Here is a 43,361-nt window from a genome sequence, read left to right as displayed (position 1 = left end):
CACTGTCATAGTACTATGACAGTGTTTTTTAGTCTTAATTTTTTAGTCTTAATTTCCTAAGGTTTCAATAAAGGCTTTGACAATTTCCGGATCAAAGAGTAATCCCGAAGCGCTGAACAGCTCATTTACTGCTTGTTGTTTAGTTTTAGCCCAATACTCGGTAGAGGGATTTATAGTGGTGTCATAATAATCGGCAACGGCAATAATACGTGCGCCCAAAGGAATATTGGTACCTCGCAAATGACGAGGAAAACCGGAGCCGTCCCAACGTTCATGGTGTGCACTGATATACGGGATAATATCTTGGCAACAAGGTATATTTTCCAGCACATTGCCGCCGGCAGCTGCATGGCGACGATACATCGCTTTTTCCGTGCGATTTAAGTAAGGCCGCTTATTGAGTAATTGGTTGGATAAAAATAATAAGCCGATGTCATGAAGTAAAGCGGCATATTTTATTTGTTCACATTCACTTTTCGGCAATGCCAGTTTAGCGGAAATACTGATGCTGTAATTGGCAACTTGTAAACTGTGCATGTATAAGCGCCGGTTTTTAAATTGTAAAAATTTCAACAATTCCGCAGTAATGGTATCAAGAGAATTCAGTTCTTCTTTATCTATACCTGCAGTGTGGAGCAGAGAAACCATATACATGATATACAAACCCTTTCTGCCGGACCTGTTAATGTTTATAGCGTCGTTGATTACGTTGGGGATGACGCAAAATATGAAACATACTGACACTGGTCTTGCGAATTTTAGCACCTGTCGTTTTAACACGACGAATCGTAGTTAATTTGGTCTTTTTTTTCGGTTTCATATCGCGAATAACGCCGAAGTCACCGCGACGAACTGCGGTAGCTTTTATCCTATCCGATTGAAATAATCGTTTTAAGGCACCCATCATACGATTCAGCGAACGGTTGGAATTAAATATGTAAATATCAACAGCTGCATAAGCCAGTACATCGTAATAATGAATAGTAATATGACCATGATCGGTAATGGCGCTGCAAATGAACTCGCCGTCACAATGATAATCCTGCCAACTATACAGCGGTAAATCTACCGCGGAAAACGCGGCTTCTATTAATGGATGCAAGGCCTCCGGACAGGCAAAAGAAGCCTGACAATTATAAAAATCAATTAATAAATGGTTTCCTAATGTGTTCTTCATAAATCTCACCTGTATTGTAATTACTATCATTATATACTTTTTTCTTTTGCTTGTAAACGAAGTAGGAAGGGATACTTTTTTAAGTAATCCGGCATGAATTTTGCATTATACTCTTTTAACGACAAAGTATGTATAAAAAAATAAGCGGAAAGAAATCGGAACAATAGGATGTGCCTCTTTCGTAAAATAGTAATGCCGTGAAACTGAAGCGGCAGGAAGTATTCCTTATACGATATGATGTATAATAAACAATGAATTTTTAATTATCAAAATGGAATAGAAGTATTATAAAAATGCAAATATAGACTAGAAAAAATAAGAATGGCGGTTCTTTTTTTGAAAAAATATGATAAAATAAAGTAAGAAATATAATAAAATACGAAACGATGTCATTTGTGAACGGACAGTTTCATCCTCAAACCTTCGGATAGAGAAAGGAACAGTAACATGCGAGAATTTACAACAGCGGATCGACTTAAAGAATTATTGGAAGTAAAACGTATCAGCCAAGCAGGTTTAAGCAAAATTATGGGAATTTCCCGTTCTGCTATGTGTCAGTACATTTCCGGAAAAATCACCCCGAAACAAGACAACTTATACATTATCAGCACGTCTTACGGCGTATCATTGGCATGGCTTATGGGCTATGATGTGCCGATGGATGTGTCCTTACCGGTGATTACGTATTCGCAAGAAGAACAAGATCTTATTTTTAAATATCGTTCTTTGTTGCCGGTCGGTAAAGAAACGGTAGATGCTGTTTTGGAAGTGCAGTATCAAGCGTATTTGAAAAGCAAACGTAAGCTTCATAAGCGTCGTGTGACACAAGATGCATAAGCAATACCCCTTTTTATTATAGCGGCGTATAGAAAGAGAATGGGAATTGAAAATCATAAATTAATCAAACTCCGGTTATTTCATATTAAAAAAGAGGTTTTACCTTAAGTAAAACCTCTTTTTTAATATGGTGCGCCTAGAAGGATTCGAACCTTCGCACCCGGTTCCGGAGACCGGTGCTCTATCCCCTGAGCTATAGGCGCATAACACTTTTTAATAATACTTGAATATGATAACACGATTTTTAAAACCTGACAAGTTTTTTTTATAGTTCGCTGATAAAATAATGGAAATATCTTTATTGTCTAAGCAACGGTTGTATAAATTTTATTTTCCTCTCCGCTAAAGCATAGTATAATAAAAGTCAAAGTGTAGGAAACACTTTATATAAGGAGTGAAAGTATGTTATCATCAAAGGAAAAAGAAAGATATGAAAGAAATATATTAGTCGCCGCTATAGGAATACAAGGGCAGGAAAAATTATTACAAAGCAAAGTATTGTTAGTAGGTGCCGGCGGTTTAGGCTCACCGGTTGCTTTGTATTTAACTGCCGCCGGGGTCGGAACATTGGGAATCGTTGATGAAGACAGGGTGGATTTGTCTAATTTACAACGTCAGATTTTACATACGGAAAAAACAATCGGTAAAGCCAAAGTCGAATCGGCCCGAACACGGTTACAGGAATTAAACAGTCACGTACATTTACATACGTATTATGAACGTGCCACTGCCGATTCTTTACGGCAAATGATCTGCGCAGAAAATTATGATATTATTTTGGACGGTACGGACAATTTTGCCGCTAAATTTTTAATCAATGATGTTTGTGTAGCGATGCGAAAACCTTTTATTCATGCCGGCGTATTAGCGATGCAGGGGCAATTAATGACGTATGTTCCCGGTAAAGGGCCCTGTTATCGGTGCTTTTTTGAAGAAGAACCGCAGGTCGGGACAGTTCCTACAAGTAAAGATGTCGGCATTTTAGGCGCCGTAGCCGGTACTGTCGGGACATTACAAGCAACGGAAGCCGTTAAATATTTAACCGGTACGGGCGAACTCCTGCTCGGTACCTTACTCGTATATGACGGAGTACGCATGACTTTTCGTCGCATTCCGTTTGCGAAGAATCCTCATTGTACAGCTTGTCATGTATCATAACGTGTAACGAGCCATTAGCGATACATAAAAATATATAGTAGCGGTAAGATATTTTTTAGTCGTTTCCGTACGATCCGAATTTTCTCCTTATGCAGGAAAGCGCAGAAAAACAGTACGTAAGGGCGGATCGGATAAAGGGACGGGGAGAAATAAATAAGAGGGTTGCCATCAATGCCAACGCGGCACGTGGCGTTATGCTTCCCGGCGGCCCCTTAGGACATATGTCGAATAGCGGCATGCTTCCGTTCCGGTTCGGCAATGAACCGCGGGGATAACGTATACTTTTTCAAAGAAAGAGCGGGCATAATGAAAGAAAAAATAAAATCCGTCCTATGGATAATAATTGGAATAAGTCTCAGTCTTTGTGTAAGCGGCTGCGGTGTATCAGGCGGCTTCGTGCCGATACAAAATCGGGCACAAAAACCGGCCTATGCGGTTATTCATGATGATCTCGGACGTACTGTAACTTTATCTGCCAAGCCGCAACGAGTGATCATTTTAACGACTTCGCTATTATCCTTTTCCGCGGCTGTAAACGGACCGATTGTCGGCAGAACAACTGTACGTTCCAAGCAAATACATATACCTTCACAGTATATACAGGCTACGGAAGTAGGCCCTGTATATGCTGTCAGTATGGAAAAAGTCTTGGCGTTGCAACCTGATTTAATAATTATCGGGGCGCATAGTCAAGAAAAATTATTGCCACTGTGTGAACAAAATCAAATACCTGTCATAGCGCTTAAAACGAAAACCCGGCAGGAAGCAACCCGTGCATTACAAATTATGGGACAAATCTACGGATGTCCGCAGCAAGCGGCAATGGCGCAAACCGTTTTGGACAAAAAGATACAGCAAGTACTCAACAAACTGCCTAACAGGACAAAAACAGCAGCGATTCTTCATGTTACGCCCGGGGCGGTGACCGTAGAGTTATCGGACAGTATTGCCGGCGATATGGCGCGATTGTTGCGGGTGCAAAATGTAACCTGTCCGACAGGGAAAGCCGGAATAACCAAAGAAAAAGTTCCGTACAGTATGGAAGCGCTGTTAGCGGCGGACCCGGATGTTATTTTATTTACCGCTATGGGGTCTCCCGACAAAATAGATAAAAGATTGCGGACCGATCTGAAAGCGAATCCGTCGTGGGCGCACTTGCGTGCAGTACGTACGGGGCAGGTATATGTGTTGCCGGAGCAATATTTTCTGGTCAGCCCCGGTATGGATTACGATAAAGCGTTACGCTATATGGCAAAATTAATTTATGGAGAGGCATTTGATGCAACAATATAATTGGTCGCAAACTATGCGAAGAAAGCGTTTTTGGCCCCGGCTGCTCCCGGTGTTATTCGGATTGACGGCTCTGGTTGCTTTTCTGCAAGCCATTCTTTACGGGCCCGTTTTTTTTCCTTTAAAAAAAGTATTGTATATTCTTTTGTATCCGGAAACGGACATGGCCTCACAAATTATCTTAAATGTACGCTTGCCGCGAGCTATTACGGGCGCAATGGTAGGTGCCGATTTATCTTTATCCGGTTTAATATTGCAAGCCGTATTACGTAATCCTCTAGCGGATCCTCATCTCATCGGCGTGTCTGCCGGTGCCGGTATTGTCGGCATGATAGTGTTGATTTTTGTACCGCAATGTATCCGTTTATTACCGCCGTTAGCGTTTATTGGCGCCATCGGCACTGCCGTTTTAATTTATGTATTGGCCTGGAAGGACGGGATGCGACCGGTACGCATTATTTTAGCCGGGGTGGCGGTTTCCGCTTTTCTGGGCGCTTGTATTTCAGGACTGCTTATTTTTTATAGTGATCGCGTACACGGTGCATTAATGTGGCTGATCGGGGGATTGGGAAATGCCGGTTGGAATGACGTTACGCTGTTGTATCCGTATACCGTAGCGGGAATTATATTGACGTTTGCCGGTTCCTATTATTTAAATATGCTCCGGTTGGGCGATGATATGGCTCGCGGCTTGGGAGTGGCCGTGGAAAGAACGCGCTTATTATTACTTGCCGTGGCGGCATTGTTGGCAGCAGGGGCAGTAAGCGTAGGCGGATTAATCGGTTTTGTCGGATTGGTTGTGCCGCATATAGTAAAGTTATTAATCGGTGAAGATTATCGTTTTGTCGTACCGGCTTCCGTCTTTTTAGGAAGTGCGGTGATGCTGTTCAGTGATACTGTCGCGCGCTTACTTTTTGCCCCGGTAGAATTGCCGGTAGGTCTTATTATGGCTTTATTAGGAGCGCCTTTTTTTCTTTTTTTATTGCGAAAGGAAGTATAACTATGTCCGCTTCTACATTGGAAGTAAATCATGTGCATGTTTTTCGTAATAAAAAACTCGTATTACAAGATATTTCATTTACCGCCTATGAAGGGGAAATCATTGCCGTTATGGGGCCTAACGGGTGCGGGAAAAGTACCTTATTGCATACCTTAAATCGTTCCCTTCCCTATACAAGCGGTAGTATTCAAGTTCAACAGATCCCCTTGCAGCGGTATAGCCGTAAACAATTAGCCCGACAGATCGCCATTTTGCCGCAAACGCATATGGTGCCGGAAGCGATACAAGTACGCAATTTAGTACGGTTAGGACGTTTTCCCTATCAACGATTTTATAGAGGCGGAACCCGTAAAGATGAAGAATGGGTAAATGCCGCGTTACAAGCCGTGCAACTAACGGATAAGGCTATGCTTCCGGTTGCGGAACTTTCCGGCGGCGAACAACAACGTGTTTGGCTGGCCGTTTTATTGGCTCAGGAAGCAAAAATTTTGTTATTGGATGAACCGACGGTCTATTTGGATATGTATCATCAATTACAGCTGTTACAACGGTTACAAACGATATGTACTCGTTTCCGTTTAACTATACTCATTGTTCTCCATGATATTAATTCGGCCTTACAATATGCACAGCGTATATTGGTAATGAAAGCCGGCAAAGTAGTTGCTTGCGGCAAGCCGGAGACTACGGTTACGCCGGCATTACTGGCTTCCGTTTTTCATATTCAAAGTGAAGTCGTTAGGTTAAAAAGCGGAGGACAGGCAATAATCCCGCTTTCTACCGATGAAAATTAAAAAAAGTATGTGAGATTACGATAAAAAAGCGGGTTATACGTGCAGATTCCATACCGTAGGGGATCATTCAAGCTAAAAAAGGAGAAGGTCATGGATAAACGAAACGAAGGAACGACGGGAACCGTATATTTTGTCGGCGCCGGCCCGGGTGATCCCGACTTGATTACGTTACGGGGAAAAGAATTGTTGACGATTGCCGACTGCATCATTTATGCCGGCTCTTTAGTAAATCCGCAATTACTTTCTTATGCCCGCCCGGCATGTCGTTGTTATAACAGCGCCGCGTTGACCTTGGAAGAAATTCTGCATATTATGTGTAAAGAAGCCGCACAGGGACATTGTATCGTGCGGCTGCATACAGGAGATCCTTCGTTATACGGTGCCATACGTGAACAAATAGCCGGCTTACGGCAAGCCGCCGTGCCCTTTTTCGTTATCCCGGGAGTCAGCTCCTTTACTGCGGCCGCGGCCGCTATGGCTGCGGAATATACAGTTCCGGGAATTAGCCAATCCGTTATTATTACTCGTTACGGCGGGCGTACACCGGTGCCGGAAAGACAGGAAATTCATAACTATGCGACCCATACTGCGACAATGGTTATTTTTTTAAGTGCCGGTCACATTGCACAGGTGCAGGACGAATTATTACAAGGCGGCTATGCAAAAGATACGCCGGCGGCCATTGTATATAAAGTATCGTGGGCGGATGAAAAAATACTTTCTTGTACGTTAGGTTCGTTAGCGGCTACCGGAAGGAAGGCGAACATTACGCATACGGCATTGATTTTGGTAGGACATTTTTTAGGTGCTGTATATGAACGCAGTTGTTTATATAATCCGTCGTTTACACATGCTTTTCGAAAGGGAGATAAGGAAGGAAATCATGGATGAATCGTCGTATATTTATATTATTTCTGTTTCTTATCAAGGGCGGCAATTAAGTGAAATCCTTTGGACGAAGTTGCGTTCTCGCCATACTTACGTGCAGGCTTATACTGTAGAAGCGTATAAAACAGACAGTATACCGGCGCTTCCTTTGCCGTTACGAACATCCTTACAAGGATTATGGCGACAGGCGAAAGCTATTATTTTTATAGGCGCAGTCGGCATTGCCGTTCGTACGATTGCGCCGTACATCCAGCATAAAGCGAAAGATCCCGCTATTTTGTGTTTGGATGAAAAAGGAAAATTTGTCATTCCTCTCCTTTCCGGGCATATGGGCGGTGCCAATGCATTAGCCGTGCAAATTTCAAGGGTATTGCGAAGCACGCCCGTACTGACTACCGCAACGGATATTCACGGTCTTTTTGCCGTCGATACTTGGGCAATGCAGCAAGGATTATGCCTGCAGTCGTTTACTATTGCCAAAAAATTTTCCGCGTACTTGGTGCAACGACGACAAGCCGGTTTTTTTAGTGAATTTGCCGAAATGCCGGGACGACCTTCGTGTTTAATGACGGCAACGAAGGAATCTGTAGGAATGGCCGTTACTATTCATGCTTCTTGTCGGCCTTTTCCTACAACGCTCGCGGTTTATCCGCCGATTTTACATTTGGGAATCGGGTGTCGGCGCGGAGTATCGTATGAAGATTTGGAAGCGGCAGTATTGGATACCTTAAAAAAATATGATTTGGCTGTCGGGGCTATACGGGATATACGGACGATTGATATAAAACTGGCAGAACCGGGCCTTTGCGCCTTAGCCGCAGCTCGTAAATGGCCATTACACGGATACAGTGCCGGACAATTACAGAATGTCGAAGGAAGTATAGCTTCTTCCGCTTTTGTTCGGCGTACAGTAGGGGTGGATAACGTTTGTGAACGAGCCGCTTTAGTACATCTCAAAAACGGCATATTACGAGTACGGAAACAACGGTATAAAGGGATTACGATTGCCATCGGACAAGAAAATTTTACAGTGTCTTGGGAAAGAAGGGATCATCGACAATGAATGCGGGAGTGTATGTTATCGGCATCGGGCCGGGACATCTTGAAGGTATGACCGCGGAAGCGGTTCATATATTGCAACAATGCACTCATATTGTGGGATATACTACGTATATTCGGCTTTTACAAAAAAATTTTCCTCATGCCGTATATTTTACTACGCCTATGACGCGAGAAATAGAACGCTGTCAACAAGCGGTACAATGGGCGCGAGAAGGCAAGCGGGTCGCATTAATTTCCGGCGGCGATGCGGGGTTATACGGGATGGCCGGATTAGTATATGAAGTATCGGCCGGGTATGAAGAAGTGGAAATTCACGTCATTGCCGGAGTTACTGCCGCTATGGCGGGAGCTGCCCTGTTAGGAGCTCCGTTGGTAAATGATACCTGTTTTATTTCTTTAAGTGATGCGCTGACGCCTTGGAATACCATTGCACATCGATTACATTGTGCCGCAAGCGGCGATTTTGTCATCGTGTTATACAATCCGGCAAGTAAGCGGCGTCGCAATTATGTACAAAAAGCATGCCGTATTATACAAGCCTATCGTTCACCCGCTACACCGGTCGGTGTAGCGCAATATATCGGCAGAGAGGGGGAAAAGACACGGCTTCTGACGTTAAAGGAATTGGCACAACTTGAATTAAATATGATTTCCACCGTTTTTATCGGGAACAGTCATACGCGGATTATACGAGGACATATGGTGACTTCCCGAGGCTATGCTATACAGGAGAAAGAAAAATGATACGACCTATTTGGATTGCCGGCGGTACTACGGAAGGCAGACAACTGGTGGCGGCACTTGCATATACGGGACGGCGAATTTTAGTGACGGTAGCTACGGATTACGGCGCGAAATTGATAAAAAAAACGCCTTCTGTCACGGTACTGATAAAACGGTTAAGCGAACCGGATATGGAACTGTTTTTAAAGCAATACCGGCCGTTACTCGTTATTGATGCGACGCATCCTTATGCGCAAGAAGTAACGGCCAATTTACAACGGGCTTGTCATCGTATGTCGTATGAATATTTGCGCCTTGTACGTCAAAAAAGTAATGCCGGAACGTATTTTTCCGTTACGTCCGTTGCCGAAGCGGTAGACGTATTACGTCATACGGAAGGTACCGTTTTCTTAACGACAGGAAGTAAGGATTTACAGCTGTTTACCGAATTACCGCGGTATACCGAACGGATTGCGTTACGTATTTTACCGTCTCATATGTCATTAGATAAAGCACTGCAATTAGGATTTGCCGCGAAACAAATCGTATGTATGCAGGGGCCTTTTACTAAAGACTTGAATATTGCTACCTTTCGGCACTATCATGCGCGCTATATTGTGACCAAAGATTCCGGCGATCCCGGCGGCTTTATGGAAAAAGTGGCCGCAGCAAAAGCGGTAGGAGCCGCTTTAATTGTAATTTCCCGTCCTTCCGAAGAAGGGTATTCGTATAAAAAAATAGTATCGTATGTACAGCAACGTCTGCAAGAGGAGAATCGACCATGAAAATATATGTCATCGGCATGGGCCCGGGAAATCCGGACTTACTTACCGGGGAAGCCCAACATGCAATTGCACACAGTGCCGTAATTATCGGCGATGCGCGGATGACGGCAATGATTGCGCCGCAAGATAAAACCATATATACTACGATTCATGTTCAAGAGATTAAAAACTATATACGTAGAGTACAAAAAGGTCCCATCGCGATTCTTGTTTCCGGCGATGTGGGATTTTACAGTTTAGCCGCTTTGTTACCGTCGTCGCCGGGATATGAAGTACAACGAATTTGCGGTATCAGCAGCCTTGTATATTTGGCTTCAAAATTAAATATACCGTGGCAGGATATATATTGCGTCAGTCGGCATGGCAGACAAGCTTCCGTAAGTGCCGCCGTACACGCCCATGAAAAAGTATTTTGTTTAACCGGCGGTACACAGACTGTAGCGACAATTTGTCAAGAATTATGTCGGGCCGGTTTGGGGCATGTGCAAGTAACGGCCGGTGAAAATCTTTCGTATTCTTCGGAAAAAATTCAGCAAGGCAACGCCGCCGAACTTTGTGCCAGTCCGTTTCGCGATCCGTCTGTATTACTCATTGAGAATACGGTATCTCCTTCAAAAGCATATCCTTTTTACGGCATACCCGATACCGCCTTTTGCCGCGGTCGGGTACCTTTAACAAAACGAGAAATTCGCGCCGTGGCTATGAGTTTTTTAATGATTCGTCCCGGCCAAGCGGTATATGATATTGGTTGCGGCAGCGGTTCTTGCACGGTAGAAGCGGCACGAATGACTATGGACGGCACAGTATATGCTATAGATAAGAATCCGGAAGCCATGGCACTTACGAAAAAAAATGTAGCTCGTTTTTCTTTAGGAAACGTCATTATGTTACAAGGAATTGCGCCCGATATACTGGCACAAATTCCCGAACCTCCGGCATATGCGTTTATAGGCGGCAGCGGCGGAAACATAAAAGCAATATTGGATTGGCTGTATACCGCCAATCCGATGTGTCGAATCGTAATAACAGCGATTACGTTGGAAACTGTCGGTGCGATTACTTCCTACTATGCCGAACAGCCCCTGTATACACTGGAAATTACCCAACTACAAGCCGCCCGTTCTCGTGCCGCAGGAAGGTATCATATTATGACGGGCGAAAATCCGGTATATATTTTTTCCGCAGTTCGCAAAGAGGCGCCCTATGAAAACTTGTAATATCCCTCGGTTATTGGTCGCCGGAACGCATAGCGGTTGCGGCAAAACTACCGTATTTTGTGCGCTGGCGGCTGGATTTAAACAACGCGGAAAAAAAGTAGTCGCGTATAAAAGCGGCCCGGATTATATTGATCCCATGTTTCATGAACGTGTCCTTACTACGCCTTCACGTAACTTGGATTTATTTTTATTCGGACGCCGGCAGTTGGGAAAGCAACGAGCAAGTTATTTATTTACCCGTCACAGTCGGGGAGCACAGCTGGCACTTTGTGAAGGGGCTATGGGATACTTTGACGGTGTCGCCGCTACCGCCGAAGCCGGAGCTTTCGCCGTCTCCGAAGCACTGTCCTTTCCTACTGTGTTGGTGGTGGACGGTACGCATGCCTCCCTTTCTTTAGGAGCCGTTATACGCGGCTTTTCGCAGTTGGATACAGCCGGTTGTCTAAAAGGGTTTATCGTAAATAAATGCAAGCCGTCGGTGTACTCTTATTTTAAAGAAACTTGGGAACATATGTCGGGAGTAAAAGCATTAGGTTTTTTACCGGCTATACCGGAATGCGTTCTTGCCGAACGTCATTTAGGCTTACTGACAGCCGGAGAAGTGCAGGATTTACAAAAAAAAATTGCCGTTCTGCAAAACACGGCGCAACAAACGATGGATTGGCAGGCCTTGGAAGAAATAGCACATAATACGCTGCCCGTATACGCTGAAGATTTAAGGATGCCGCCGCTTTCATCCGTACGTTTGGCTATTGCAAAGGATCGGGCGTTTTGTTTTTACTATGCGGATAATTTGCAATTGCTGCAAGATTTAGGGGCGGAATTGTATTTTTTCAGCCCTTTGACGGATACGCAGCTTCCGCCTTGCGACGGTATTTATTTAGGCGGCGGCTATCCGGAATTATATGCAAAAGAATTAGCGGCTAATTATCCTTTAAAAACGGCTTTGCACACCGCTATACAACAAGGTACTCCCTGCTTTGCCGAATGTGGCGGATTTTTATATTTATTGACTGCTTGGCATACCGGAAACAATGTTTATACATGGAGCAACGTATTAAGCGGCACGGCAACCTTACAATCTCATCCGGTTCGCTTCGGCTATAGCCTATTGAAAATGTGTCATGCCAATGTATGGGGAGAACAGGGCACCATTTGGCCTATGCATGAATTTCATTATTCGGACAGCACCAATAACGGCAAGGACTGTTTGGCGGAGAAAGTGGGAAAATCACGGCAATGGCGTTGTCAACACGCTACGGAAACATTGTTTGCCGGATACGCGCACTTTCATTTCTGGGGGAATCCGCAGGGAGCGATGAAATTCATTAGAACATGCGCCCGCTATCGACAACAAAAGGAGGAACTATGATGAAAGATTGGCACATGTTACCGGCCGAAATTGAAGCGCAAAGTATGAAAATTATTGAAGAAGAATTGGGAGAAATCAGTTTACCGCCTCTACATAAGGAAATTATTAAACGCGTTATTCATACCAGTGCGGATTTTGAGTATGCCCGCACCTTACGATTCAGTCCTCAGGCAGTACAAGCGGGACTGGAAGCGTTACAACAACAGGCGGTCATTGTAACGGATACTAATATGGGGCTTATGGGTATTAATGCGGACGGGTTACGTCGTTTAGGGTGTACAAAACAATGTTTCATGGCGGATCCGGAAGTAAAAGCACAGGCAACGGCCAACGGTACAACCCGCGCAGTAGCGGCGATGGATAAAGCCGCCGCTTTGCAAGGTCCCCTAATTTTCGCGATTGGAAATGCTCCGACGGCATTATTGCGTATACAAGAACTGATCCGACAAAAAAAATGCCGACCGGCGTTAATTATCGGCGTTCCCGTCGGCTTTGTCAATGTGATTGATGCCAAAGAAGGCCTTATGAAAATGCCGGTTCCCTATATTGTAGCCAAAGGACGTAAAGGAGGAAGTGCCATTGCCGCGGCAATTTGCAATGCGTTACTGTATATGGCAATCAGGAAAAAGTGACAAGTAAAAATACTTGACACACCTTTTTTTTTCGGTATACTTAGCAAGTACTTGACAGCAAGGACGGTGAGCGAATGCTGGACGATGTCATTCGTAAAGGACGTCTTCTGGATTTATACGGCGCATTGTTGACGGAAAAACAACGGCAGTGTGTTCATTTGTACTATAATCAGGATTGGTCTTTACGAGAAATCGGCGAAGCGTTATCCGTTTCTCGCCAAGGCGTGTATGATATGCTGCATCGTTCCGTACAGGCTTTGGAAGAATACGAGAAGCAATTACATTTATTGGCAAAAAACGAAAAAATAACGCTGTCTTAACAAAACTAACGGCGTTACTGGCTGAACAAAATCCCGACATATCGGTCATACGTTGTATGGTAGCCGACATAGAAATATAAGGAGGTTTTCATGGCTTTTGAAAGTCTATCGGAACGGTTTCAAGAAGCATTTAAAAAACTGCGCGGAAAAGGAAAATTAAATGAAGAAGACGTTCGTGAAGCACTTAAAGAAATACGACGGGCATTACTTGAAGCTGATGTAAACTTTACGGTTGCCAAAGATTTTATTAAACGTGTACAAGAAAAAGCGGTGGGAGAAGAAGTATTCGGCAGCTTAAATGCTTCGCAAACGGTTATTAAAATTGTCCGTGATGAATTGACGGAGCTTTTAGGCGGGACGCAAAGCCGCTTGACCGTATCTTCCAAACCGCCGACCGTCCTGATGTTGGCGGGGTTGCAAGGCGCCGGAAAAACTACGACGGCGGCAAAATTGGCCAAACATTTGAAACAAAAAGGAAAAAGCCCTTTATTGGTGGCTGCAGACGTATATCGGCCGGCAGCTATTACGCAGTTGGAAGTATTAGGAAATGAATTGAATATACCGGTGTACAAGGAAGAAAATTGCCAAGATCCGGTGGGGATTGTTTCCCGGGCCGTGCCGTATGCTACGGCGCATTTATGTGATACCGTGATTATTGATACGGCCGGCCGACTGCATATTAACGAAGTTCTTATGGATGAATTGATACATATCAAAGAAACGGTTCATCCGCATGAAATTTTGTTGGTAGTAGATGCGATGACCGGACAGGATGCCGTAACGGCCGCCTCCGCTTTTGATGCGGCATTGGGAATCGACGGCCTGATAATGACCAAATTGGACGGGGATGCTCGCGGCGGTGCCGCCTTGTCCATTAAAGCGGTAACCGGAAAACCGATTAAATTTATCGGTGTTTCCGAAAAAACGGACGGCTTGGAAGAATTTCATCCCCATCGTTATGCATCACGGATTTTAGATTTAGGCGATGTAGAAACGATTATTGAAAAAGCGCAGGCCGCTTTTGATGAAGAATCGTTGGCCAAGATGAAAAAAACGATGCGCAGCGGGGCCTATACATTGGAAAATTTTCTCCAACAACTGCAAAGTTTACGTAAAATGGGAAGTATGAGCAGCTTATTGGGGCTTATGCCGGGAATCGGAAAATATAAAAAAGAATTGGATAAAGTAGATTTGGACGGCAAAGAATTTAAACAGCCGGAAGCTATTATTTTATCTATGACCACCGCCGAACGAACCAGTCCCAATCCAAAATTGTTGATTAAAGACAGTCGTAAGCGTCGTATTGCTAAAGGAAGCGGTACACGGGTACAAGATGTAAATCGTTTACTAAAACAATTTACAGAAATTCAAAAAATGATGAAGCAAGCAAAAAAAATGCAGGGAAATAAAAAGCGTCATAGCTTCTTGCCGAAGTTCCCTTTTTAAACTTCGGCGGGATACTATATAGAGGAGGTGATTTTCATGATAAAAATTCGTTTAGCCCGTTTAGGCGCTAAAAAGAAACCGATTTATCGCGTTGTTGTAGCAGATTCGCGCAATGCCCGGAATAACGGACGTCCTGTCGCTACGATCGGGATGTATGATCCGGCAAAAGATGCGGAAACTCGTTTAACAGTAGATGCGGCAGCTGCATTGGAATGGTTGGGAAAAGGCGCACAGCCTACAGAAACTATTCGTTCTCTCTTCAAAAAAGCCGGTATTATGGCTCAATTTGAAGCGTCCAAAAAGTAAGTGAGGCAGACCTATGGAAGAGTTGATTACATGTATTGCCAAAGGATTGGTAACACAACCGGAAGCAGTTACAGTTACAAAAATTCAGAAACAAGGCCTCGAAGTGTATACACTTCATGTCGCACCTGACGATATGGGAAAAGTGATTGGCAGACAAGGCAAAATTGTGAAAGCAATTCGCCTTGTCGTCAGGGCTGCAGCCGTACACACGCATCAGAAGGTGGCAGTAGAAATTGCATAGGAGGAAGCATGGATCAGATTACGTTACGCGTTCCTGTAACGGTAAAAGCCAAGGTAACGCCGGCATTAAAAGAAAAAATCTTGAAAAATGTGGAGCAAACATTAGCAGACATTGATCGGGAAATGCAAAACTTGGAAGATCAGGCCAAACGTATGATGGCGGAACAAGCCAAGATTGATGCCCAGGGACTTATTTCTCTGAGAGCCCAAGTAGAAGAACAAAAACAACGACTTATGGCCGCTCGCACCAAGGGAGTTGCCGATAAAGAAGCAGCCATGCAGCTGGCGATCGGTTCAGAAATTGTACAAGGCACGACCGAACAAATGGTTGAAGTGAAAATCGGAGATGATTTGGACGCCTTGACAGGAGTGGAAGTTTTATTGGAAGATGGCAAAATTATTGCCATTCGTCGGTAACGTTATGGCAGCTTTAGAATTATTTACTATCGGGAAAATAGTTGCCCCGCACGGCGTGCGGGGTGATGTTCGTATATATCCGGATACGGATTTTCCGGAACGTTTTTTGCAAATGAAATACGGTTATATTGCCGGAAAACGTTATGAAATTACAGCTGCTCGCTTTCACAAACACGTTATTCTTATGAAATTCGCAGGCGTGCAGGATCGCAATGCGGCGGAAGCCTTGGTGAATCATGAATTACAAGTACCGCGGGAAGATTTGATGCCGTTAAAACCGGGGCGATATTATATTTTCGACCTGATCGGTATACCTGTATATGATTTGCAGAATACTTATTTGGGAATCTTAACGGAAGTGTTGAAGACAGGCAGTAATGATGTGTATGTTGTTCGTACCGATAACGGGGAAGAACAGCTGTTTGCTGCGATTCCGTCAGTGGTTAAAGAAATAAATCTCGATGAACATAAAATTATATTAAATCCGCCGGAGTGGGTAGACGCATGAGAATTGATATTATTTCATTATTTCCGGAGTTTATTCGCAGTTTTTACAGTCACAGCATTATCGGGCGAGCCCGAAAAGCGGGTATACTGGACTTGGATGTAACGAATCCGAGACAATTTACATATGATAATCATCATATGGCGGACGATACGATTTACGGCGGCGGACACGGTATGTTGATGAAGGCGGCGCCGCTTTTTGCCGCAGTAGAAAGTGTACGTCGGGAAGTTCCAAAAAGACGTATTATTTTTTTAGGCCCTGCAGGGAGTACTTTTACACAAGAAAAAGCCCGTCAATTGGCAACCTATGAGCAACTTATTTTTATATGCGGTCATTATGAAGGCGTGGACTATCGAGTAGAGAAATATTTGGCCGATGAAACCGTTTCTGTAGGTGATTATGTGCTGACCGGCGGAGAAATCCCGGCCATGATTGTCACCGATGCCGTAGCCAGAATGCTTCCCGGTGTCTTAGGAACAAGTGCCGGAGCGATGGATGATTCTTTTTATCACTCCTTGTTGGAATATCCGCAATATACTAAACCTGCAACTTTTCGTCAATGGTCGGTGCCGACCGTGTTGACCTCCGGCAACCATAAAAAAATTGCTGAGTGGCGTCGTCTGGCAGCATTGCACCGGACACAGAAACTGCGCCCGGATTTATTAGTGAAGAATTCCTTCGCCGCTTCTCCATATATTTTTCCGCCTAAAGAACAGAAAGGAAAATAATCATGAAATCATCCTTATATGTCGGTCTGGTACATTATCCGGTATATGATAAAAATTTTTCAGTCATTACTACGGCTATTACGAATTATGATTTACATGATATATCTCGCGCGGCTAAAACATATGGTATAAAAAAATATATTATTATCCATAATATACCGGGACAACTGGATATGATCCGAAAAATCATGCAATTTTGGGAAAGTCCGGTCGGCAAAGCATATAATGCCTATCGCACACACGCCTTTGATATAGTCGATATACAGGACTCTATTGCAGCGGCAATAGAGTCGGTTACGAACCGGGAAGGATTACGGCCTTATGTGGTAACTACGGATGCGCGTACTTACGCAAATACCATTTCCTATAAAGAATTGCGTAAGCGCCGTGAAACGGACTGTCGGCCGATCCTTTTATTATTGGGAACAGGATACGGTATGACACAAGAAATAATGGAAGCGTTTGATTTTATCCTCGAACCGATACGAGGATATACTACTTATAATCATTTATCTGTACGTTCTGCGGCGGCAATCATCTTAGACCGATTAGCCGGCGCAGCATGGTGGGAATAAAAGGAGGAATCTGCATGTCGGGACATTCAAAATGGGCAAATATAAAAAGAAAAAAGGAAAAAACGATGCTATTCGTGCTAAAATTACAACCAAAATAGGTCGTGAAATTACTATTGCAGTACGTATGGGCGGAGCGGATCCGGTCGGGAATATGCGCTTAAAATTAGCCTTGCAAAAGGCGAAAGAAAACAATATTCCGAAAGAAAACATTAAACGAGCTATTCAAAAAGGTGCCGGTGCAACAGAAGGACAAAATTATGAAGAAATTGTATATGAAGGCTATGGCCCCGCCGGGGTTGCCGTAACGGTTAATGTTCTTACGGATAATCGCAATCGTACAGCGGCGGATGTACGTCATGTATTTTCAAAATACGGCAGTAGTATGGGTGAAACCGGTTGTGTCGGGTGGATGTTTCATAGCAAAGGAATATTTATTGTCGATAAAGCTGTCACCGACGAAGATACAGTAATGGAACTGGCCTTAGACGCCGGAGCCGATGATGTCAAAACAGGGGATGAAGAATTTGAAATTATTACTGCTCCTGAAAACTTTGACAGCGTAGAAAAGGCTTTAGCGGAGCATAATATTGCTACCGAACATGCACAAATTACTATGGTTCCGGATAATTTAATTAAACTGAACGCAGAAGATGCCGAAAAGATGGAAACGCTTATTGATGCTTTGGAAGATTTGGATGATGTACAAGATGTATATCATAATTGGGATTGTAATGAATAAGAGAAATAAAAACACATCGTCATAGTGATATATGACGATGTGTTTTTTGTGCAATATACGATTGTTTCTTTTTATTTTATTATTTCCGATAATTTAACGTTATCGGAAATAATTTTAATCTTCCGTGAGCGGTTCCGACAATTTTAGCTTTATAGGTTTTATAGCTCCGGATTTTATACATCCATAAAATAAAATTTGCTCGCTTATGTTTTATTCGCTATAACAAAACGTTTATTATAATTCGGGATCTCCCTATACCGGAATATACCATACCATGCGGCCGGTCGTCGGGGTAGTATTACTCCGATTATTTTATGCTTAGTAGGATGTCTTTATATGGTCATTACTTCGTTACACGAGTATAGAGCCGCTTTATTTATACGGTTCTTTATGTCTCCCCTAATCCACCCTATCTTTTCGATAACAATATTGAGAAAAGAGAACATTTGTTTGGTTATAGGCTATTGTTCTTCACCAAACAAATGTTCTCTTTTTCTTATAAAACTTGTTTACTTAAAACTTTTACAAACGGTCCTTGGCTGCGCAGCCACATATCAATGCCATGACCATATACTTCTGCCGATAACGTATATATACCGGTTTCTTCCCGGTACGAAACAATCGTTGCCGTCGGCAGTCTATCCAATACGGCATCAATGTCGTAGCCGGAATAGGTAAAAATAACCTGCATTAATTCGCCGCCAAACATAAACGGAATTCGTCGCCGAAACTGCCCCTCTTCAAAATGATTGCAATAAGGAATAACAAATCGTTTTTCAGAAACTTGAATAGAGGAAATACGATCAATGCGATAGACTACCGGCAACATCTTTTTTCGATTTTGTGAAGATATGTTTGCCATATCCTCTTTTATAAATGCGATTAAATAAAAATAATACTCGGAAAATAAGATAGATAACGGTTGCAATACACGCGTTACCACTTTATTGTGATGTTTGCGTTCGTATACAATCGTTATATAATGGGAAAAACGAATCGCTTTTCCCGCCTCCCAAAGAATATCCAAAAAATCTTTTTGATGCTTAGGTTCAATATAATAAAATAATTCATTTTTTATGAGATGCCATACTTCATTTTTGGAATCGTCAGACGAACAATTTTCGATTAATCGCTGTAACATATTCGTCATTTTTTCTTTTTTAAACGCTTTGCTATCTAAAAGAATTTTACATAGTGCCAGAATTTCTTTAGGAGATAAGGTCTTCGAAGTGCGTTCTAAATGGACAGAATGGGTATGTCGGTTATAAAATAAAGCCATCTTGTCATTTTGTTTTTTATGATGGTCACAAAACCGTTCAATATCCTGCAGATCTCGTTGAATGCTTCGTTCCGTTACGCCATAATGTTCCGCTTCTATGGCCTTATTTATTTCTTCGCCTTGTAATAAACGAGTATACAATGACAATACTCGCTCAGTCTTTTTATCTTGTTCTTCAGAGGCCATGCTATCCCGTCTTTCGTTAAAAGTTTTTATACCTTTATATTAACATGACCGGTATTGTAGGTAAATATTTTACTATAAAATACAGAAAGTTATTCTCAACAGCTGCAAGGATACAACCTTTTATTACTCGTTATCTGTATCGGTCATGGTTCCGTCCGATCTGTATACTTTATTTTTTCCTGTAGGCCTCTTAGCTTGTAAAAAGGATATATTTTTTATGATACTGATAAATCCATAAGCGACAATAAAATTAATGCCGCCTTTTCCCAGCAGGCCCGGCAACATCGCCGTTCCGGCGCCGCTCCCATATAGTAATGAACCGCAGAGCGCATAGGTACCGATCATCCACCCTGCAGACACTAAAATTCCCGCAAAAAGACGCGGTGAAAAAAAAGTTGTTTCGTATTTGTCGGGACGGGCAACATAAAAAACGGCATATACCATACAAAATTTAATAAGAAAAGTAGGCACTATCCAAAGCGGATACCCTCCCAATAAATCCGCCAAAGCCGATCCCGCCCCGGCGGCTACTGCAGCCGGACGTGTAGGAAAATAAAAAGGAAGTGCAAAAATCATTGCATCCCCCAAGTGAGCATATCCGAAGGGAAAAGGAATTTTAGGGATATCGGTTAAAAGAAATACAAGGGCTGTAAAAATTGCCGTGTAACATAACATTTTTGTAGTCATTTTTTGATTATTCATCGTTTCTTCACTCCGTTTTACGAGCCGGCAAGCATCATTTTCAGATTAATCTGTATATAATACTATATTCTTTATTTCTGTATGTAAATAAGACAGTTTTTATTATTTCTGTCCTTTTACAAAAGATTTACGCCGGATGTTTTTATCGTTTTACGGTCCGCATATTTTTTGTCCGTCTTACAGGAAAATATACGGTATTTATAGTATAATATAATATAAGCTATAGTTTAAGAAATGAGGTATCGTATGGAAAAGATCGCCATTATTGATATGGGCTCCAATTCTATTCGCTTTTTAGTGTTGGAAATTGCCGACAACCGTTCTTATACCCTATTGTATCAAGAAAAAGAAACGATTCGTTTAGGCGTAGGGCTGGCGCAATCCGGCTATATCAGTGCCGACGGTATAAAACGAGCACTGAACAGTTTAAAAATGTATCGGCATATTATGTCCGTTATGGGGGTCAACAAATGCCTTGCTGTTGCCACCGCCGCTGTACGCTCCGCCAAAAACGGCAGAGAATTTTTAGAAACAATAAAACAAGAAACGCATATTCATATGGAAGTCATAACAGGAGAGCGCGAAGCTTATTTGGGATATTTAGGGGTGATTAATACCATTCGGGAACGTGACTTTCTCTTGTTTGATTTAGGCGGGGCCAGTATAGAAATGACCTTAGTCCGTCAGGGAAAACCGGAAAAAAGCATATCCTTACCCATGGGTGCCGTAACATTGACGGAACGTTTTCAATTACAAAATACAGTACATATGGATACCTTACAAGCTTGTCAAAAATATATTCGCAAAAAATTATTAACCGTTCCCTGGCTGCACAACATAAATATCCCGCTTATCGGGATCGGCGGAACGGCACGAACTTTTGCGAAAATGGATCAAAAAGCAACAAATTATGAATTTTCTAAAATTCATAATTATCAATTATCCTTATCTCGCTTTACCGACATATATGAACAAGTGACCACCCGAACCCATGCCAATCGTAAAAAAATACCGGGATTATCCGGCGACCGTGTTGATATTATTGTTGCCGGGGCCACGGTCTTAAAAGAAGTATTTGCACTTACAGCAAGTAAAGAAATGATTATCGGCGGTTGCGGCTTGCGCGAAGGATTGTTTTATGAATACTATGCACAATATTTTCAATTACCGAGTCCGCAAATTGAAAATATTTTAGAGTTCAGTATTACTAATTTTATCGGTACCTTGGGTTCCGCCGTACATCGCATACATTGCAAGCAGGTTACACGCTTAACGTTACAACTGTTTGATCAGTTACAACCGTTGCACCGCTATGGAAGGCGGGCACGCACCTTGCTTATGACGGCCGCACGCCTTCATGATGTGGGAAAAACCATTAATTTCTATAATCATGCGCGTCACTCCGCGTTTATGATCGGGCATGCGCCTTTATACGGATTAACGCATCGGGAACAACTTATTGCCGGATTTATTGCCGGATTTCATCACGGCATAAGTCGTAAAACACTTATCGCCTATCGTTATGCACAAATGGCCGATGCCGATGACTGGATTATGATTCGCAAACTGTCTACCCTACTGGCACTTGCCGATGCTTCGGATTTAACCTATGAACAAGTCGTACAGGATTTTTCTATTACCATACAAGACGATATTGTTGTGTTGGTTATTACTTCCGCCCCCGACAGTGTGCATGAAGCGGCGGATTATGCCATGAAACAATATATAAAACAATTTAAAAAAGAATTTCACATGTCGTTGGTTTTAATTTGGAAATAATAGACGCCATGAAATAAACAAGGGAGGAGAATCCATATAAATATGGATTCTCCTCCCTTGTTTATTTCGCATGGACACGCTCACGCCTTAGGCCGACTATTTTTCGTCAGGCTAAAATATCAATTCCGGCTTCCGGATGCCGCTGTAGCCACTTTTGTGCATAGGAGCATGTAATTCTTGCTTTCAGTCCGCGTTGTCGCAAGGTTTCCACCGCTGCGGCCATTAGTTGTGCGGCAATATTTTGCCCGCGCAAACTTTCATCTACATACGTATGGGTAATCGTCACCGTTCCATCTTCGGCAATAGGAAAATCTATCCGCGCTTTTACGGCACCTGTTTCATCTTGTAAGGAAATCGATTGTGATGCATAGCAAAACTTCATACAATATCCCCCTTTTAATGGTACTCATTCTAAATGAAATAATGCGGCCAACTCTTGCGGTGATATATTATGTTCTTTTTCCGGTTGTGAAAAAGAAGAAAAAATCAAAGCTTCCCTATACATTTTGGCTACCGTTTCCAGCGTTTCCATGCGATAAAAAGCTTGCCGCAATGAATCCCCGACAGCGACCGCGCCATGCCGTGCTAATAAGGCGACATTAGCCTGCGCCATCACTTCCGCCGCAGCATAAGCCAATTCCGACGTCCCCGGGGCTGCATAAGGAATCGTAGGCACGTGTCCTAAAACAAGATCGGCCTCCGTTACCACGTGATCGGGAAAAGGGATACCGGCTATAGAAACAGCCGTTGCGGTTACAGGATGAGCGTGTACAATAGCGTTAACATCCGGACGTTTTATATATATTTGTATATGTAATGCCATTTCAGAAGACGGTTTTCCGTTTCCCTCTATTAGTGTACCTGCAGCGGTAACATGTAGCAAGTCTTTTTTCTTAATTTCACCTTTCGGCACACCGGAAGGCGTAATAATAATCGTTCCGTCCGCACGACGATAACTGATATTCCCGTCACATGCCGCAACTAACGAGACTTCTTTCATTTTTTTTCCGATACAACAAAGTTCTTTTTTTCGTTTCATCCTTTCCCCCCCTTAGACCGATCTTTTCAAAAAAGTTTCCCCTCTTACCGCATTGTCGGCATATTACGCCCGTTAAAAATCTCCATCATTTCCTGTCTGACTAATCGTTGAATATGATTTTGTTGCCGAACAGTCAAGTCATCTGCATTTACATTAAACAAATAGGTATCCAAATCAAATTCTTTTAAAATCATTTTTGTATGAAATATATTTTCCTGATATACATTTACATCAATCATGTCATAGCGATTGCGCGTATCCCGAGAAATATAATTTTGAATAGAATTAATTCGATGATCAATAAATAGTTTCTTCCCCATAATATCGCGTGTAAATCCGCGTACATGATAATCTAAGGTTACAATATCGGACTCAAAATTATCTAATAAATAATTTAAAGCGTTTAACGGAGATATACGACCGCAGGTTGATACTTCAATGTCGGCACGAAAGGTCATAATGCCTTTTTGAGGATGACTTTCGGGATACGTATGTACCGTTAAATGACTTTTATCCAAATGACAAACAATATCGGTATCGGCCACTTCCATCGGCTCTTCTGAAATTAAAATGGTGACACTGGCGCCCTGCGGATCATAATCCTGCCCGGCTATATTTAAAATATGCGCTCCTATAATAGACGATACATTTTTTAATATGCTCGTCAATTTCCGGGAATTATATTGTTCATCAATGTACTCGATATATTGCCGCCGAGCTTCCGGACTGATGGCATAACAGACATCATACATATTAAAGCTCAAGGTCTTAGTGAGATTATTAAAACCATATAATTTTAATTTATTTGTTTTAATCGTCATTTTTTCATACCTTTATCGTTAAATTTTCACCATATAAAAACTGTTTTCCTGCCTACCGTAACATACGCCGTAGAAGGTCCCGCCAATGGACCGGGGTCGATTTTCTCGGTGTATCGACGGTCCGTTCTTACGGTGTCGCTGTCCTTGGTAACGAAACAATACATCGTGACGGTCACGTCCGATACGCCGACACCGAGGTCATACCAATACTTGTAATAATTTTTTTAACGCAATGCCCCGATGACTGCAAGTATTTTTTTCTATAGCGGTTAATTCCGCCATGGTCTTACCTTTTTGCGGTAAGTAAAAATACGGATCATACCCAAAACCGTTCGTGCCGACAGGGGTTTCTATAATCATCCCGTGACACTTTCCTTCCGCAACGATTTCACGACCGTCCGGGAACGATAATACCAGTACACAAGCATAATAAGCGGTACGCATAGCGGGCGGTAAGTGCCGGATTTCAGTCAGCAACTTGGCATTATTGGCCGCATCATCGCCATGAATTCCGGCATAGCGTGCGGAATACACACCGGGACGCCCCTGTAACGCCTCTACGCACAATCCTGAATCATCGGCTAAACAAGGCCGCCCGGTCGCTTTCGCATAATATTGTGATTTTAAACGTGCATTTTCCAAAAACGTTTGTCCCGTTTCTTCCGGTTCTTTTAATGTCGGCAATACCTCTCGCACCGCCACCACTTCATAGCCCGCAGGAGAAAGCATCGTTCGCAATTCTCTTATTTTGCCGGCATTATGTGTGGCTAATACCAATTGTCTCATTTTTCTCACCTCATACGTGTTTTTTTGCTACTTCGGCATAGTTCTTAATAATCACAATCGGAGTTTTTTGAGAGGCATTGCCGAAAGGATTGTGAATAAGAACCTGAGCAATATGATGAGGATTTAATCCCTGCGAATATCCGAGTACGGCGGCTCGTTGTAAATCATTAACATCCGCCACACATGCTCCGAAACAATGAAGCCGTTTGCGAATGGCCGCCGCTACACCGTGCGGATTGGCCGGACCGTAAACAATACATTTATCATATGGCGGCAAAGTACCTGTCACATCATCGGTTAATGCCGCTTGACGACACAATGTATACCAAACGCCCCGTTTTCCGAATAATTTAGCTGCCGACCCGATAATAAATGCCAGCAACATTTTCCATTCTCCTTCCAATTCCATTGCCGCCTGCATTCCATATAAGCTTGCCATACTTCCTTCTCCGGGAACGAATCGGCGCATAAGTCGTGCTTGCCAAGAAGGTGTTAACTCTTCCGGACGGGTATAGCGATGTTGGGTAATGGCTACTACACTTTCCGCTACACAAATCAAATCACTTGGCGTCACCAAAGAAGACGCATATTCTTCTATGACATCCACAATATTATCTTTTTCTGTTAAAATTCGAGTTTTCACAGGCACTAATTCCAATTCAGCCATGCCACACCTGCCTCCTATTTTCCTTCTATTTCTCGATATACTTCCGCAGCGCGTAAGGTTATCCGGGCTTTATGAATATACCATTCGCTGCGTGCTACCACTTGATAGACTAAATCAATCGGCATATCCGGAAAAGTACGCAAATCTTCTCGAATATTTCCGGTTTTACTGGTCAATATGACGGTAACACGTAACAGACCGCTGGTAGCAGGATAATAAATAGCAGCTTCCCAATAGCCGTCATCCCGTTCTGACGCCAAATTGGTTAAACGGGCTTGTACCCGACACCGATCAAATTGTTCTTGCGGCAATAACGGGCGCGGATAAAAATCCATAATCGTTCCCAACTGTTTGCCTATATTATGAAACGTCACTTCCGTTTCCCATACTGCCGTCGTTTGTGTCATCTCTTTTAATACAAACGGCGTACGTCGCCGAACGTCAACTACAAAATGGGCATCTCCCTGACGCCAGGCATATAAGCGAAATAAAATGTACAAAATTGCTATACAAGCAATTACGGCAATAATAATGTTAATAATTGTATATACTACCAACGTTAAGGACTCCTTTTATCTCATACCGGTTTAATTTTTTATGTCAATCTTATTTTTTGAACAGAAAATTCATGTTTCGGAATCAGCTGTGCCGCCAACATGCCGCCGCGTTCCGTCGCATCGGTAAAACACAATTGTAAGGTACCGCTATGTGAATTACGATTCAATAAATCCGCTTTTTTCAATACTTCCAATACTTCCAAGGCCATTTCGTGGGCCGGATCTACAAAAGCCAAACGATCTTGACTCAGCATTTCAAATAAAGGCTGAATAAAAGGAAAATGAGTACAGCCGAAAATAGCCGTATCCGCTTGCGTTTGTAATACAGGCGCCAAATATTTTTGTAAAGGCGCCATAATTTTCGTTCCCTGAAGATAGCCGCGTTCAATCAACCCCGCCAACTCCGGACAAGGCTGCTCTATAATCTTCAGGCCGGGATCCCATGCGGCGGCGGCCTTTTTATGACTGTGATTCGCAATTGTCAACTCTGTGGCAAAAACGGCGATCGTACCGCCCGCACTGATTTTTTGTGCCGTTTTGATACCTTTGCTCATGCCGATTAAGGGATAGGGAACCTCCTGCATCAATTGCGGATAAACCGTTGCCGTTACTGTATTGCAGCCAATCGCCACCAATTTTACGGACTGTGCCGACATAAAACGTAAAATATCCCTTGTATAGGACAAAATTTCCGCAGCGGTTCGCGATCCGTACGGATTGCGTTTGGTATCCCCCACATAAATAATATTTTCATGAGGTAGCAACATCCGCAATTTATTAACAACGGTTAAACCGCCTACACCGGAATCAAAAATTCCGATAGGAAGCTTACTCTTGTCCACAATAAGCCTCCTTCATCGTGATTCTTCTTTCCACAAACGCTGTAATTTTGCAAAATTTTCCGCATCTAACCGGATAGGTTTACCGGTATGCGCATCGGCAAATACATTTTGTGATGTACCGGTCGCCAACAATATTCCGTCCGCTTGTCGCAAAATGCGATACGAAAAAACCATTTGCGCTTTTGTCAAATGTGTCAATGTAGCAGTTATACAAAGCACATCGCCAAAATAAACAGGATGAATATACTCGCCGGATACACTTTTAATCGGATAAATAATACCATCTTTTTGTAACTGTATTAAATCTACACCGGCTGTCCGTAAATACTCACAACGTGCACATTCAAACCAGCGGATATGATTGGAATGATGTGCGATCCCCATCATATCCGTCTCATAATAGCGTACCTTTTCGACAATTGTAACCATACTTATACTCCTATTCTATATTATGCACTCTTATCATTTTACGATAGTAAAAACGGGATGTCAAAGGAAAAAAGAAAAGAAATAAAAAAATATAGTATTCTGCATACGAAGACATATTTTTCATATTTATAAGAAACCGTACGAACGCGTTAAGGAAATTTTTACGCCGTCTCCTTATGAGGTGAATTTTTTACTGCAGCACAGAAAGAAAAAATAGGAGTTACATATCGACCATAAAAACAAACTGTGATATGATAAGGATGTTCAAGGGGAAACAATGGTAAATGGAGGCTGAATTCATGAAAGAGTACAAACCGTTTAAGTCCGGCAAAGTCCGTGAAGTGTATGATATCGGTGACAGTATCATTATGGTGGCTACCGATCGTATTTCCGCTTTTGATCATATCTTAAAAAATAAGATTACCGAAAAAGGCGCTATTTTAACACAAATGTCCAAATTTTGGTTTGATTTGACAAAAGATATTGTGCCGAATCATATGGAATCTGTCGATAATCACGATATGCCTGAATTTTTTCAGCAAAAACAATTTGTCGGCAACAGTATGAAATGCAAAAAATTAACGATGATTCCTATGGAGTGTATTGTTCGCGGCTACATTACCGGAAGCGGTTGGACCGGTTATCAGACTGACGGTAAAATTTGCGGCATATCGTTACCGCAAGGCTTACAAGAATCTCAAAAATTGCCGGAACCTTTATTTACACCCAGTACTAAAGCCGAATTAGGTGAACATGACGAAAACGTTTCCTTTGAAACCGGTGCCGCCATTTTAGAAAAAACATTTCCCGGAAAAGGCCGGGAGTATGCCTCTAAAATTCGCGACTATACGTTGGCGTTGTATAAAAAATGCGCGGATTATGCTTTACATCGCGGCATTATTATTGCGGATACGAAATTTGAATTCGGGCTGGATGAAAACGGCAATATTATTTTAGGAGATGAAATGCTAACGCCGGACAGCTCCCGTTTTTGGCCGCTTGCCGGATATACCCCCGGAAAATCACAACCTTCTTATGATAAACAATTTGTACGGGATTGGTTAAAAGTTCATCCCGACAGTGACTATTTATTACCGCAAGAAATTATTGATAAGACGATTGAAAAATATAAAGAAGCATATGAACTCTTATGCGGAAAAAAATGGCGTGTATAAAAAACTGCCGAAAAAAAACTCCGCGTGCAAATGGCACGCGGAGTTTTTTGATATGGTTGTGGTATCGTTCGGTATACGATACGGATTTCGTTCCTGCATTATCACATAATCCTACAAAACATGCTTATAGTTTTTACAAATGAGAAATAAGCGTATATATGCCGGCAGAAACAATTGCCGTAATTGGAATCGTAATCACCCAGGCTATTAACATGCTGCGTGCCACTCCCCAATGAACGGCGCGAACTCGTTTGGCCGAGCCGACCCCCATAATGGAACCGGAGACAACATGCGTAGTACTGACGGGAAGATGCAAAAAAGTAGCGGAAAAGATTACAATAGCGGAGTTTAAGTCGGCGGCAAAACCGTTAATAGATTCCAACTTAAATATTTTCGTACCCATAGTAGAAATAATACGCCAACCGCCTACCGAAGTTCCTAATGCCATAGACGTGGCGCACAACATTTTTACCCAAATAGGAACTTCCATCGCTTGAATATAGCCGCCGCTAAGCAGTGCCAATGTAATAATACCCATCGCTTTTTGGGCATCATTGGAGCCGTGAGAAAAAGCCATTAAACCGGCAGAAGCCAGTTGCATTTTACGAAATTTCTGATTTAAAAGTAAAGGAGAACGTTTTCGCACAATCCATAAAATGGCAATCATGACCAAATAGCCTATAAGCAAGGCAATACCGGGAGATAAAATTAAGGATAAAATAATTTTTCCGATGCCGTGTGAATCCAATGCCGCCGGGCCGACACTGATGCAAACCGCGCCGATAACACCGCCAATCAGGGCGTGGGAAGAACTGCTGGGAATGCAAAAATACCAAGTAGCTACATTCCATATAATCGCACCGATGAGAGCCGCCACAATTACTTCCAAACTGATTTGTCCGGGATTAAGGACCAAATCACCGCCGATTGTTTTCGCTACCCCCGTACTGACCATAGCGCCGAGAAAATTTAATACCGCCGCCATTATAATCGCATTACGCGGCGCTATAGCCCGTGTGGATACACTGGTAGCAATCGCATTTGCCGTATCGTGAAACCCGTTAATATAATCAAATAAAACGGCAAGAAAAACAATGGACCAAATTAACCAATTCTCAGGCATATTTTAAAACAACCTTTCTAAATGTAATGACTAACTTTTCACAATCGTCCGTCACATCTTCTACGGATTGGAGAATTTCTTTCCATTTAATAATTTCAATCGGATCTTGGCATTGAGTAAATAAATACGCCATTTCCTGATGGTAGAGAGCATCGCATTGCTGCTCCAATTTCAGAACTTTTTTACTGCGCGCTTCCACCTTTAAATAATTTTTCTTTAAATCTTTCATATACCCCATCGATTTTCTAATTTCCTTCATCGCTTTTGCCGCAATAAAGGTCATTTTTTTTGCCCCTTCCGTCGCTTGCCCGACATTATAAATGCACATTTTGTCCATAATATCACTAATACTGTCAATCGCCATATCCAGTTGATCGATAAGTTGTTGAATATCTTCCCTGTCCATAGGCGTAATAAACGTTTTCTGCAATCGTTTCATCGTGTCCATCACCAGTTCGTCTGCCGCTTTTTCTAACGCCTCAATCTTGGTAAGCGCTTCCTCTTTGGAAATTTCTTCATGCATGGCCCGACACAATAAATCCGCCGCTTCATATCCTAAGGCGGCATGTTGATCCAGCAAGGAAAAAAATTTTTCTTCTTTGGGCTTTAAATGAAATGCCATTGTGTTTTCTTCTCCTTATGAAAAACAAATTTGAAAGCGCTTATAATGCGCATTCACCTAATCACTTGCATTATACCATAGGCCTATATATTATTCTATGGTATAAAAGTAAAAAACGTTTTCTCCCTCCTTTCCCATACGCAATCTTTTTCTTTACTTTTTCTCCTTCCATAAATAGAATCGAAAAAAGTAATATGTAGATAACCCCTGCTATCTTCTTTATAAAAAAGCGGAAAAGAAAATTCTTCTCCGCTTTGTGTTTACAATATCCTGTTGTTTTTATAATGGGACAAGCCTTTGGCACCTATATCATGCCGAAAAGAATTGCCGTCAAAATGAATATGTGCAATACCGGCATACGCTTTTTGTACCGCTTCTTCTAACGTATGTGCCCGTGCCGTAACGCCCAACACCCGACCGCCGGCCGTTTCATAATCTTGCGCGGCATTTTTTTTAGTCCCTGAATGAAAGACAATGCCTTCTGTAACCGCTTCCAATCCTTCAATACGATCGCCTTTATGAGAAGTTTGCGGATAGCCTTGCGAAGCCATAATTACACAACAAGACGCCCCTTCATGCCAAATAACATCTTGAGGCGACAGATGGCCTGCAGCGCAATCATACATGATTTTCCCTAAATCACCGGCCAATAACGGTAATATGGCCTGCGTTTCCGGATCGCCGAAACGGCAATTAAATTCTACTACTTTCGGGCCCCCGTCGGTAATCATCAATCCGGCATATAAACATCCGTTATAGGAAATTCCTTCTGTCTGCAAGGCGCGAATAATAGGAAACAATATAGTTTCTTCCGTTTCTTTTAATAATGCCTCCGTCATCACCGGAGCCGGTGCATAGGCCCCCATGCCGCCGGTATTCGGTCCTTTATCTCCGTCAAAAATCCGCTTATGATCTTGCGCGGAAACCATCGGTACAATATGAGTACCGTCTACAAATGCCAAGACACTGACTTCTTCCCCTTCCATGCACTCTTCTATCACAATACGACCGCCGGAAGTACCGAATCTTCGCTCTTTCATCATCGTATCTACGGCACGCAGAGCTTCTTCTACCGTACGGGCTACGACAACCCCCTTTCCGGCGGCCAAGCCGTCCGCTTTAATAACAATAGGAGCGCCTTTTTTGCGGATATAGTCTTTTGCCGGTGCCGCTTCCGAAAACACGGCGTAGGAAGCGGTAGGAATATGATATTTAGCCATTAATTCTTTGGCAAATATTTTAGAGCCTTCCAATCTTGCCGCAGCTTTATTCGGCCCGAATACGAGCAGTCCGCGAGCGCGGCACAGATCGGCCAGGCCGTTGGTCAGCGGAGCTTCCGGCCCGATAACCACCAAATCAATTTGATATTCAACACACAAGTCGGCGACTTTTTCTATTTCCCCTATGTCTACCGGCACGCAAGTGGCGATTTCTCCTATGGCATCATTGCCGGGGAACGCATAGAGTTGCTCAACAACTGTGCTTTGTGCCAAGGTATACACTATCGCGTGTTCTCTGCCGCCGCTACCAATCACTGCAATCCTCATTCGTTTTCCCCCTTAGTTATATACTGACTGAAATAAGCCGCAATATCCGTATCATATGCAGCCGTATGCGCAAACGCTTCGGCCGCCAATTGCCGCCGATATGCAGTAGAAAAACCGCCGTCTTTTTGTAAATAAGAAACGACTTCTTTATACTTTCCGGGATTGGTTACAACGGCCACATACGCATTGTTTTTAGCTGCCGCCCGCACCATACAGGGACCGCCGATATCTATATTTTCTATGGCCTCCGCCAAGGTAACCTGCGGGTTGGCGACAGTCTGTCTGAACGGATACAGATTTACCACCACCATATCAATCGGCGTAATATGATGCGCGACCAGTGCTTTAACATGTTCCGGATTATCGCGTACGGCTAAAATAGCGCCATGAATATGGGGATGCAATGTTTTTACTCTTCCGTCCATCATTTCCGGAAAACCCGTTACTTCTTGTACGGGCGTAACCTCGACGTTTGCTTCCCGTAATACACGCAGTGTACCGCCGGTAGAAATAATTTCAATATGTAACGCCTGTAAGGCTTTTCCCAATTCCACAATTCCTGTTTTATCTGAAACACTAAGTAACGCCCGTTTTACTTTCATTACGCTTCCTCCCCTGTATCCGTACCGTAAACCGTATGACCTTTAATTTGCAATTTATCCGCACAAAATAAAGCGACCGCTTTAATAAATGACGGATGTTCCTTACGTAAAATACGTTCGGCCAAAGTCTGTACAGTATCACTTTCATAAACCGGCACGGCTGCTTGGACAATAATAGGGCCGTCATCCATTTGCGCGGTTACAAAATGAACCGTACATCCCGTTATCTTCACGCCTGCTTCAAAAGCCTGCCGCTGCGCATGCAATCCGCGAAAAGACGGTAAAAGGGCGGGATGAATATTAATAATCTTGCCTTCATAAGCAGCTACAAAATACGCGCTTAAAATGCGCATAAATCCGGCAAGACAAAGTAAATCCGGTTGAAACGGCGCTATTTTTTCCAAAATATAGGTTTCAAAAGCATGTTGGTCGGAAAATTTTTTTCGATCCGCCAAAATAATCGGTAATCCCCATTGTTGTGCCTGTTGTATAATAGCTGCCTGCGGCATGTCGCATACTAAAGCCGCCGCTTCACCCCAAATTCTTCCGTCCCGCATGGCTTCATATAATGCCGTTGCATTGGAACCTCGACCGGAGGCAAAAAGAACGACTTTCTTTTTACGCATCAAACTCTCCTCCCTCTAATACCACTGCCGTCTCATTTTCCACTACTTGTCCGATACAATATGATGCTTCACCGCGTGCGGCTAAATCTTCTCGTACGGTCCCCGCTTCTTCCGGAGACACAATAAGAATCATACCGATGCCCATATTAAACGTGCGATACATCTCTTGCGGTGCTACATTTCCACATTGTTGCAACAGCGGAAAAATAGGCAATGTCGGCCAAGAGATAACATCAATTTGCACGCCCAGTCCCGGCGGCAAAATCCGGGGAATATTTTCATAAAAGCCGCCGCCCGTAATATGAACCATACCTTTAATAGAAAACTTACGCAATAAAGGTAAGCAAACTTTAGGATATAATCGCGTCGGCGTCAATAAGGATTCGCCGATAGACATTCCCAGTTCGGGAATAACTTGCGATAATTTCCAATGCATACGTTCAAAAATGATTTTACGTACCAAAGAAAATCCGTTTGAGTGAACGCCGGTCGAAGGTAATCCCAAAAGAATATCACCGGCTTGAATATGTTCGCCCGTAATTAACCGGTTGCGCGCTACAATGCCGACCCCGAATCCTGCTAAATCATAATCGCCGGCAGCATAAAATCCGGCCATTTCCGCCGTTTCTCCTCCCAGTAACGCACACCCCGATTCCCGACACGCATTCGCGACTCCTTTAACGATAGTTGCCACCTGTTCGGGATTCAATTTGCCGACTGCAATATAGTCAAGAAAAAATAACGGTTCCGCACCTTGTACTAAAATGTCATTCACAGACATGGCAACACAATCTTGCCCGACCGTGTCATGTTTTCCCATTTCTATTGCTAACCGAAGCTTCGTACCCACACCGTCGGTACCGCTGACTAAAATCGGGTCTTTTATCTCGGTATGCGCTAAGGAAAACAGCCCGCCAAATCCTCCCAAATCTCCCATTACCTCCGGTCGATAAGTGGCTTTAACGGCATCTTTCATTAACGCTACCGCTTTATTGCCGGCATCAATGTCTACTCCTGCATCCGCATAGGTCAATCGATCATTCATTTCCTTCGAGAGCATATTTTTCTCCTTCCTCCGTCGTTACCGGAATCGCTGTAGGATAGTGATTATTAAAACAAGCCAAACAAGTGTCGTCGGCAGGAATGTGCGACATGGCGCGACATAAACCGGCCTGTGAAATAAAATGCAATTTATCCACCCCGATATGTCGACGTATCGCTTCTACGTCCATCCGCGCCGCAATTAATTCTTTTCGTACGGAAGTATCAATGCCGTAAAAGCACGGATATTTAACCGGCGGTGCGGATACACACATATATACGGCTTGCGCGCCGGCTTCACGCAACATGTTACAAATAATGCCGCTCGTCGTGCCCCGTACAATCGAGTCGTCTACCATGACAATGCGACGTCCGCGAACCACCGAACGGACGACGTTTAATTTCATGCGAACTGCCAATTCTCGTTGTTTTTGATCCGGTTTTATAAAGGTCCGCCCCATGTACCGGTTTTTAATCAACCCGTGATTAAAAGGAATCCCGGAGGCCGTGGCATAGCCGATGGCGGCGGTCGTGCCGCTGTCGGGAACGGAAATAACCAAGTCCGCATCATATTTCGTTTCGCGCCACATTTCCGCGCCCATATTCAGGCGAGCCTGATACACATCTTGTCCGTCAATAATACTGTCCGGTCGGGCAAAATAAATATATTCAAAGGAACATACTTGTTTCTTTTTCATAATCGCATAGCGGGTAGATGTAATCCCGCACTTGGTAATTTTTACGAACTCACCCGGCTGAATATCCCGTACAAACGTTGCGCCGACAGCATCCAACGCGCACGTTTCCGACGCCAACACCCAACCGCCGCTCGGCATACGCCCCAGGCATAAAGGACGAAAGCCGTGGGGATCGCGCCCGCCATATAAGGCATCTTTAGTCATAAAAACCAACGAATACGCGCCTTCAATGCGAAGCATGCTTTCCATCATGCGTTCTTCTATCGTAGCTTTACGACTGCGAGCTATTAAATTAACAATAATTTCACTGTCCATAGTTGTTTGAAAAGCCGTACCGCTGCGATCCAGCTCTTCTCGTAACCGACGAGTATTCGTTAAATTCCCGTTATGTGCCAAGGCCACTTGCCCCATGGAGGTGTACACGGCCAAGGGCTGAATATTTTGGGGATTATTGGCGCCGGTTGTTGAATAGCGCACATGCCCAATCCCGATATGCCCCGTATTTTCCGGTACACCTTCGGCAAATACATTACTGATTAATCCCATACCGCGGAAAGTTTTAATATTCTCTCCGTCAACCAACGCCATACCGCCGCTTTCCTGCCCGCGGTGCTGTAAAGCGAAAAGCCCCCAATACGTATACCGGGGAATGTCCAAGGTGACATCAAAAATACCGAAAACGCCGCATTCTTCATGCTGCTTATCCCAAATCGGATCATAAAACATGAAATCCCTCCAGTGGTGAATCGATTACATACTTTGTACTGTCGTTTGTATTTTTTTATTTTTTTCTACAACCTGCATTTCCATATCGTTTCTATACGCTTTATATTTTTTCGCTAATACAGGATCGGTAACCGCTCCCAGCTGAACGGCCAATAAAGCCGCATTTTTAGCGCCGTTAATCGCCATAGTCGCTACGGGCATTCCGGAAGGCATTTGTACAATCGCCAGCAACGCATCCATCCCTTGTAAGCTGCCGCTTTCCAAGGGGACGCCGATAACCGGCAACGTTGTATACGAAGCAATGACCCCCGGTAAATGTGCCGCCATGCCGGCACCGGCAATAATACAAGAAAATCCTCTTTCCGCAGCATTTTCTGAAAAATCACGCACTACTGCAGGCGTACGATGCGCGGATGCCAACAGTACTTCATAAGTAACATCAAATTTTTTTAAAATTTCCAATGCTTTTTTCATGACCGGAAAATCCGAATCGCTGCCCATTACCACTCCGACTTTCAAAAAAAATCCCTCCCTATAACACAATACACCCCAAGAATGGGTTCATTCTTGGGGTGTATATACGCAGACATACGATGAGCGTCGCCGTTTTTTATGACAGGAATTACCCGATCGGACAACTACCACTTCGCACATCTCCTATTCATCAAAATAGTCCCAGCTATATGTCTTATGGACGAGTTCATTCTATCAAAAAGATGCGATACTGTCAATCGTTTATCTTGCCAACTATTTCTTGAATATGAAAAATTCCTTCCCGCCGACAATAGGCTTCCAAACCGGCGGCAATGTCCGCCAGCGCCGTCGGTTGCAAAAAATTATAAGCGCCTACCGCCACAACCGACGCACCGGCCAACATAAATTCCACTACATCCTGCCAACAGCATATACCGCCCATTCCTAAAACAGGAATCCGAATTTGTTTGGCCACTTGCCAGACCATACGCAATGCGATCGGTTTAATCGCCGGTCCGGAAAGGCCGCCTGTAATATTTCCTAAAAGTGGACGTTTATGTTGAATATCAATGGCCATGCCGGTCAAGGTATTAATCAAGGATACCGCATCGGCACCGGCCGCTTCCACCGCTTCAGCCATAGAAACAATATCCGTAACGTTCGGTGATAATTTCATAATTACAGGCTTTTTAGTATGAGCTTTTACCGCTGCGGTAACGGCGGCTGCCGCCTGCGGATCCGTGCCGAACACAATTCCCCCTTCTTTTACATTAGGGCAAGAAATGTTCACTTCTACCGCCGCCACGCCGGGAACATCCAATTGTTCCGCCAACCGACCGTATTCTTCCACCGTACTCGCGGACATATTGACAATGAGCGGTACCTTCCAAGCGACCACATTGGGTAAAATAGATTTTTTAAATACTTCTACTCCCGGATTTTCCAAGCCGATACAATTTAACATGCCGGCCGGCGTTTCTGCAATACGTACGCCGGGATTGCCGGCTCGCGGTAAGGGCGTAATGCCTTTGGAAATAATAGCGCCTATCTGTTCAGGTTGTAAAAAATCGGCATATTCTATACCGAATCCGAAGGTACCGGAAGCCCCCATCACGGGAGTGTTCAACGACATACCGAGAAAAGACGCGGCAATAGGTGAATTATTCATGCAAACACCTCCTCGGCGGCAAACACGGGACCGTCCGCGCAGACCTTATATCGTCCGTCCCGATTCTTATACTCCCCGGTACATCCCAGACAGACCCCGATACCGCACGCCATTCGCTTTTCCAAGGATACTTCACAGGAAATCTTCTTAACTGCCGCCGCTTGCGCCACACTTTTCATCATCGGCGTCGGTCCGCATACGGCAATCCGCTGCAACAAATGATGTGAAAAAATTTCATCCAAAGCCGCAGTAGCCATTCCTTTAATACCGGCCGAACCGTCATCCGTGGTCATATAAATTTTCTTTGCATAAGGGGCAAAAAAAGGCACCCAACACTTCGTTTCCACTGCGGTTTTACCGGCAATCAGCACAATCGGCTCCGGCGATTGTGCCGCTAAAAAAATCAACGGTGCCAGTCCGACGCCGCCGCCCGCCAATAATGTCGGCATGTCGGAAACCGTAAAAACGCCCTCTCCTAAAGGGCCCTCGATACTCAATACATCCCCGACAGTTAACCGCGACATTTCTTCCGTTCCCTTGCCGACAATACGATAGATAATCGTAATATGTCCGTTTTTTGCTGCTACAATCCCGAAGGGACGCCGCAAAAAAAGTGCCGCCTCCTGTATAATGTATATTGACAAATTGCCCGGGTACCGCCGTGGCGGCAATTTCGGGTGCCGCTACGACCATGCGGCGAATAGTCGGTAAAATGATTTCATGTTGTATAATTTCCGCAGTTTCTAAAAATTTTTTCAACCGTCTTATCCGTCCCTTCCGTATATATTTCTCATGTATTCTATCACAAATATAAAATAAAATAAATATATACACGTATTTCCTTTACTAAAAAAGACTGCAGTCGTCGACTGCAGTCTTTTTATTTTTTCTGGTGGGCCCACCTGGGTTCGAACCAGGGACCGACCGGTTATGAGCCGGTGGCTCTACCGCTGAGCTATAGGCCCGTAAGGTAAGACAAAATATCTTACCGAGTTATTATACGTCACAACCGCTTCTTCGTCAAGATTTTATAAAAAATCTTTTATTTTTTCCCGTTTTCCCCAATTTCGCAATTTTCCCAATGCTTTACCTTCTATTTGTCGAATACGTTCGCGTGTAACATTGAAATATTGCCCTACTTCCTCCAAGGTCCGCGGTCTTCCGTCTTTTAAGCCGAACCGCAAATACAAAACTTTCCGTTCTCTGTCGGTTAAACAGGAAAACACTTCTTCAATCTGTTCTTTCAGCAAAATAAACGAGGCCGCATCATCCGGCGCCACCGCTTCCTGGTCTTCAATAAAATCACCTAAATGCGAATCTTCTTCTTCTCCGATAGGGGTTTCCAATGATACGGGTTCCTGTGCAATTTTCATAATTTCCCGTACCCGTTCTACAGGAATTTCCATTTTTTCCGCAATTTCTTCCGGTAACGGATCCCGCCCTTTTTCCTGTATTAATTGTCGAGAAATACGAATCAGTTTATTAATCGTTTCTACCATATGAACCGGAATCCGAATGGTTCGTGCCTGATCCGCAATTGCGCGCGTAATGGCCTGCCGGATCCACCAAGTAGCATACGTACTGAATTTATATCCTTTACTGTAATCAAATTTATCTACCGCTTTCAGTAAGCCCAAATTACCTTCCTGAATTAAATCAAGAAACAGCATCCCTCGACCGACATAGCGTTTGGCAATACTGACAACTAATCTTAAATTGGCATCCGTCAATTTCTTTTTCGCATCTATGCCGTTTTTCTTATCTGCAACTGTCGCATTTTCGTCATTCCCTTTTTCAATAGCTTTCGCTAACGTAATTTCTTCATCTGCAGAAAGTAAGGGAACGCGTCCGATTTCTTTTAAATACATACGTACCGGATCATCAATATTAATTCCTTCCGGCACACTCAAATCGACCGTACGCAAATCGGGAACGTGTTCATTTTCCGTATCGCTTATTTCATCATGTTCATTGCCGTTGCTTTCTTCCCCGATAATATCAATTCCTTTATCCGCAAAGGTTTCATACATTTTATCAATTTGTTCTGTAGTCAGTTCATCTTCTTCCATTACATTCATAATTTCTGTATACGTAAGACTTCCTTGCTTTTGCCCGAGTCGCAATAACTGCAAAATATGTTCGGCAGCCCGTTCTTTTCGTTCTTCTTCACTTAACTTTACATTCTTCTTTTTTATCGCTGCAGATATGTTTTTTTTACCGGTCGATTTATTCCCCATCTCTTTTTTTGTCGTACGTTTGGTTGTTTTTTTAGATTCTATATCCGTCACTTTTGTTGCCATAATGATTAGCTCCTCTCTCCACGGCAAGACCATTTTCGTATTTTTTCATTAATTTCTTTACATATTGCCAACTCTTTCATTACTTGCGGATCGCCGGTACGACTAAATGCCGCGGCACGTTTACTGTGCTCCGCATATTGACGCTGTAATCCGGCTAAGTGAAAACGTTTGACATAGTCATTTAACACGCGTTCATCCAGAGGAACATCTTGTAAAACCATAATTCTTGCCAGTTCTTTCTCCTCTTCTACCGATAAACGGTCTTGAATATCGGCCTTTGTGTATGTTCTCTTCTCTGCATAAGCATCTAAAATAAATTGATATATATGTTGTCGTAAAGGATTTACAAATAATGTATAAGGAATCATTTCTTGTATTCTTTCACAGGTATGAGGGTATTCCATAAGATACCGCAAAATATTTTCTTCCGCCGCCGCCATTACATCCGTTCCGCGACTGTCCGCCAACCGGCGTTCTAAATGAGGAGTAATAACCAGTTTTCCCTGCTTCAATTCCGGGTGTCGTTCTACAAACCTGTTAAATTCACTGCGTACAGCCGTTTCCTCTACTTGCAATCGTTGTGCCGCTTTCGTTAAAAAAGCTTCCAATACAATGCGATCATCTATCCTTGCCACAGCAGGCATTATACTTGCCATAATTGCCGATTTTCCTTCCGGAACCGTGCTGTCATACGTTTGTAAAGCTGTTTGTAACATATAATCCAAAGTGTTCGGAGCCGCCGCTACGGCTTGTCGAAACGCGTCCGGACCGACAGTCGTAATATATTCGTCCGGATCTTTTCCTTGTCCCAACGAAAGAACGCGAATGGATACATGCAATCCGCGGACAATTTCCATAGCCCGCATGGTAGCTTGTCTGCCGGCCGCATCCATATCATAAGCCAAGACCAACTGTGCGGCTTGTCGTTGCAATAAACGGGCCTGTTCCGTAGTAAATGCCGTTCCCAGAGAGGCCACCACGTTCGTAATCCCGCGATTATGAGCCGAAACCACATCCATGTACCCTTCTACCAATATGGCACAACCTTCTTTATAAATCGCAGGTTGCGCCATATCCAAGGCAAATAAAATATGGCGCTTATTAAAAATCGGCGTTTCCGGTGAATTTAAATATTTCGGTTTACTGTCGTCCAATACACGACCGCCAAAACCGACAATTCGCCCGCGTCCGTCACGAATGGGAAAAATAACCCGTTTTCTAAACGCGTCATAAAAATTACCGTTTTTCTCCTTTGCCAATCCCAACCGCACTAATTCCGCGCCGCTCACTCCCCGTTGTTGAAAGGCTTTAGTCAGCATATGCCAACTATCCGGCGCAAATCCCAATTTAAAGGCCCGAATCGTATCGTCCGATACGTGACGAGAATGAAAATACGCCAATCCTTCTTTCCCCAACGAGGATTGCAGTAAACAATTATGAAAAAAATTCCCCGCCATTTCATTAATTTCAAAAAAACGACGGCACAAATTTTGACGGGCGGTCTCCTGCGGCGACTGTTCCGTCTTAGGCAGGGAAATATGTGCCCGTTCCGCCAAGCGTGTTACCGCCTCTGTAAAAGAAAGGTTTTCCTGTTTCATAATAAAGGCAAATACATCGCCCGCCGCATGACACCCGAAACAATAAAAAAATCCCTTATCGGCGGCGACACTGAAAGAGGCGGTCTTTTCATGATGAAAAGGACAACAAGCCCAAAAATTTCGACCTTGTTGTTTCAAGGAAACATATTCCGAAACAACGCTGACAATGTCATTTGCTTGTCGTACTTGTTCAATAAATTCGGAGGAAAATTTTTTCATACCTACCACCTTTCTTCATGTGTCTATATACTATATTCTCTTTAAAAATAAAAAATTCCTTTTTTTTCCTCTAAAACGTGCAAAAAACAACTGAAAAACGACCGCTTTTACATATTTTCATTAAATATACTGAATGACTATAGATTTATATACACACATTCGCTATAATAAAGAAAGACAGAACGAATAGGAAGACAGGCCATGATTCAATTTACAGTCGGAACGCTGCCGTGTATGACAACCTTGGGCGGCGCACTTAAGCATTTCGGCGTATCCGCCACTTTGCGACGCCGTATCAAACATAGTGGAACTTGTACGTGCAACGGGCAGGTCATCGGCTTACAAAATTTTGTACATACCGGTGATACTATTTGTATTTCTCTGCCCGTTCGTCAAGCCTTTGCGCCGGAACCCCTTGCGTTTACCCGGGTATATGAAGATCGGCATTTACTTGTTATCAACAAACCGGCCGGGTTACTTATGCATCCGACCGCCGGTCAACGTTCGGGCACCTTGGCAAATGCCGTGAGTTATTATTATATCACAAGTAACCAACATTGTGCATATCATCCTGTCCATCGATTGGACAAAAATACGTCGGGACTGTGCATGATTGCTAAAAATCCTTATGTACAATCCTTATTCGATCACGCACCGAACCGTTACTATAAGCGGCTGTATTTAGCACTCAGCACGGGATATTTTCCCACGCCGACAGCGACAGTACACAGTCCCGTCGGTCGTGCGGAAAACAGCATTATCAAACGTTGTGTCTGCTTGGACGGTCAAAAAGCGCATACGGATTTCGTTCGCTTAGCCGCCGCCGATACGTACAGTTTATTACAAGTATCGCTACACACGGGACGTACGCATCAAATTCGTGTCCATTGCAGTTATTTGGGATTTCCGCTGCTGGGGGATGATTTATACGGCGGCACGCATGAGCTTTTATCTCGGCAGGCCCTGCATGCCTATGCGATGTTGTTTATACATCCCATAACGCACAAAGAAATCCGCTTGTTTGCGTTGCCGCCTGCAGATATGCAAGCCTTGATTACGGAAGCCGGTTGGGATTCTTTACTTGCCGCTCTGTCATTTTCTAATTAGGAGGAATGTCAAATGCCATTAATCGGTACTACGGAAATGTTCAAAAAAGCGTATGAAGGTCATTATGCCATCGGCGCCTTTAATATTAATAATATGGAAATTGTACAGGGGGTAACGGATGCGGCTGCAGACTTACATTCACCTCTCATTTTACAGGCTTCGGCCGGGGCCAGAAAATATGCCCGCCCTACCTACTTGCGTCATCTGGTGGAAGCCGCTCTGGAAGAACATGATTTACCTGTTGCCCTTCATCTCGACCACGGTGCCGATTTTGAAACCTGCAAAGATTGTATTGACGGCGGCTTTACGTCCGTTATGATTGATGCTTCCAAATATTCCTTTGAAGATAATATTGCGTTAACCAAAAAAGTCGTTGATTACGCCCATGCACACGGAGTGGTCGTAGAAGGGGAATTAGGAAAACTGGCCGGCATTGAAGATGATGTCCGGGTAGCTGCCGATGAAGCCATGTATACTCGTCCGGAAGAAGTGGAAGAATTTGTTTCTCGCACCGGAGTGGATTCTTTGGCTATAGCTATCGGCACCAGTCACGGAGCCTATAAATTTACCCCTGCACAATGCCGACGCAATGCGGACGGGGTATTGGTTCCGCCGGACTTGCGTTTTGATATTTTAGAAGCAATCGCCAAGCGTCTTCCCGATTATCCCATTGTCTTACACGGGGCTTCTTCGGTCGTTCCGGAATATGTTAAAATTATTAATAGTAACGGCGGAAAAATGCCGGATGCGATCGGTATTCCGGAAGACCAATTACGGAAAGCGGCTTCCATGGCGGTATGCAAAATCAATATTGACTCGGATTTACGCTTGGGACTCACGGCCGGAGTCCGTCAACACATGACGGCACATCCGGAACATTTTGATCCTCGCGAATATTTAAAAGACGGTCGACAAAATATTTACGATATTGTAGCTCATAAAATAAAATATGTACTGGGTTCGGAAGGCAAAGCATAATCACGCTTCTGCTCTTTCTCCCACAAAAAAAACAAGCACCTGTTGATAGTAGGACT

48 protein-coding genes, 2 tRNA genes and 1 pseudogene are annotated in these 43,361 nt (G+C 43.5%); 25 read left to right on the top strand and 26 right to left on the bottom strand.

Features of this window, described 5'->3' with window-relative positions:
• Positions 1-48: 48 nt before the first annotated feature.
• Together HMPREF1039_RS02830 and HMPREF1039_RS02825 are read right to left on the bottom strand one after the other, a co-directional pair.
• Entirely contained in the window at positions 49-654 is a 606-nt protein-coding gene (locus HMPREF1039_RS02830) for an HD-GYP domain-containing protein (protein ID WP_007390867.1), read from the bottom strand.
• A gap of 28 nt (positions 655-682) precedes the next feature.
• Positions 683-1,177: an S-adenosylmethionine decarboxylase family protein gene (locus HMPREF1039_RS02825; RefSeq protein WP_007390873.1), complete on the bottom strand. Its 495-nt coding sequence runs from the start codon at positions 1,175-1,177 to the stop codon at positions 683-685.
• 447 nt (positions 1,178-1,624) lie between these two features.
• Between HMPREF1039_RS02825 and HMPREF1039_RS02820 the strand changes: the two genes are divergently transcribed.
• Positions 1,625-2,014, top strand: coding sequence for a helix-turn-helix domain-containing protein (locus HMPREF1039_RS02820; RefSeq protein WP_007390854.1), 390 nt, complete (start codon positions 1,625-1,627; stop codon positions 2,012-2,014).
• Positions 2,015-2,142: 128 nt separating this feature from the next.
• Here the strand turns inward: HMPREF1039_RS02820 and HMPREF1039_RS02815 are convergent.
• Positions 2,143-2,217 (bottom strand) — tRNA-Arg (locus tag HMPREF1039_RS02815).
• A gap of 199 nt (positions 2,218-2,416) precedes the next feature.
• Between HMPREF1039_RS02815 and HMPREF1039_RS02810 the strand changes: the two genes are divergently transcribed.
• From HMPREF1039_RS02810 to HMPREF1039_RS02715, 20 genes and pseudogenes are all read left to right on the top strand, one after another.
• Positions 2,417-3,172: a HesA/MoeB/ThiF family protein gene (locus HMPREF1039_RS02810; protein ID WP_007390871.1), complete on the top strand. Its 756-nt coding sequence runs from the start codon at positions 2,417-2,419 to the stop codon at positions 3,170-3,172.
• 396 nt (positions 3,173-3,568) lie between these two features.
• On the top strand, positions 3,569-4,465 hold the full coding sequence (locus HMPREF1039_RS02805) for an ABC transporter substrate-binding protein (protein WP_232217148.1): 897 nt from the start codon (positions 3,569-3,571) through the stop codon (positions 4,463-4,465).
• Positions 4,452-5,462: a FecCD family ABC transporter permease gene (locus HMPREF1039_RS02800; RefSeq protein ID WP_007390862.1), complete on the top strand. Its 1,011-nt coding sequence runs from the start codon at positions 4,452-4,454 to the stop codon at positions 5,460-5,462. The genes HMPREF1039_RS02805 and HMPREF1039_RS02800 overlap by 14 nt, the downstream gene beginning before the upstream one ends.
• A 2-nt stretch (positions 5,463-5,464) precedes the next feature.
• Complete coding sequence (locus HMPREF1039_RS02795; RefSeq protein WP_007390855.1) at positions 5,465-6,256, top strand: ABC transporter ATP-binding protein; 792 nt, start codon at positions 5,465-5,467, stop codon at positions 6,254-6,256.
• 90 nt (positions 6,257-6,346) lie between these two features.
• Entirely contained in the window at positions 6,347-7,147 is an 801-nt protein-coding gene (gene cobM, locus HMPREF1039_RS02790) for a precorrin-4 C(11)-methyltransferase (protein WP_007390882.1), read from the top strand.
• Entirely contained in the window at positions 7,140-8,207 is a 1,068-nt protein-coding gene (locus HMPREF1039_RS02785; RefSeq protein WP_007390839.1) for a cobalt-precorrin 5A hydrolase, read from the top strand. Before cobM ends, HMPREF1039_RS02785 begins: the two co-directional genes overlap by 8 nt.
• Positions 8,204-8,950 (top strand): precorrin-3B C(17)-methyltransferase, encoded by a 747-nt coding sequence (cobJ, locus tag HMPREF1039_RS02780; protein WP_007390852.1) that lies wholly within the window; start codon positions 8,204-8,206, stop codon positions 8,948-8,950. The genes HMPREF1039_RS02785 and cobJ overlap by 4 nt, the downstream gene beginning before the upstream one ends.
• Entirely contained in the window at positions 8,947-9,714 is a 768-nt protein-coding gene (cobK, locus tag HMPREF1039_RS02775) for a precorrin-6A reductase (protein WP_007390884.1), read from the top strand. Before cobJ ends, cobK begins: the two co-directional genes overlap by 4 nt.
• Positions 9,711-10,931, top strand: a complete 1,221-nt coding sequence (locus HMPREF1039_RS02770; protein WP_007390838.1) for a bifunctional cobalt-precorrin-7 (C(5))-methyltransferase/cobalt-precorrin-6B (C(15))-methyltransferase — start codon at positions 9,711-9,713, stop codon at positions 10,929-10,931. The genes cobK and HMPREF1039_RS02770 overlap by 4 nt, the downstream gene beginning before the upstream one ends.
• Positions 10,918-12,303 (top strand): cobyrinate a,c-diamide synthase, encoded by a 1,386-nt coding sequence (locus HMPREF1039_RS02765; protein WP_007390857.1) that lies wholly within the window; start codon positions 10,918-10,920, stop codon positions 12,301-12,303. Before HMPREF1039_RS02770 ends, HMPREF1039_RS02765 begins: the two co-directional genes overlap by 14 nt.
• Complete coding sequence (locus tag HMPREF1039_RS02760; RefSeq protein WP_007390853.1) at positions 12,300-12,935, top strand: precorrin-8X methylmutase; 636 nt, start codon at positions 12,300-12,302, stop codon at positions 12,933-12,935. The genes HMPREF1039_RS02765 and HMPREF1039_RS02760 overlap by 4 nt, the downstream gene beginning before the upstream one ends.
• Positions 12,936-13,009: 74 nt before the next feature.
• On the top strand, positions 13,010-13,255 hold the full coding sequence (gene ylxM / locus HMPREF1039_RS02755; RefSeq protein ID WP_007390875.1) for a YlxM family DNA-binding protein: 246 nt from the start codon (positions 13,010-13,012) through the stop codon (positions 13,253-13,255).
• Between the two features lie 90 nt (positions 13,256-13,345).
• Entirely contained in the window at positions 13,346-14,701 is a 1,356-nt protein-coding gene (gene ffh, locus HMPREF1039_RS02750; protein WP_007390864.1) for a signal recognition particle protein, read from the top strand.
• Between the two features lie 36 nt (positions 14,702-14,737).
• Complete coding sequence (rpsP, locus tag HMPREF1039_RS02745; protein WP_007390863.1) at positions 14,738-15,007, top strand: 30S ribosomal protein S16; 270 nt, start codon at positions 14,738-14,740, stop codon at positions 15,005-15,007.
• Positions 15,008-15,020: 13 nt separating this feature from the next.
• Positions 15,021-15,248, top strand: a complete 228-nt coding sequence (locus HMPREF1039_RS02740) for a KH domain-containing protein (protein ID WP_007390844.1) — start codon at positions 15,021-15,023, stop codon at positions 15,246-15,248.
• A gap of 8 nt (positions 15,249-15,256) precedes the next feature.
• A complete protein-coding gene (locus HMPREF1039_RS02735) occupies positions 15,257-15,664 on the top strand; it encodes a YlqD family protein (RefSeq protein ID WP_007390872.1) in 408 nt (135 codons plus the stop codon).
• Between the two features lie 4 nt (positions 15,665-15,668).
• Positions 15,669-16,172, top strand: a complete 504-nt coding sequence (gene rimM / locus HMPREF1039_RS02730; protein ID WP_007390860.1) for a ribosome maturation factor RimM — start codon at positions 15,669-15,671, stop codon at positions 16,170-16,172.
• Positions 16,169-16,900, top strand: a complete 732-nt coding sequence (gene trmD / locus HMPREF1039_RS02725) for a tRNA (guanosine(37)-N1)-methyltransferase TrmD (protein ID WP_007390878.1) — start codon at positions 16,169-16,171, stop codon at positions 16,898-16,900. Before rimM ends, trmD begins: the two co-directional genes overlap by 4 nt.
• Positions 16,901-16,902: 2 nt before the next feature.
• Positions 16,903-17,475 carry an RNA methyltransferase gene (locus tag HMPREF1039_RS02720; protein WP_007390847.1) on the top strand — a complete coding sequence of 191 codons (573 nt, stop codon included), beginning with the start codon at positions 16,903-16,905 and terminating at the stop codon, positions 17,473-17,475.
• A 14-nt stretch (positions 17,476-17,489) separates the two neighbouring features.
• Positions 17,490-18,214 (top strand): annotated as a pseudogene (locus HMPREF1039_RS02715) (YebC/PmpR family DNA-binding transcriptional regulator).
• A gap of 496 nt (positions 18,215-18,710) precedes the next feature.
• Here the strand turns inward: HMPREF1039_RS02715 and HMPREF1039_RS02710 are convergent.
• Together HMPREF1039_RS02710 and HMPREF1039_RS02705 are read right to left on the bottom strand one after the other, a co-directional pair.
• Complete coding sequence (locus HMPREF1039_RS02710; RefSeq protein ID WP_007390848.1) at positions 18,711-19,679, bottom strand: helix-turn-helix transcriptional regulator; 969 nt, start codon at positions 19,677-19,679, stop codon at positions 18,711-18,713.
• Between the two features lie 123 nt (positions 19,680-19,802).
• Positions 19,803-20,381 carry an ECF transporter S component gene (locus HMPREF1039_RS02705; RefSeq protein WP_007390869.1) on the bottom strand — a complete coding sequence of 193 codons (579 nt, stop codon included), beginning with the start codon at positions 20,379-20,381 and terminating at the stop codon, positions 19,803-19,805.
• 246 nt (positions 20,382-20,627) lie between these two features.
• On the opposite strand from HMPREF1039_RS02705, the gene HMPREF1039_RS02700 reads away from it, so the two are divergent.
• Positions 20,628-22,160 carry a Ppx/GppA phosphatase family protein gene (locus HMPREF1039_RS02700; RefSeq protein WP_007390865.1) on the top strand — a complete coding sequence of 511 codons (1,533 nt, stop codon included), beginning with the start codon at positions 20,628-20,630 and terminating at the stop codon, positions 22,158-22,160.
• 106 nt (positions 22,161-22,266) lie between these two features.
• On the opposite strand, the gene HMPREF1039_RS02695 is transcribed toward HMPREF1039_RS02700, so the two are convergent.
• The 8 genes from HMPREF1039_RS02695 to HMPREF1039_RS02660 all read right to left on the bottom strand — a co-directional run bounded on the left by HMPREF1039_RS02695 (position 22,267) and on the right by HMPREF1039_RS02660 (position 27,301).
• On the bottom strand, positions 22,267-22,542 hold the full coding sequence (locus tag HMPREF1039_RS02695) for a GNAT family N-acetyltransferase (RefSeq protein ID WP_007390886.1): 276 nt from the start codon (positions 22,540-22,542) through the stop codon (positions 22,267-22,269).
• A 24-nt stretch (positions 22,543-22,566) separates the two neighbouring features.
• Positions 22,567-23,199: a class II aldolase/adducin family protein gene (locus tag HMPREF1039_RS02690; RefSeq protein WP_007390851.1), complete on the bottom strand. Its 633-nt coding sequence runs from the start codon at positions 23,197-23,199 to the stop codon at positions 22,567-22,569.
• A 44-nt stretch (positions 23,200-23,243) separates the two neighbouring features.
• A complete protein-coding gene (gene speD, locus HMPREF1039_RS02685; RefSeq protein ID WP_007390856.1) occupies positions 23,244-24,020 on the bottom strand; it encodes an adenosylmethionine decarboxylase in 777 nt (258 codons plus the stop codon).
• A 198-nt stretch (positions 24,021-24,218) separates the two neighbouring features.
• Positions 24,219-24,806, bottom strand: coding sequence for an XTP/dITP diphosphatase (locus HMPREF1039_RS02680; RefSeq protein ID WP_007390858.1), 588 nt, complete (start codon positions 24,804-24,806; stop codon positions 24,219-24,221).
• A gap of 10 nt (positions 24,807-24,816) precedes the next feature.
• The gene (locus tag HMPREF1039_RS02675) at positions 24,817-25,473 is read right to left on the bottom strand and encodes a coenzyme F420-0:L-glutamate ligase (protein ID WP_007390841.1); all 657 of its coding nucleotides are present in this window, start codon (positions 25,471-25,473) and stop codon (positions 24,817-24,819) included.
• Between the two features lie 14 nt (positions 25,474-25,487).
• On the bottom strand, positions 25,488-26,030 hold the full coding sequence (locus tag HMPREF1039_RS02670) for a hypothetical protein (RefSeq protein ID WP_007390870.1): 543 nt from the start codon (positions 26,028-26,030) through the stop codon (positions 25,488-25,490).
• Between the two features lie 38 nt (positions 26,031-26,068).
• Positions 26,069-26,872 carry a glutamate racemase gene (gene murI, locus HMPREF1039_RS02665; RefSeq protein ID WP_007390883.1) on the bottom strand — a complete coding sequence of 268 codons (804 nt, stop codon included), beginning with the start codon at positions 26,870-26,872 and terminating at the stop codon, positions 26,069-26,071.
• Between the two features lie 12 nt (positions 26,873-26,884).
• Positions 26,885-27,301 carry an acyl-CoA thioesterase gene (locus tag HMPREF1039_RS02660; RefSeq protein WP_007390861.1) on the bottom strand — a complete coding sequence of 139 codons (417 nt, stop codon included), beginning with the start codon at positions 27,299-27,301 and terminating at the stop codon, positions 26,885-26,887.
• 299 nt (positions 27,302-27,600) lie between these two features.
• On the opposite strand from HMPREF1039_RS02660, the gene HMPREF1039_RS02655 reads away from it, so the two are divergent.
• Positions 27,601-28,476 (top strand): phosphoribosylaminoimidazolesuccinocarboxamide synthase, encoded by an 876-nt coding sequence (locus HMPREF1039_RS02655; protein WP_007390879.1) that lies wholly within the window; start codon positions 27,601-27,603, stop codon positions 28,474-28,476.
• Between the two features lie 133 nt (positions 28,477-28,609).
• Here the strand turns inward: HMPREF1039_RS02655 and HMPREF1039_RS02650 are convergent, their stop codons facing one another.
• The 13 genes from HMPREF1039_RS02650 to dnaG all read right to left on the bottom strand — a co-directional run bounded on the left by HMPREF1039_RS02650 (position 28,610) and on the right by dnaG (position 41,220).
• Positions 28,610-29,599, bottom strand: coding sequence for an inorganic phosphate transporter (locus HMPREF1039_RS02650; RefSeq protein WP_007390845.1), 990 nt, complete (start codon positions 29,597-29,599; stop codon positions 28,610-28,612).
• Positions 29,592-30,221 carry a DUF47 domain-containing protein gene (locus HMPREF1039_RS02645; protein ID WP_007390876.1) on the bottom strand — a complete coding sequence of 210 codons (630 nt, stop codon included), beginning with the start codon at positions 30,219-30,221 and terminating at the stop codon, positions 29,592-29,594. Before HMPREF1039_RS02645 ends, HMPREF1039_RS02650 begins: the two co-directional genes overlap by 8 nt.
• 260 nt (positions 30,222-30,481) lie before the next feature.
• Complete coding sequence (purD, locus tag HMPREF1039_RS02640; RefSeq protein ID WP_007390859.1) at positions 30,482-31,768, bottom strand: phosphoribosylamine--glycine ligase; 1,287 nt, start codon at positions 31,766-31,768, stop codon at positions 30,482-30,484.
• Positions 31,765-32,370, bottom strand: a complete 606-nt coding sequence (locus tag HMPREF1039_RS02635; RefSeq protein WP_007390880.1) for an IMP cyclohydrolase — start codon at positions 32,368-32,370, stop codon at positions 31,765-31,767. The genes purD and HMPREF1039_RS02635 overlap by 4 nt, the downstream gene beginning before the upstream one ends.
• Positions 32,370-32,996 carry a phosphoribosylglycinamide formyltransferase gene (purN, locus tag HMPREF1039_RS02630; protein ID WP_007390877.1) on the bottom strand — a complete coding sequence of 209 codons (627 nt, stop codon included), beginning with the start codon at positions 32,994-32,996 and terminating at the stop codon, positions 32,370-32,372. Before purN ends, HMPREF1039_RS02635 begins: the two co-directional genes overlap by 1 nt.
• Entirely contained in the window at positions 32,989-34,056 is a 1,068-nt protein-coding gene (gene purM / locus HMPREF1039_RS02625; protein ID WP_007390885.1) for a phosphoribosylformylglycinamidine cyclo-ligase, read from the bottom strand. Before purM ends, purN begins: the two co-directional genes overlap by 8 nt.
• Entirely contained in the window at positions 34,034-35,461 is a 1,428-nt protein-coding gene (purF, locus tag HMPREF1039_RS02620; RefSeq protein ID WP_007390842.1) for an amidophosphoribosyltransferase, read from the bottom strand. The genes purM and purF overlap by 23 nt, the downstream gene beginning before the upstream one ends.
• A 24-nt stretch (positions 35,462-35,485) precedes the next feature.
• Positions 35,486-35,980, bottom strand: coding sequence for a 5-(carboxyamino)imidazole ribonucleotide mutase (purE, locus tag HMPREF1039_RS02615; protein ID WP_206535952.1), 495 nt, complete (start codon positions 35,978-35,980; stop codon positions 35,486-35,488).
• Between the two features lie 208 nt (positions 35,981-36,188).
• The gene (locus tag HMPREF1039_RS02610) at positions 36,189-37,103 is read right to left on the bottom strand and encodes a dihydroorotate dehydrogenase (RefSeq protein WP_007390843.1); all 915 of its coding nucleotides are present in this window, start codon (positions 37,101-37,103) and stop codon (positions 36,189-36,191) included.
• Positions 37,100-37,747 (bottom strand): iron-sulfur cluster-binding protein, encoded by a 648-nt coding sequence (locus HMPREF1039_RS02605; RefSeq protein ID WP_235720026.1) that lies wholly within the window; start codon positions 37,745-37,747, stop codon positions 37,100-37,102. The genes HMPREF1039_RS02610 and HMPREF1039_RS02605 overlap by 4 nt, the downstream gene beginning before the upstream one ends.
• A gap of 246 nt (positions 37,748-37,993) precedes the next feature.
• A tRNA-Ile gene (locus HMPREF1039_RS02600) sits at positions 37,994-38,068 on the bottom strand.
• 63 nt (positions 38,069-38,131) lie between these two features.
• The gene (gene rpoD, locus HMPREF1039_RS02595) at positions 38,132-39,403 is read right to left on the bottom strand and encodes an RNA polymerase sigma factor RpoD (protein ID WP_007390868.1); all 1,272 of its coding nucleotides are present in this window, start codon (positions 39,401-39,403) and stop codon (positions 38,132-38,134) included.
• Positions 39,404-39,408: 5 nt separating this feature from the next.
• Positions 39,409-41,220 (bottom strand): DNA primase, encoded by a 1,812-nt coding sequence (gene dnaG / locus HMPREF1039_RS02590; RefSeq protein ID WP_007390849.1) that lies wholly within the window; start codon positions 41,218-41,220, stop codon positions 39,409-39,411.
• 201 nt (positions 41,221-41,421) lie between these two features.
• Here dnaG and HMPREF1039_RS02585 point away from each other — a divergent pair, with 201 nt between their 5' ends.
• On the top strand, positions 41,422-42,327 hold the full coding sequence (locus HMPREF1039_RS02585; protein WP_007390846.1) for an RluA family pseudouridine synthase: 906 nt from the start codon (positions 41,422-41,424) through the stop codon (positions 42,325-42,327).
• A 12-nt stretch (positions 42,328-42,339) separates the two neighbouring features.
• The gene (fba, locus tag HMPREF1039_RS02580; protein WP_007390840.1) at positions 42,340-43,305 is read left to right on the top strand and encodes a class II fructose-1,6-bisphosphate aldolase; all 966 of its coding nucleotides are present in this window, start codon (positions 42,340-42,342) and stop codon (positions 43,303-43,305) included.
• Positions 43,306-43,361: the final 56 nt, after the last annotated feature.

Source organism: Megasphaera lornae, from assembly GCF_000214495.1.
GTDB lineage: Bacteria > Bacillota > Negativicutes > Veillonellales > Megasphaeraceae > Megasphaera > Megasphaera lornae.
This window is presented reverse-complemented; position numbering and strand designations above follow the sequence as displayed.

What these genes read in the sequence shown, in the direction of transcription:
- HMPREF1039_RS02690 (WP_007390851.1), bottom strand. Translation starts at nt 23,199, where the DNA reads ATGAAACGAAAAAAAGAACTTTGTTGTATCGGAAAAAAAATGAAAGAA.
- cobJ (WP_007390852.1), top strand. Translation starts at nt 8,204, where the DNA reads ATGAATGCGGGAGTGTATGTTATCGGCATCGGGCCGGGACATCTTGAA.
- HMPREF1039_RS02675 (WP_007390841.1), bottom strand. Translation starts at nt 25,473, where the DNA reads ATGGCTGAATTGGAATTAGTGCCTGTGAAAACTCGAATTTTAACAGAA.
- cobM (WP_007390882.1), top strand. Translation starts at nt 6,347, where the DNA reads ATGGATAAACGAAACGAAGGAACGACGGGAACCGTATATTTTGTCGGC.
- HMPREF1039_RS02800 (WP_007390862.1), top strand. Translation starts at nt 4,452, where the DNA reads ATGCAACAATATAATTGGTCGCAAACTATGCGAAGAAAGCGTTTTTGG.
- HMPREF1039_RS02680 (WP_007390858.1), bottom strand. Translation starts at nt 24,806, where the DNA reads ATGAGACAATTGGTATTAGCCACACATAATGCCGGCAAAATAAGAGAA.
- HMPREF1039_RS02610 (WP_007390843.1), bottom strand. Translation starts at nt 37,103, where the DNA reads ATGAATAATTCACCTATTGCCGCGTCTTTTCTCGGTATGTCGTTGAAC.
- HMPREF1039_RS02660 (WP_007390861.1), bottom strand. Translation starts at nt 27,301, where the DNA reads ATGGTTACAATTGTCGAAAAGGTACGCTATTATGAGACGGATATGATG.
- HMPREF1039_RS02710 (WP_007390848.1), bottom strand. Translation starts at nt 19,679, where the DNA reads ATGGCCTCTGAAGAACAAGATAAAAAGACTGAGCGAGTATTGTCATTG.
- HMPREF1039_RS02645 (WP_007390876.1), bottom strand. Translation starts at nt 30,221, where the DNA reads ATGGCATTTCATTTAAAGCCCAAAGAAGAAAAATTTTTTTCCTTGCTG.
- ffh (WP_007390864.1), top strand. Translation starts at nt 13,346, where the DNA reads ATGGCTTTTGAAAGTCTATCGGAACGGTTTCAAGAAGCATTTAAAAAA.
- purN (WP_007390877.1), bottom strand. Translation starts at nt 32,996, where the DNA reads ATGCGTAAAAAGAAAGTCGTTCTTTTTGCCTCCGGTCGAGGTTCCAAT.
- HMPREF1039_RS02695 (WP_007390886.1), bottom strand. Translation starts at nt 22,542, where the DNA reads ATGAAGTTTTGCTATGCATCACAATCGATTTCCTTACAAGATGAAACA.
- fba (WP_007390840.1), top strand. Translation starts at nt 42,340, where the DNA reads ATGCCATTAATCGGTACTACGGAAATGTTCAAAAAAGCGTATGAAGGT.
- HMPREF1039_RS02650 (WP_007390845.1), bottom strand. Translation starts at nt 29,599, where the DNA reads ATGCCTGAGAATTGGTTAATTTGGTCCATTGTTTTTCTTGCCGTTTTA.
- HMPREF1039_RS02720 (WP_007390847.1), top strand. Translation starts at nt 16,903, where the DNA reads ATGAAATCATCCTTATATGTCGGTCTGGTACATTATCCGGTATATGAT.
- HMPREF1039_RS02735 (WP_007390872.1), top strand. Translation starts at nt 15,257, where the DNA reads ATGGATCAGATTACGTTACGCGTTCCTGTAACGGTAAAAGCCAAGGTA.
- purF (WP_007390842.1), bottom strand. Translation starts at nt 35,461, where the DNA reads ATGTTTTATGATCCGATTTGGGATAAGCAGCATGAAGAATGCGGCGTT.
- HMPREF1039_RS02825 (WP_007390873.1), bottom strand. Translation starts at nt 1,177, where the DNA reads ATGAAGAACACATTAGGAAACCATTTATTAATTGATTTTTATAATTGT.
- speD (WP_007390856.1), bottom strand. Translation starts at nt 24,020, where the DNA reads ATGACGATTAAAACAAATAAATTAAAATTATATGGTTTTAATAATCTC.
- HMPREF1039_RS02830 (WP_007390867.1), bottom strand. Translation starts at nt 654, where the DNA reads ATGTATATGGTTTCTCTGCTCCACACTGCAGGTATAGATAAAGAAGAA.
- purD (WP_007390859.1), bottom strand. Translation starts at nt 31,768, where the DNA reads ATGAGGATTGCAGTGATTGGTAGCGGCGGCAGAGAACACGCGATAGTG.
- HMPREF1039_RS02705 (WP_007390869.1), bottom strand. Translation starts at nt 20,381, where the DNA reads ATGAATAATCAAAAAATGACTACAAAAATGTTATGTTACACGGCAATT.
- rpoD (WP_007390868.1), bottom strand. Translation starts at nt 39,403, where the DNA reads ATGGCAACAAAAGTGACGGATATAGAATCTAAAAAAACAACCAAACGT.
- dnaG (WP_007390849.1), bottom strand. Translation starts at nt 41,220, where the DNA reads ATGAAAAAATTTTCCTCCGAATTTATTGAACAAGTACGACAAGCAAAT.
- rpsP (WP_007390863.1), top strand. Translation starts at nt 14,738, where the DNA reads ATGATAAAAATTCGTTTAGCCCGTTTAGGCGCTAAAAAGAAACCGATT.
- HMPREF1039_RS02820 (WP_007390854.1), top strand. Translation starts at nt 1,625, where the DNA reads ATGCGAGAATTTACAACAGCGGATCGACTTAAAGAATTATTGGAAGTA.
- HMPREF1039_RS02760 (WP_007390853.1), top strand. Translation starts at nt 12,300, where the DNA reads ATGATGAAAGATTGGCACATGTTACCGGCCGAAATTGAAGCGCAAAGT.
- HMPREF1039_RS02795 (WP_007390855.1), top strand. Translation starts at nt 5,465, where the DNA reads ATGTCCGCTTCTACATTGGAAGTAAATCATGTGCATGTTTTTCGTAAT.
- trmD (WP_007390878.1), top strand. Translation starts at nt 16,169, where the DNA reads ATGAGAATTGATATTATTTCATTATTTCCGGAGTTTATTCGCAGTTTT.
- ylxM (WP_007390875.1), top strand. Translation starts at nt 13,010, where the DNA reads ATGCTGGACGATGTCATTCGTAAAGGACGTCTTCTGGATTTATACGGC.
- HMPREF1039_RS02785 (WP_007390839.1), top strand. Translation starts at nt 7,140, where the DNA reads ATGGATGAATCGTCGTATATTTATATTATTTCTGTTTCTTATCAAGGG.
- purM (WP_007390885.1), bottom strand. Translation starts at nt 34,056, where the DNA reads ATGCTCTCGAAGGAAATGAATGATCGATTGACCTATGCGGATGCAGGA.
- HMPREF1039_RS02635 (WP_007390880.1), bottom strand. Translation starts at nt 32,370, where the DNA reads ATGAAAGTAAAACGGGCGTTACTTAGTGTTTCAGATAAAACAGGAATT.
- HMPREF1039_RS02765 (WP_007390857.1), top strand. Translation starts at nt 10,918, where the DNA reads ATGAAAACTTGTAATATCCCTCGGTTATTGGTCGCCGGAACGCATAGC.
- HMPREF1039_RS02700 (WP_007390865.1), top strand. Translation starts at nt 20,628, where the DNA reads ATGGAAAAGATCGCCATTATTGATATGGGCTCCAATTCTATTCGCTTT.
- HMPREF1039_RS02585 (WP_007390846.1), top strand. Translation starts at nt 41,422, where the DNA reads ATGATTCAATTTACAGTCGGAACGCTGCCGTGTATGACAACCTTGGGC.
- HMPREF1039_RS02770 (WP_007390838.1), top strand. Translation starts at nt 9,711, where the DNA reads ATGAAAATATATGTCATCGGCATGGGCCCGGGAAATCCGGACTTACTT.
- cobK (WP_007390884.1), top strand. Translation starts at nt 8,947, where the DNA reads ATGATACGACCTATTTGGATTGCCGGCGGTACTACGGAAGGCAGACAA.
- HMPREF1039_RS02655 (WP_007390879.1), top strand. Translation starts at nt 27,601, where the DNA reads ATGAAAGAGTACAAACCGTTTAAGTCCGGCAAAGTCCGTGAAGTGTAT.
- rimM (WP_007390860.1), top strand. Translation starts at nt 15,669, where the DNA reads ATGGCAGCTTTAGAATTATTTACTATCGGGAAAATAGTTGCCCCGCAC.
- HMPREF1039_RS02810 (WP_007390871.1), top strand. Translation starts at nt 2,417, where the DNA reads ATGTTATCATCAAAGGAAAAAGAAAGATATGAAAGAAATATATTAGTC.
- HMPREF1039_RS02740 (WP_007390844.1), top strand. Translation starts at nt 15,021, where the DNA reads ATGGAAGAGTTGATTACATGTATTGCCAAAGGATTGGTAACACAACCG.